The following is a 57671-nucleotide window of genomic DNA, read 5'->3' on the forward strand; positions in this document are numbered from 1 at the left end:
AGCCACGTGCGGCCAATGGGTGCATTTCACCCTTGGCCAGGCTCGCGGCAAATACGTTGCCCGAGCCAGGTGTTGCCTTGAAGCCACCGGTGCCCCAACCGCAGTTGATCGACGAACACGGCGCTGCTGCGGTTGCCCACTAACAGGAGAAATCCCCATGTTGCATATCTTCTGTCCTCACTGCGGCGAACTGCGCTCCGAAGAGGAATTCCACGCATCCGGCCAGGCGCACATTCCGCGTCCACTGGATCCGACTTCTTGCACCGACGAGGAGTGGGGCGACTACATGTTCTTCCGCGATAACCCTCGCGGTCTGCACCACGAGTTGTGGATTCACGCCGCCGGTTGCCGTCAGTACTTCAACGCGACCCGCGACACCGTGACCTACGAGATTCTCGAAACCTACAAGATCGGCACCAAGCCACAATTCACCGACAAGACCGATAGCTCGAAAGCGGCTACGACGGCTCTGGGAGAGAAGGTATGAGCCAGATCAATCGCCTGTCCAACGGCGGACGGATCGACCGCAACAAAGTGCTGAGCTTCACCTTCAACGGCCAGGTCTACAAAGGCTTTGAAGGCGACTCGCTGGCCGCTGCACTGCTGGCCAACGGTGTCGACATTATCGGTCGCAGCTTCAAGTATTCCCGTCCGCGCGGCATCTTCGCCGCCGGTGCCGAAGAGCCGAACGCGGTGCTGCAGATTGGCGCCACCGAAGCCACGCAGATTCCGAACGTACGCGCCACGCAACAAGCGTTGTACCAAGGTCTGGTCGCCACCAGCACCAACGGCTGGCCGAGCGTGAACAACGACATGATGGGGATTCTCGGCAAGGTCGGCGGCAAGCTGATGCCGCCGGGCTTCTACTACAAAACCTTCATGTACCCGCAATCGTTCTGGATGACTTACGAGAAGTACATCCGTAAGGCCGCCGGTCTTGGCCGCTCGCCGACCGAGAACGATCCGGACACCTACGACTACATGAACCAGCACTGCGACGTGCTGATCGTCGGCGCCGGCCCTGCTGGCCTGGCCGCTGCATTGGCCGCTGCGCGCAGCGGTGCTCGCGTCATTCTCGCCGATGAGCAGGAAGAGTTCGGCGGCAGCCTGCTCGATTCCCGCGAAAGCCTCGACGGCAAACCGGCGACCGAATGGGTCGCCAGCGTCATCGCCGAACTGAAAGACACCCCGGACGTGCTGCTGTTGCCGCGCGCCACAGTCAACGGCTACCACGACCATAACTTCCTGACCATTCACGAGCGCCTGACCGATCACCTCGGCGACCGCGCGCCGATTGGCCAGGTGCGTCAACGCATCCACCGGGTTCGCGCCAAGCGTGTGGTGCTGGCGACCGGCGCTTGCGAGCGTCCACTGGTTTACGGCAACAACGACGTGCCGGGCAACATGCTGGCTGGCGCTGTTTCCACCTACGTTCGCCGTTACGGCGTGGCACCGGGCAAGAAACTGGTGCTGTCGACCAACAACGACCACGCCTACCGCGTGGCTTTGGATTGGCTCGATGCCAGCCTGCAAGTCGTCGCGATTGCCGACGCCCGCAGCAACCCGCGCGGTGCGCTGGTGGAAGAAGCTCGCGCCAAAGGCATCCGCATCCTGACCGGCAGCGCCGTGATCGAAGCCCGTGGCAGCAAACACGTCACCGCTGCGCGCATTGCCGCGATTGATGTGAAAGCCCACGCCGTCACCAGTCCTGGCGAATGGCTGGATTGCGACCTCGTTGCGACGTCCGGCGGTTACAGCCCGGTGGTTCACTTGGCTTCGCACCTGGGCGGCAAACCGACCTGGCGTGAAGACATCCTCGGTTTCGTACCGGGCGAAGCGCCGCAGAAACGCGTGTGCGTCGGTGGCATCAACGGCGTCTATGGCCTCGGCGATTCGCTGGCCGATGGTTTTGAAGGCGGCGCTCGCGCAGCCAGCGAAGCCGGTTTCAGCGTGGTCGAAGGCACCTTGCCGAAAGCCTTGAGCCGTCTCGAAGAGCCGACCCTGGCGCTGTTCCAGGTGCCGCACGAAAAGAACACCGCACGGGCGCCGAAGCAATTCGTCGACCTGCAAAACGACGTCACTGCCGCCGCCATCGAATTGGCGACCCGCGAAGGCTTCGAGTCGGTCGAGCACGTCAAACGCTACACCGCGCTGGGCTTCGGCACCGATCAGGGCAAGCTCGGCAACGTCAACGGTCTGGCGATTGCCGCCCGTTCGCTGAACGTGACCATCCCGCAGATGGGCACCACCATGTTCCGCCCGAACTACACGCCGGTGACCTTCGGCGCCGTGGCCGGTCGTCACTGTGGGCACATCTTCGAACCGGTACGTTTCACCGCGCTGCATCACTGGCACGTGAAAAACGGGGCGGAATTCGAAGACGTCGGTCAGTGGAAACGTCCGTGGTACTTCCCGAAAAACGGTGAAGACCTGCACACCGCCGTCAAACGCGAATGCAAAGCCGTGCGCGACAGCGTCGGCCTGCTGGATGCTTCGACCCTCGGCAAGATCGACATTCAAGGCCCGGATGCCCGGGAGTTCTTGAACCGCATCTACACCAACGCCTGGACCAAGCTCGACGTGGGCAAGGCGCGTTATGGCCTGATGTGCAAAGAAGACGGCATGGTCTTCGACGACGGCGTAACCGCTTGTCTCGCCGACAACCATTTCGTGATGACCACCACCACCGGCGGCGCTGCACGCGTTCTGCAATGGCTGGAAATCTACCAACAGACTGAATGGCCAGACCTGAAGGTGTACTTCACCTCCGTGACGGATCACTGGGCAACCATGACCCTGTCCGGGCCGAACAGCCGCAAGCTGCTCAGCGAAGTCACCGACATCGACCTGACCAACGAAGCCTTCCCGTTCATGACCTGGAAAGAAGGCCTGGTCGGCGGTGTGCCGGCGCGGGTGTTCCGGATTTCGTTTACCGGTGAACTGTCGTACGAAGTCAACGTGCAGGCCGACTATGCGATGGGCGTGCTCGAGAAAATCGTCGCGGCCGGCAAGCAATACAACCTGACGCCATATGGCACCGAAACCATGCACGTCCTGCGGGCCGAGAAGGGCTTCATCATCGTCGGCCAGGACACCGACGGCTCGATGACCCCGGACGACTTGAACATGGGCTGGTGTGTCGGTCGCACCAAACCGTTCTCGTGGATTGGCCAGCGTGGCATGAACCGCGAAGACTGCGTGCGTGATCAACGCAAACAACTGGTGGGCCTGAAGCCGATCGATCCGACCAAATGGCTGCCGGAAGGGGCGCAACTGGTGTTCAACACCAAGCAAACCATTCCGATGACCATGGTCGGCCACGTGACTTCCAGCTATGCGCACAACTCCCTCGGCTATTCGTTTGCCATGGGTGTGGTCAAGGGCGGCTTGAAGCGCCTCGGTGAGCGCGTGTTCGCACCGCTGGCCGATGGCAGCGTGATCGAGGCGGAGATTGTTTCTTCGGTGTTCTTCGATCCTAAGGGTGATCGCCAGAACATCTGATGATCTCGGTCCTGTGGTGAGCTGGCTGGCGCTTTCGCGAGCAAGCCCGCTCCCACAGGGGAACGCGGTCGAATGTGGGAGCGGGCTTGCTCGCGAAGGCGGTAGTTCAGCCACCACAAGGCTAGAACCAACAGAATTGATAAAGGTGCTTTATGACCGCAGCCAATGTGTACCAACAACGCCCAACCACCGGGGCCAAGGCCGAGTCGTCGCTGCATCATGCCGACCTCGCCAGCCTGGTGGGCAAGGGCCGCAAAAACGCCGGCGTGATCGTGCGTGAGAAAAAACTCCTCGGCCACCTGACCATTCGTGGCGACGGCCACGATGCCGCGTTCAGCGCTGGCGTGCACAAGGCCCTCGGCATCGAATTACCGGGCGCGTTGACCGTCATCGTCAAAGGCGAAACCAGCCTGCAATGGATGGGGCCGGATGAATGGCTGCTGATCGTGCCGACCGGTGAAGAGTTCGCCGCCGAGCAGAAACTTCGTGAAGCGCTGGGCGACCTGCACATCCAGATCGTCAATGTCAGCGGCGGCCAGCAGATTCTCGAACTGAGCGGCCCGAATGTGCGCCAGGTGCTGATGAAATCCACCAGCTACGACGTGCATCCGAACAGCTTCCCGGTGGGCAAGGCTGTCGGCACGGTGTTCGCCAAGTCGCAACTGGTGATCCGCCACACCGCTGAAGACACCTGGGAACTGCTGATCCGCCGCAGCTTCTCGGATTACTGGTGGTTGTGGTTGCAGGATGCGGCGGCTGAATACGGCCTTAGCGTCCAGGCGTAATGATCGTTCCCACGCTCTGCGTGGGAATGCATCCCGGGACGCTCCGCGTCCCAAAGCGGACGCAGAGCGTCCATGGCGGCATTCCCACGCAGAGCGTGGGAACGATCAGAGGAGAAACACGACTATGAGCCGCGCCCCAGACACATGGATTCTGACCGCCGACTGCCCAAGCGTCCTCGGCACCGTGGATGCGGTGACCCGCTTTTTGTTCGAGCAGGGCTGCTACGTCACCGAGCACCATTCCTTCGATGACCGGCTCTCGGGTCGTTTCTTCATTCGCGTGGAATTCCGCCAGCCTGACGGCTTCGACGAGCAGGCCTTCCGCGCCGGGCTCGAAGAGCGTGGTGCGCATTTCGGAATGATCTTCGAACTCACCGCGCCGAACTACCGGCCAAAAGTGGTGATCATGGTCTCCAAGGCCGATCACTGCCTCAACGATTTGCTCTACCGCCAGCGCATCGGCCAGTTGTCGATGGACGTCGCCGCTGTGGTCTCCAACCACCCGGACCTCAAGCCGTTGGCGGACTGGCACCAGATTCCGTACTACCACTTCCCCCTGGACCCGAACGACAAACCGTCCCAGGAGCGTCAGGTGTTGCAGGTGATCGAAGAGTCCGGCGCCGAACTGGTGATTCTCGCCCGTTACATGCAAGTCCTGTCGCCGGAGCTGTGCCGCAAACTCGATGGCAAGGCGATCAATATCCATCACTCCCTGTTGCCCGGTTTCAAGGGCGCCAAGCCGTATCACCAGGCCTACAACAAGGGCGTGAAACTGGTCGGCGCTACGGCGCACTACATCAACAACGACCTGGACGAAGGCCCGATCATCGCCCAGGGCGTGGAGGTGGTGGACCACAGTCACTACCCGGAGGATTTGATCGCCAAGGGGCGGGATATTGAAGGGCTGACGTTGGCGCGGGCGGTGGGGTATCACATTGAGCGAAGGGTTTTCCTCAACGCCAACAGAACCGTTGTTCTTTAGATAGCTTTCGCGAGCAAGCCCGCTCCCACATGGGATTTGTGTCTGCCCACAAATCTCGGTCACACCAAAGATTCAATGTGGGAGCGGGCTTGCTCGCGAAGAGGCCCTGACAAACAACACAAGACAAAGACACAGGCACAACCCAGAGCAATCAACGCGCCGCCGCTCCATGGCGACGCGACCGCTACATAAAAACAACAGCGAGGTGAAAGCATGTCTGGCAATCGTGGTGTGGTGTATCTCGGCGCTGGCAAGGTCGAAGTACAGAAAATCGACTATCCGAAAATGCAGGACCCGCGTGGAAGGAAGATTAATCACGCTGTCATCCTGCGCGTAGTCTCCACCAACATCTGTGGTTCCGATCAGCACATGGTGCGCGGTCGTACCACGGCGCAAACCGGCCTGGTCCTGGGCCATGAAATCACCGGTGAAGTGATCGAGAAGGGCAGCGACGTCGAGAACCTGCAAATCGGCGACCTGGTCTCTGTTCCGTTCAACGTGGCTTGCGGGCGCTGCCGTTCCTGCAAGGAAATGCACACCGGCGTCTGCCTCAGTGTTAACCCGGCCCGTCCTGGCGGTGCCTACGGTTATGTCGACATGGGCGACTGGACCGGCGGCCAGGCTGAATACGCGCTGGTGCCGTACGCGGACTTCAACCTGCTGAAACTGCCGGACCGCGATCGCGCGATGGAAAAAATTCGCGACCTGACCTGCCTCTCCGACATCCTGCCAACCGGTTACCACGGCGCCGTGACGGCCGGCGTTGGCCCGGGCAGCACCGTGTACATCGCGGGCGCGGGTCCGGTGGGCCTGGCGGCTGCCGCTTCCGCTCGCCTGCTGGGCGCGGCGGTGGTGATCATCGGTGACGTAAACCCTATTCGCCTGGCGCACGCCAAGGCTCAGGGTTTCGAAATCGCTGACCTGTCCCTCGACACCCCACTGCACGAGCAAATCGCCGCGCTGCTGGGCGAACCTGAAGTGGATTGCGCCGTCGACGCCGTAGGCTTCGAAGCGCGCGGCCACGGCCATGACGGCGTGAAACACGAAGCGCCGGCCACCGTGCTCAACTCCCTGATGGGCGTGGTTCGCGTGGCGGGCAAAATCGGTATTCCGGGCCTGTACGTGACGGAAGATCCGGGTGCAGTGGACGCCGCCGCGAAAATGGGCAGCCTGAGCATTCGCTTCGGTCTGGGCTGGGCCAAATCCCACAGCTTCCACACCGGCCAGACCCCAGTGATGAAGTACAACCGCCAGCTGATGCAGGCGATCATGTGGGACCGCATCCACATTGCCGACATCGTCGGCGTGGAAGTCATCAGCCTGGATGACGCGCCACGTGGTTACGGCGAGTTCGATGCCGGCGTACCGAAGAAGTTTGTGATCGACCCGCACAAGTTGTTCAGCGCGGCGTAAGGCTTCACGCAATGCAAAACGGCGACCTTCGGGTCGCCGTTTTTTTGGTGATCGTTCCCACGCTCTGCGTGGGAATGCAGCCCGGGACGCTCCGCGTCCCAAAGCGTAACGCGGAGCGTCACTGGACGCATTCCCACGCAGAGCGTGGGAACGATCAGCTTCAAAGCGCCGCCAACGCCCCTTGATACAACACCGGCCCCGTCGGCTGTCCGGTCGGCGAGCCACCTTTCGGCTCAAGACTCACCGCCAACGCAATCGGCTTGCCGATTAACGTCTTCTGCGCGTCGTTCAGCTCAACCTTGCCCTTGCCGCCACGCGGTATCACACCGAGGGAAATCGGTTTGCCATCCGCTGGGATCGCCCACAGCTCCAGGCTTTGCTCCGGTGTGACGGCTGCCAACGTCAGCGGCTCGATGTTCAGGTAATTCTCATGCGCTTCAACTTTCAACGCAGGCTGTGCGTCGGCGCTGAGGAGTGTGCCGCTGTAGCGTGCGTCGTCGCGGTTGTAGAGCATGCTCAGGAACACGACCACCACCAGCGAACACACCGCCGCCGTTACGCGCATCCAGTTCCAGAATGAACGTTTCTGCGGCACATGCAGTTCTTGCGGATTTATTCGCGCGGTGATGCCTTGCCACACACGCTCCGGCACCGGTTGCTCGGGCAGCGACTCGGTCAAACTGGCGAGGCTGTCCTGCCAGTGCGCCAGTTCTGCGCGTAACGCCGCGTCTTCCAGCAGCAACTGTTCAAAACGTCGGCGAGCCGCAGCGGGCATCAAGCCGATGGCGTAATCGGCGGCGAGGGCGCGGCGCAGGGTCGGGGTCTGGTAGTTCATGATTCAAGGCACCTGCGCAGGCGCTCCATGCCACGGCGAATCCAGGATTTGACCGAACCCAGCGGCGCGGCCAGGTGTTCGGCCAGTTCAGAGCAGGACAGCCCTTGAAAGTAGGCGACGGTGATCGATTGGCGCTGCATGCCTTCCAGGCTTTCCAGGCAGCGGTTCAAGGCGTTGGCCTCGCGGGTGCTGTTGAGTAACTCATGGGCCGAGGGGCTTTCGTCCACCAGCGCCAGTTCTTCCACATCGGTCAGCGGCCGATCACGGTGTTTGCGCAACTGGTCGATGGCCTGGTTGCGGGTGATGTTGATCATCCAGGTCAGCGGCGCCGACAGGTGCGATTCATAGCGCGAGGCGTTGTTCCAGATACGCACGAAGCTTTCCTGCAACACCTCTTCAGCCAGGTCATGGCGGCCCATGAAACGCAGGGCGACCCCATGCAAACGCGGGCCGACGCTGCGGTAAAGCGTCTCGAACGCGCGGCGGTCCCCCAGTGAACACTGGGCCAGGAGCTGCCGGAGCTGATCGGTGTCGGCGGTGGCAATAATGGTTCTCCAGGCAATCGAGGGAGCGACGGTGGACTGCGAAGAGGTTAGTCCACGGCGCGCAGTTGTTCCATTCACGGACGTACACCTCGGGAAATCGCCAGCCCCGATGCGCAGGGCCGGCGAGCACGGTTCAACCTTTGGGCATCAACACTTTGTCGATGACCTGAATCACCCCGTTGGACTGATACACGTCGTAGGTGTTGATGTCGGCGACATCACCTTTTTCATCCTTGAGCGTGATGTTGTGCGGGCCGTTCATCATCACCCACAACTTGCCGCCAGCGACGGTGGTGAGCTCGGCCTTGCCACCACCGGCCTTGATCTTCGCGGCCAGGGTCATCATGTCGAGTTTGCCGGCGACGACGTGGTAGGTGAGAAGCTTGGTCAGGGTGGCTTTGTTTTCGGGTTTGAGCAGCGTATCCACGGTGCCGGCGGGCAGGGCAGTGAACGCGGAATTGACCGGGGCGAACACGGTGAACGGGCCTTTGCCTTTGAGGGTGTCGACCAGGCCAGCGGCTTTCACTGCGGCCACCAGTGTGGTGTGGTCGGCGGAGTTCACCGCGTTATCCACGATGTCCTTGCTGGGCATCATGCTTTGCCCGCCGACCATGACGGTGTCGTGGCTCATGTCTGCTGCTTGTACGGTGTTGAGGGCGAATCCGACGCCAAGGGCCAGGGTCAGCAGGCTGGCAATCAACGGGGTTTTGATCGAAGTGCGTTTCATGGTGGTGATCCTTGTGGGGGAGAATCGGCCAGGAGTGTCTGTCCGTGCTTGATATACGCGGCGGGGTCTAGACTGGATGCAGCGGCAGGAAAATCTTTTATTGGCGGGCATGATCCCTGTGGGAGCGGGCTTGCTCGCGAAGGCGTCGTGTCAGTCAACGCATGGGTTGAATGTCAGCCCGCATTCGCGAGCAAGCCCGCTCCCACAGGGGAAGGTTGGGAACAATCCTCGGGGATGCCAGTCGAACGCACAGTTTTTCGCCGCCCATGGGTGGGTGGTTTATGCCTAAAGAGGTTGTCTCGATGAAGATTTCACGCGGTTTTGTACTGGCTTCGCTTATGACCCTGGCGGCCAGCCCGGTCTTCGCCGGGTTCAGCCTGGACGATGTGACGAAAGCAGCTTCGAGCATGCAGGGCGGTAACGCCGCCACTGCCGCCGCCCCGACGCAGGAAACCGCCGGTCTGCTCGGCGCGCTGACTTCGCAGTTGAATGTAAAACCCGAGCAAGCCGTCGGTGGCACCGCGGCGATGCTGGGCTTGGCCAAGAATCAACTGAGTTCCACCGATTACTCGCAACTGGCCAAAAGCGTGCCGGGACTGGATAAGCTCTCGGGCGGCGGTCAACTGGGGGCTTTGAGCGGGTTGCTCGGTTCGTCCGGTAAGTCGGCAGGCCTGGAAAATGCCTTGGGCAATGTGAAAAACACCAACGACCTGAACAGTGCGTTCAGCGCGTTGGGCATGGACAGCGGGATGGTCGGTCAATTCGCCCCGGTGATTCTCCAGTACCTCGGTGGCCAGGGCGTTGGTGGTCCACTGCTGGAAAGCCTGGGCGGAATCTGGGGCGCCGGTTCCGGTAGCTGATTCAGCGGCGCTCGGCGCGCAATGCGTCGATGCGCCGGTCCTTCTCGATCCAGAGCTGGTTGACCCAGTTCTGGACCGTTTCGCGAAACACCGGATCGTTTTCGTAATCCCCCTGCCACAACGCCGGGTCCAGTTCGCGGGTCTGGATATCGATGATGACCTTCGGCACGTTGCCGCTGATCAAATCCCAGAACCCTGGAATCTTCTGCTGCGGATACACCACGGTCACATCGAGAATGGCATCCAGCTGTTCGCCCATCGCCGCCAAAACAAACGCTACGCCGCCAGCCTTGGGTTTGAGCAGGTGGGTGAACGGCGATTGCTGCTGGGTACTTTTCGCTGCGGTGTACCGGGTGCCTTCCAGATAATTCACCACGGTCACGGGCTGGCGCTTATATAACTCGCACGCCGCTTTGGTGATCTCCAGATCATGCCCGGCCAATTCAGGATGCTTCGCCAGGAACGCCTTGGTGTAGCGCTTCATGAACGGGTAATCCAGCGCCCACCACGCGAGGCCGAGGAACGGCACCCAGATCAGTTCTTTCTTGAGGAAGAATTTGAAGAACGGCGTGCGCCGGTTCAGGGTCTGGATCAGCGCCGGGATATCGACCCAGGATTGGTGGTTGCTGATCACCAGGTACGACGTATCCCCGCGCAGGTCATCACCACCACGAATATCCCACTGGGTGGGGATGCACAGGCGGAAAATCAGCTTGTCGATTTCGGCCCAGGTCTCGGCGATCCACATCACCGACCACGAGGCGTAGTCGCGAAAGCGTCCGGGCAGGACCAGTTTAAGCAGGGCAAACACCATCAGCGGCCCGAACAGGACCAGGGTGTTGAGCAACAGCAGCAGGGTAACGAAACAGCCGGTGAGCAGGCGGCGCATAAGTGACTCTTGAAAGCGTTTGGGCGCGCCATGATAAGCAGCTTCGGGCGGCAGGCCAAATCGGGGGTGACGAATGTTTCACCTTTGAACCGTTAACCTCCTGCTACCGATCGTTCCTACGCTCTGCGTGGGAATGCCGCCATGGACGCTCTGCGTCCGTTTTGGGACGCGGAGCGTCCCGGGATGCATTCCCACGCAGAGCGTGGGAACGATCACCTAAACAAAGGTCTAAAATCTCGCGTTCGACGCCCTCATTCCTCAAGGAAGCCCATTACGTGAAATCCCTCCTTGCACTGCTGACCCTCGTGGCCCTGCCGGTCATGGCCGCCGAGCCGACCCTGTACGGGCGCTACGAATACATTGCGCTGCCGGAAATCGGCGGTGAAGTCCTCAAGGCCAAAATGGACACCGGCGCCCTGACCGCGTCGCTGTCGGCCAAGGACATCGAAATGTTCACCCGTGACGGCGACGAGTGGGTGCGTTTCCGCCTCGGCACCAAGGACGCGAGCAACAAGGTCTACGAACACAAGATCGCGCGGATCAGCAAGATCAAGACCCGTTCCGAAGAGGACGAGGATGAAAAGGACGAAGCCGCCCCCACCAAGCGTCCTGTGGTCGATCTGGAACTGTGCCTGGGCAACGTCAAGCGCACGGTCGAGGTCAACCTGACCGACCGCAGCAGCTTCAACTATCCGCTGCTGATCGGCGCCAAAGCCTTGCGCGAATTCGGCGCCGCAGTGAACCCGGCACGCCGCTTTACCGCCGACAAACCCGACTGCTGATTGACGGGATGAGAGGCTTGGGCCACCGTTGCGCAACTTAACTGCCGTGCTCGGACACCATGCCTCATATCCTGATAGTCGAAGACGAAGCGGCCATTGCCGACACGTTGATTTTTGCCTTGCAGGGCGAAGGCTTCACCACGACTTGGGTGAGCCTCGGCGCGGCGGCGCTTGAGCATCAGCGCCAGACCCCGGCCGACCTGATCATTCTCGACATCGGCCTGCCGGACATCAGCGGCTTCGAAACCTGCAAGCAATTGCGCCGTTTCAGCGAGGTGCCGGTGATGTTCCTCAGCGCACGGGACGGCGAAATCGACCGCGTTGTAGGCCTGGAAATCGGCGCCGACGACTACGTGGTCAAGCCGTTCAGCCCACGGGAAGTGGCGGCGCGGGTCCGGGCGATCCTCAAGCGCATGGCGCCGCGCGTGGCACCCGAGGTGACAGCGGCGCTGTTTCGCATCGACAGCGAACGGGTACAGATCACCTATCGCGGCCAAATCCTGAGCCTGACCCGCCACGAATTCCGCCTGCTGCAATGCCTGCTCGAGCAACCCGAACGCGTCTTCAGCCGCGAGCAATTGCTTGATGCCCTGGGCGTGGCCGCCGATGCCGGTTATGAACGCAGCATCGACAGCCACATCAAGAGCGTGCGCGCCAAACTGCGGTTGGTAAGGCCCGACGCCGAACCGATCCAGACCCATCGCGGCCTCGGCTACAGCTACAGTCCGGGGCATAGCTGATGGCGCTGGGTATCCGGATCTTCCTGGTCTACGTGCTGTTCATCGGCCTGACCGGTTACTTCGTGCTCAACACCGTGATGCAGGAAATCCGCCCCGGCGTGCGTCAGTCCACCGAAGAAACCCTGGTGGACACCGCCAACCTGATGGCAGAAATTCTGCGCGACGACTTCAAGGCCGGCACCCTCAACCAGAATCACTGGCCGCAACTGCTCAAGGCTTACGGCGGGCGGCAACCGAAGGCGAGCATCTGGGGCTTGCCGAAGAATCAGGTCAGCCACCGCATCTACGTCACAGACGCCAAAGGCATCGTGGTGCTGGACTCCAGCGGCGTGGCGGTGGGCCAGGATTATTCGCGCTGGAACGACGTCTACCTGACCCTGCGCGGCGAATACGGCGCGCGCTCGAGCCGCAGCGATCCCAACGATGCGAGCTCCTCGGTGATGCACGTCGGCGCGCCGATTCGCGACAACGGCCAGATTATCGGCGTGGTCACCGTGGCCAAACCCAACAGCTCCTTGCAGCCCTACGTCGATCGCACGGAACGCCGCTTGTTCGCTTACGGCGCCGGGTTGATCGGCCTCGGCCTGGTGTTCGGCGCATTGCTGTCATGGTGGCTGAGCGCGGCGCTACGGCGATTGACCGCTTATGCCCAAGCAGTCAGCGAAGGCCGCAGGGTCGAGGTGCCGCATTATCGTGGTGGTGAACTGGAGCAACTGGCGACAGCGGTGGAACAGATGCGCACGCAACTGGAAGGCAAGGCCTACGTCGAGCGCTACGTGCACACCCTGACCCATGAACTGAAAAGCCCGCTGGCAGCAATTCGCGGTGCGGCGGAACTGCTGCAAGGCGAGATGCCGCTGGCTCAACAGCAGCGTTTCGTCAGCAACATCGACAGCGAAAGTGCGCGGATGCAGCAGTTGATCGAACGGTTGCTGAATTTGGCGCAGGTCGAACAGCGCCAGGGTCTGGAAGAGCGGGTTGAAGTGCCGCTGGCGGCGTTGGTGGGTGAGTTGCTGGACGCTCAGGCGGCGCGAATCGAAGGCAAACAGTTGTGTGTTGAGCAGACGGTTGCTGCGGATCTGGTGCTGGTCGGTGAGCCGTTTTTGTTGCGTCAGGCGTTGGGTAATCTGCTGGAAAACGCTTTGGATTTCACGCCGGTACAGGGTGTTTTGCGATTTAGCGCCGAGCGGGTTGAGGAGGGGATTGAGTTCAGGCTGTTCAACCAGGCTGAGGCGATTCCTGACTATGCATTACCGAGGTTGAGTGAGCGGTTCTACTCGCTGCCACGCCCGGACAGTGGGCGTAAAAGCACCGGGTTGGGGCTTAACTTCGTGGAAGAAGTGGTTAAGTTGCATGGGGGTGCGATGGACATCGGTAATGTTGAGGGCGGTGTGCAGGTGAGTTTGCGGTTGCCAGCCTAAAACCACCCCTCTCCCCAGAGGGGAGAGGGTGAAAGGGAGCCGATCTCCATCGCTCTAAAGGCCAGAGTTCGACTCGGACTTTCAGGTCGATGTAGCTCCAAGAGCACATCGGTCGGTCCCCTCGCCCCTTTGGGGCGGTCCGACGTTTCGGGAGGGTTAGGGTGAGGGGGGGATCTACCTGCCGAAACACTCTCCACAAAGTCTCCACATTCCCCCCACAAAACCCTCACACACCACTCCCAGACTCTCCCTCATTCGAACAGGGAGAGACCCACATGAACCGCAATCTGACCATCAAACTCGGGGCAATTGCCCTGCTGATTCTGTTATTGCTGATCCCGCTGCTGATGATCAACGGCGTGATCGAGGACCGTCAGCAACTGCGTGACGGTGTGCTGGAAGATATCGCCCGCAGTTCCAGCTACAGCCAGCAATTGAGCGGGCCGTTGATGGTGGTGCCGTATCGCAAAGTGGTGCGCAGTTGGAAGCTCAACGAAAAAACCAACGAGCGTTACCAGGAAGTCGGCGAAGAGCGGGGCCGTTTGTACTTCCTGCCGGAGCGTTTTGAACTGGATGGCAACGTCCAGACCGAACTGCGTTCCCGGGGCATTTATGAAGCGCGGCTGTTCCACGCCGACAACCGCATCAGTGGCCACTTCTCGATCCCTGAACAACTGGGCATCAAGGAAGACTTCGCCGACTACCAGTTCGACCAGCCATTCCTGTCGGTGGGCATCAGCGACATTCGTGGCATCGAAAACGCCCTGAAACTGGAACTCGACGGCCAGCGCCTGGACTTCGTTCCTGGCAGCCAGGTCGGATTCTTGGGCGAGGGCGTGCACGTCATGCTGCCGGCGCTGGATGCGAAAAAAGCCACGGAACTGGCCTTCGGTTTCGACCTGCGTTTGCAAGGCACCGGTCAGTTGCAAGTGCTGCCGGTGGGCAAGACCAGCAAGGTATCGCTCGCCGCCAACTGGCCACACCCAAGCTTTATCGGCAACTACCTGCCGGCCCAGCGTGAAGTCACCGATCAGGGTTTCACCGCCAATTGGCAGACCTCGTTTTTCTCCACCAACCTGCAAGAGGCGCTGAGCAGTTGTGTGTCCGGTGGTGGCTGTGAAGCGTTCAACGGCCACAGCTTCGGCGTGAGCTTCATCGACCCGGTGGACCAGTACCTGAAAAGCGATCGAGCGATCAAATATGCGCTGCTGTTCATCGTCCTGACCTTCGCCGGTTTCTTCCTCTTCGAAGTCCTGAAAAGCCTGGCAGTGCACCCGGTGCAATACGCGCTGGTCGGCGTGGCCCTGGCGTTCTTCTACCTGTTGTTGCTGTCGCTGTCCGAGCACATTGGCTTTGCCTTGGCGTATCTGTTGTCGGCGAGCGGTTGTGTGGCGCTGATCGGTTTCTATGTCTGCCACGTGCTGCGCAGCGTGCGCCACGGCTTGAGTTTTTCGGCGGGGTTGGCGGGGTTGTACGGGTTGCTTTATGGCTTGCTGAGTGCCGAGGATTACGCGCTGTTGATGGGCTCGCTGTTGCTGTTCGGGCTGCTGGGTGTGTTCATGGTGCTGACCCGCAAACTGGACTGGTACGGGATCGGGGCGAAGGCGGCCAAGCCGTTGGTGTTTGATATGGGAGCGGTGGAATGAGCCGGTCGTTGGGGTTGCGTGAGGATCAGCGGGAAGGGGAGGTGTTGGCGACGCTGATTGTTGGGTTGTTTCCAGTAGATCCGGTGTGGTGCATTCGCGAGCAAGCCCGCTCCCACAGGGGATTGTATGAACAACACAAAACCAATGTGGGAGCGGGCTTGCTCGCGAAGAGGCCCGAACAGTCAGCGAAGCTCTAAGCCTTAGGCATCGTCGCCAGCATCGAGGCCCGCTGACTCACCTCAAAAAACCACTCGGCCAGTTTCGGATTCGCCGCGCGCCATTCCAGGTCTGGATGGCGCAAGTCGAGGTAACCCAAGGCACACGCCACGCTGATCGCCGCCACGTCGAAATGGCTGGTCAGTTCGGCAATCGCATCCGCTTCGAGCAAAGCCAGGGCGCGGTGGATCTTCTCGCGCTGGCCGTCGAGCCACTGGTCCCAGTGTTTCTCCGGGGCGCGCAGGGCTTGTTCGTAGCGAATCATCACCGCGGCGTCCATGATCCCGTCGGGCAGGGAGGCCAGGGTCAGGCGGCGCCAACGGGCCGAGCCGTCGCGCGGGATCAGCGGATTGCCGACATGCTGGTGATCGAGGTAATCGAGGATCACCCGACTGTCATGGATCACGTTGCCATCGGCCAGGCGCAGGGCCGGGATCTTGCCCAGCGGGTTGTCTTCGCAGAGCGCCAGGTCCGGACTGACCGGCGTCAATTGGCTAAGTTGCAGGGCCACGCGGTCGGTCTGACCGGTCTCGTGCAGCAGCACCGTGACTTTGCGAACGAAGGGCGAAGCGGGGTTGTAGAACAGGGTCATGCTCGGGGCGGACATGGCAGCGTCTCGATCGGTGGCAGTGCGGGGCAGCATAGCGTGTTGGTTCGATAGCTCAAGATCAGAAATGCCTGGATCAAAACTTGTGGGAGCGAGCCTGCTCGCGAAGAGGCCATATCAGTCGACAATGATGTTGTCTGATAGGCCGCTTTCGCGAGCAGGCTCGCTCCCACAGGGGGATGTGTGGTTTCTGGGGGATTAGCGGCGTTGCAACAATCCACGCAGGGCGAGGGCGGCGGGAATGCCCAGGCCCAGCCAGCTCAACGCGTCCCAAACCCCATCCCCCAGCAATGCGGAGAACAACCCCGCAGCGCTGAGCAGGGCAATCACCGTCGGCGTCGCAAACACTTTCCAGAAATTCGACTGCCTGGGTTTCATGCCGGATGCTCCACTTTCGCGAGCACCGGCTTCGCCGCTCTACGCCGCACGACCCACAGATAAACCCCGCTGCCGAGCACGATGATGGTCAGCACATCCAGGGTCGCCCAGAGGATTTTCATCGGCATGCCGCCGTAATCGCCGAAGTGCAGCGGCTGCGACATGCCCATCGCGTCCATGTACCACGGACGCTCGGCCACGGCGGTGACCTTCAGGGTGCTGGCGTCGATCAACACCGGGGTCAGCAAGTGCGAGGTCAGGTGGGTGCTGCCTTTCATGAACACCGCGTAATGGTGTTCGCTGGAGAAACGCGTGCCGGGGAAGGCGATGAAGTCCGGCTGCATGCCCGGCGCGACCTCCTTGGCGATGTCGAGCAGACGGGTGGCGGGGGCCAGTTGCGTCAGCGGCGGCGCATCCCGGTAAGGCGCGACCATCGCGCTCAGGCTGTCGTTGCGCCATGCGGCGATCAGCAGGTCGGCGCAGGCGCTGATCACACCGGTCACGCCAACCACCAGGGCCCAGGTCAGGGTTACCACGCCGATCAGGTTGTGCAGGTCGAGCCAGCGCAGGCGGGTGGATTTGTCCTGGCGCACGGTGGCGAATTTCAAGCGCCGCATGAACGGCAGGTACAGCACCGTCCCGGAAACGATCGCCGCTACGAACATCATCCCCATGAAAGCCAGCAGCAACTTGCCCGGCAGTCCGGCGAACATGTCCACGTGCAAACGCAACATGACCATCATCAACCCGCCATTGGCCGACGGCATTTCCAGCGCTTCGCCGGTGCGGGCGTCGAGCATGAAGGTGTGGGACGAGTTGGGCTCGGTGCCAGCGGTTTTCGCCATGATCGCGATCACGCCGTTGGGGTCTTCATCGTCGTAGCCGAAATACTGCATGACTTCGCTGGGACGATGTTTTTCAGCGGCCGCCACCAACTGCTGCAAATTCAGCTGCGGTGTCTCGGCCGGCATGACCTTCAACTCGGCGGCATCGCCCAGCAGATGGTCGATCTCGTGGTGGAAGATCAACGGCAGGCCGGTCAGTGCCAGCATCAGCAGGAACACCGTGCAGATCAGGCTGGTCCAGGTGTGCACGCAGGACCAGCGGCGAATTGTTTTACTTTTCATTTCATGGCCTTCAGAAATACCAAAGCCGTCCACAAGGACGGCTTGGTCATAGCGCGTGTCAGGTCAGGCGTTTACCACTTGTAGGACGCACTGGCGACGACGCTGCGTTGGTCGCCGTAGTAGCAGTAAAAACTATCGCAAGTGGAGATGTAGTCCTTGTCGAACAGGTTGGTGGCGTTCAGTGCCAGCGATGCGCCTTTCAGGCTGTTATCCAGACGACCCAAGTCGTAATGCACCGCCGCGTCGAACACCGTGTAGGCGTCAGCCTTGCCCAGCCAGGTGTTGCCCTGATCGCCATAAGTGTTGCCGGTGTAGCGCGCGCCCGCACCGATGCCGAAACCATCCAGCACGCCGTTGTGCCAGGTGTAATCGGCCCACAGCGAGGCTTGCTGGTTTGGCATCAGTTGCAGGCGATTGCCTTTGAAATTGCCTTTTTGCACTTCGGACTTGGCCAGGGTGTAGGCGGCGATGACTTTCAGGTTGTCCGTTACGTCGGAAACCGCTTCCAGCTCCAGGCCTTTAACCTTCACTTCGCCGGTCTGGCTGGTGATCGAGACGTTGTCCGAGTTGGTCGTGGTGACGGAGACGTTTTTCTGGGTCAGGTCATACACCGCAGCGGTCAGCAGAGTATTGCTGCCCGGTGGCTGGTACTTGATGCCCAGTTCCCACTGCTTGCCTTCCGTTGGTTTGAACGAATCGGTCGGCGAGGACGTGGCTTTGCTGGTCGGCTGGAACGACTCGGCGTAGGACAGGTAGGGCACGAAGCCCGAGTCGAACACATAGCTGACCGCCGCGTTGCCGCTGAATTTCTTGTCCCGCTCGGTGTTGGTCGCATCGCCCTTGTTGAAGAACGTGGTGCCGGTGTGGACCCAGTCCTCGCGCCCGCCGAGGGTCAGGCGCCATTGGTCGAGGGCCATCTGGTCCTGGACGTATACGCCGGTCTGGTAGGTCTTCTGGTCGTAGTCGTAGAACGCCGTCGAACGTGACGGGCGTTCGATGGGTTGGCCATAGATCGGGTTATTGACGTTGGTGGTCAGACCGTCGCCGAAGATCGAGGTGTAGTTGTTGTTGCTGCGCTGGTGATCGAGACCGATCAGCAGGGTGTGGCGAATGTCGCCGGTGGCGAAGTCACCCTGCAAGTTGTTGTCCACGGCGAACTGGCTGATGTCTTCGTCGACACTGGTGCTCGAGCGACCCACGTTGCCCTGGGCGTCAACTTGGGTGAACGGGTACGCACCTGGCGTCAGTGCCTGGAACGACAGGTCCGACTTGGTGTAGCGCAGGTTCTGCTTGAACTGCCAGACATCGTTGAAACGATGTTCAAAGGCGTAGCCCAGTGCGTAGTAGGTGCGGTCGTAGTATTCCCAGTCCGGGTCGCCCAGGTTTTTGTGATGGGAGATATCGCCGAGCGGCGAACGGATCTTCGTACCTTGCACCGGCAGGAACTGGCTGGTGATGCCGGTATCGTCGCGGGTGAATTGCGTCAGCAGCGTGAGCTTGGTGTCCGGGTCGATGTTCCAGGTCAGGCTGGGTGCGATGTTGTAGCGCTTGTTGTCGACGTGATCGACCTGTGTGCCGCTGTCGCGCAGGACGCCGCTCAGACCGTAGAGAAACCGGCCTTCCTCATCAATCTTGCCGGTGCTGGCAAAGCTGATCTGGCGATGGTTGTCGCTGCCGTATTGCAGCTGGATTTCATTGCTCGACTCGGCGCTGGGACGGCGGCTGACCATGTCCAGCAGGCCGCCCGGCGGGGTCTGGCCGTACACCGAAGAGGCCGGGCCGCGCAGCAGGGCCAGGCGATCAAGGTTCCAGGTTTCCTGTTTCGGGTTGGAGTAGACGCCCCGGGGCAGGGGCAGGCCATCGAGGAACTGGGTCGGCTCGAAACCGCGCACTCGCAGCCAGTCGTCCCGCGTGTCACTGCCGTAACTGCTGGCGGTGATGCCGGGCATGTAGCGCACGGCGTCATCCAGGTTTTGCACACCGCGATCTTCCATTTGCTGGCGGGTAGCGACGGAAATCGAACGCGGTGCTTCGACCAGCGCAGTGTCGGTCTTGGTGCCGGCAGCAGTGCGTGTAGCCAAGTAGCCTTCGACCGGACCCCAGGCGCTTTCAGCGTTTTCCACACCAATGACCGCCGTTTCCGGCAACGCCATCACGCCTTCCGGCACGGCCACCAGGCTGTAGGTGCCGGTGCTGCTTTGTTCCAGTTGCAAACCGGTGCCGCGCAAGGCTTCACGCAGCGCGCCGGTGGCGTCGAACTGGCCGTTGACCGGCGCCGAGGTCTTGCCCGCCGCCAGGGATGGATTCAGCGACAGCGCCAGACCGGCCTGGCTGGCGATCTGGTTCAGGGTGCTGGCCAATGGCGCGGCCGGCAGGTTGTAGGCGCGAACGCTGGACGCCTGTTCAGCGGCGATCAGTTGGCTGCTGGCCAGAGGGGCACAAAGGGCAATGGCGACCGCCAGCAAACTGGGGCGCAACAAGGTGTCGAGCGAACGGGACATACAGCGGCTCCTGAATGGAAATATTTCTCAATTGCCTAGGTGCCGAACGAGAATGCAAAAGTGATAGGGCTGGATGAAAATAATTTCGATTCACGACCAGGATCGTTCCCACGCTCTGCGTGGGAATGCCTCAATGGACGCTCTGCGTCCGCTTCGGCAGGGGACGCGGAGCGTCCCGGGCTGCATTCCCACGCAGAGCGTGGGAACGATCGATTCGTGATCTTCGCTGCGGCGGCTGGCCTCTTCGCGGGCAAGCCACGCTCCCACGGTTGATCTGAGGCGAACACAAAACCCCTGTGGGAGCGGGCTTGCTCGCGAAGGCGTCTTGCCAGACGCCGCAGGCCTCAAGGCTTGCCGTCAGCCTTCGCCACCGTCACCCACCACGGCGTGTGCTGTTCAATCTGTACCGGCAAGGTCGGCAGCAGCGCGCTCAACGCCTTGTCGGTGTCGTGCAACGGGAAGCTGCCGGTGATTCGCAGGTCGGCGACTTCCGGCGCCACGCCCAGATAGCCACGGCGGTAGCGGCCGAGTTCATGCACCAGGTCTTCCAGGCGCGCGTTGTCTACGACCAGCATGCCGCGAGTCCAGGCGTCGGCGCCGAGGTTGAGCGCGACGATCGGGCCCAGACCATTGCTGCGCATCAGCACTTGCTGGCCTTCGCGCAGGATCTGTTCCTCGGGGCTCGACTCCGGATGCGCCGCCACCGCCGATTGCAACACGCTCAGCCGCGTGCCTTCGTCTTCGCGCTTGACCAGGAACCGCGTCCCCAATGCGCGCATGCTGCCTTCGCGGGTTTCGACGATAAACGGCCGGGCATCGCCGTGACCGGTTTCGACGAGGATCTCGCCGTCCTGAAGGATGATCCGCCGCTGCTTCTCATCGAAGCGCACATCCACGGCGCTGTGGGTGTTGAGGTTGATCACGGTGCCGTCGGCCAGGCGCAAGGTGCGCTGTTCACCGGTGGCAGTGCGCTGATCGGCCAGCCAATAGTCGATAGGCAGGTAACGATCACCGGCGAACAGTGCCAGCCCGATCACCGCGACCACACTGGCCAAGCCACTGCCGAGCTTGCGCACTCGCCGACGGATGCTTTCGCGCGATTGCAGCAACGCCGTGCGGGCCGGGCCGCTGGCCACGCTGAAACGCTGATCGAGCATGCCCAGTTGGCGCCAGGCGCGGGCGTGTTCTTCGTGGGCGGCGTGCCATTTGGCGAACTCTTCGCGCTCGATCGGGCTGCCGGAATCCAGGGACAATTGCCAGGCAATCGCCGCATCCAGCACCTGTGCCGACACCGGTTTGGAACTGGCCGGACTCATACTGGCTCACCGTACAAGGCGATGTAGCACTGGCGAATGCCCTGGGCCAGGTACTGACGCACCCGTGGCACCGAAACCCCGAGTTTCTCGGCGATTTCACCGTGGCTCAGGCCATCGAGGCGGTTATAGAGGAAGGCTGCGCGGGCCTTGGTCGAGAGTTTGCCGAGCAGACGGTCGATAGCCTTAAGGTCTTCGAGGATCATCTGCTGCTCTTCCACCGACGGTTGTTCGCCTTCGGGAATCAGCATCAGTTCGGTGAGGTAGGCCTGTTCCAGCGCGGCGCGGCGGAAGTAATCGAACAGCAGGCCCTTGGCGATCGCCACCAGGAATGCGCGGGGTTCGCGCGGTTCCCGCAGTTCGTCACGGCCGAGCAGGCGGACAAAAGTGTCCTGGCTCAGGTCTTCGGCCCGTTGCGGGCATGCCACGTTGCGGCGCAGCCAAGCCAATAGCCAACCGCGATGGTCGCGATATAACGCACCGACGAGCTCGCTGTGAGGGCCTTGGACTGACGACACGTAGCATCACCGATTGGGAAGTGTTAACTAACGAGAATTGTTCGCGATTGTGTCAGAGGTGGGGGAGGTAAGCAATTAACGCTGGTCGGGTGGTTGTCGAGCAATGCGGTATGAAGTCGAACAACATTCTGTGGCGAGGGAGCTTGCTCCCGCTCGGCTGCGTAGCAGTCGTCAATCCGCAGAGCGGGGTTTGTCTGGGAAATGCAGGGGGCCGCTTCGCGCCCCAGCGGGAGCAAGCTCCCTCGCCACAAAAGCTTCCTGCCACAAAATTCATGCAAGATTTAAAACGAAGGCGCCCGCTGCCGCCGTTTCCACTGGCTGATTCGCTGCTGCAAATTCAACGGGCTATGAATCTGTTGCTGCCGCGCCCGGCTGAACAGAATCAATGCCAGCTCCGCCGTGGCCAATGCATCGGCGCTGGCGTTATGTCGCTCGAACACCTCAAGCTTGAACCACTCAATCCACTCATCCAGCCCGGCCTCGCGAATGTTCGCCTGCGGGCAGAGCAGCGGCGCGATGTCCGCCACATCCAGGAATGGATGCTGCAACTTGTAGCCCAGATGATCTTTCAGCGCGCGCCCGAGCATGTGCTGATCGAACGGCGCATGAAACGCCAGCACCGGGCTGTCGCCGAGGAACTCCATGAACTCCAGCAACGCCTCGGCCGGGTCGCTGCCGGCGGCGATCGCGCTGGGCCCCAGGCCATGGATCAACATGCTCGGCGCCAGTTTCAGATCGACGCATTGCAGGGTGCGTTCGAATTGCTGGCTGAAATCGATTGCGCCGTCCTCGATCACCACGGCGCCGATGGACAACACCCGATCCTTGTTCAGGTTCAGCCCGGTGGTTTCCAGGTCCAGCACTACCCAACGCTGCTCGCGCAGGCTGCATTCGCTCAGTCCGGCACCGGCCGGCAAGCGCTGCAGCCGCTGTTGCAGGGCCTCGGGTAACAGCGGGGTCGCCGGGCGCAACCATGAAAACAGGCTCATAACTGATACCGCAGGGTCAGGCTGCTTTGCAGGCGTTGGGCCTGGCGCAGGGATTCACGCAGGATGCGCCGGTCCAGATGATTGAGGCTGTCGGGATCGACGCGGTTGGAGTAGGGCAAATTCTCCCGGGTCTGTAGCTGATGTTGCTGCATGCGGGTTTGTTGGATGAAGTGATACGCCTCTTCGTACGCCGCGCCGTCCAGTGGGTCGATGACCTCTTTATCCACCAATTGCCGAAAGCGTTCCTGGGTGTTGTTGGCTTCGATGCCATTCGCCAGGGCGAGCAATCGGGCGCCATCCACAAACGGCGTCAGCCCTTGGACTTTCAGATCCAGCGTGGCTTTCTCGCCATTCTTGCGCGCCAGCACAAACTCACGGAATCGTCCTACGGGCGGACGGTTGCGCAACGCATTCTCGGCCATCATTCGCTGGAACAAACGGTTGTCCGCTACCTGATCGAGAATCCCTCGACGCAATTGCTCGCAGCCCTGCTCGTCGCCCCAGACCACCCGCAAGTCGAAATAAATACTCGATCCCAACAGGTTCTCCGGCGTCGCCTCACGAATAAACGCCGCGAACCGCCGCGCCCATTCAGCCCTAGACAAACACAGCTCGGGGTTGCCGGCCATGATATTGCCCTTGCACAGGGTGAAGCCGCACAGCGCCAGGCTGTGGTTGATTTGCTGGGCGATGGGCAACAGCTTGCCGCGAACCTCGGCGGCGTGGGCCGCGTCCCGGGCTTCGAACAGAATGCCGTTGTCCTGATCGGTGTGCAGGGTCTGCTCACGGCGGCCTTCGCTGCCGAAGCACAGCCAACTGAACGGCACGCCGGGGTCGCCTTTCTCGGCGAGGGTCAGTTCGATCACCCGGCACACGGTGTGGTCGTTGAGCAGCGTGATGATGTGGGTGATCTGGGTCGAGGACGCGCCGTGGGCCAGCATGCGCTCCACCAGTTGGCCGATTTCACCGCGCAGCGCCACCAGGTTTTCGACTTTCTGGGCGCTGCGGATGGTCCGCGCCAGGTGCACCAGATCGACCCGTTGCAGGGAAAACAGATCGCGCTCGGACACCACGCCGCACAGGCGATGGTCCTTGACCAGGCAGACGTGGGCGATGTGCCGTTCGGTCATGGCAATCGCCGCGTCGAAAGCGCTGTGATCCGGGGTTAGGAAAAACGGCGCCTGGGTCATGTGGCCCTCGATGGCTTCGTTGAAGTCATTGATGCCTTGAGCCACGACATGGCGCAGGTCGCGCAGGGTGAAAATGCCCAGCGGCGCTTTCTGTTCGTCGACGATCACGATGCTGCCGACCTGTTGCTCGTGCATCAGGGTCACGGCTTCGCGCAGGGGCGTGGTCGGGGTGCATGTCACTGGATGCCGCATGGCCAGTTCGCCCAGCCGGGTGTTCAGGGAATATTGCGTGCCGAGGGTTTCCACGGCTTTTTGCTGGACCTGCTGGTTGACCTGATCCAGCAGGCTGCTGACCCCGCGCAGGGCGAAGTCGCGAAAGGTATTGGAGAGGGCGAACAGCTTGATGAAGGCCAGTTTGTTCAGTTGCAGGCAGAAGGTGTCTTCGGCGGCCAGGTGTTCGGTGCGGGTTGCCCGCTCTCCCAGCAGCGCCGCTAGGGGGAAACACTCACCGGTGGTGATTTCGAAGGTGGTTTCGGTGCCGCCCTTGGCCGTGTGCGGGCGTTCGCCGACGACTCGACCTTGTTTGACGATGTAGAAGTGCTCAACCGGGCCGTCGGCGGGTTTGATGATGCTGTCGCCGGGCGCATAAAAGCGCAGCTGACATTGCTCCACCAGGTAGGCCAGGTGCGCATGTTCCATTTGATTGAAGGGCGGGAAACGCTGGAGGAATTGCAAGGTGCCCTGGATGTTCTGCAATACCGCGGTTTTCCCTGCCTGGGTGAAGGCGTCCGCTTTACTCATCACTATTACCGCAGTCTTTTTTGAATTGTTGTTGTCGGATTGTTCAGCCATGGTCGGCCCCTGTGCGCAGGGTGCCCATTGGACGTAAGTCTAGGTAGCCGGTGGATATGGCTATATTTCGGATATGCCCTACGCACATTGTGGGAAAACGTCTCATTTTTCCTCTAGGCAAAATATCCGACGAAGTGCACATTGAAGCTCTGCTTAGCGATGTCTGACCACTGTGCTAGGGGATTGAATAGAAAACGTAGAGAAAGCCATGTCCGACCACGATATTTTGAGTGACGCCGAGCGCGAGGCGCTCAGTGCGATCATGCTGGAGCCTGATCTTCCGCCGCAGCGGGTATTGATCGTCGATGACGACAAAGATGCCCGGGAGCTGCTATCGGAGATCCTTGGTCTGGATGGCATTCGTTGCATGACCGCTGCCAGTGGTGAGACCGCACTCAAAATGCTGGACGAGAAGCCGTCAATTGGCCTGGTGATTACCGATCTGCGCATGGGACATGTGGATGGCCTGGAATTGATCCGCCAAGTGCGTGAATCGGTCCGGGCGGCGATGCCGATCATCATTGTGTCTGGCGATGCCGACGTGGGGGACGCCATTGCCGCCATGCACTTGAGCGTGGTGGATTTCCTGCTCAAGCCGATTGATACCGGCAAGTTGCTGGCGTTGGTCAAGCATGAGTTGGGGATGGAGCCTTAGTTCACCCCTTTGAACGCTGCACATTCCCCTTGTGGGAGCGGGCTTGCTCGCGAAGGCGGAGTGTCAGTAAACATTTATTCGACTGACACTCCCTCTTCGCGAGCAAGCCCGCTCCCACAAGGGGAATGCATTCACAAATAAAAAAGCCCTGATCGAAAGATCAGGGCTTTTTCATTTACGGCGTCAGCGCTCAGTTACAGGCCATTGGCAGCCTTGAACTCGCGACGACGACGGTGCAAGACCGGCTCGGTGTAGCCGTTCGGCTGCTTAGTGCCTTCGATCACCAGTTCGACCGCCGCCTGGAAGGCGATGTTGCTGTCGAAGTTCGGTGCCAATGGACGGTACACCGCGTCATTGGCGTTCTGGCGGTCAACCACCGGCGCCATGCGCTTGAGGCTTTCCAGGACCTGATCTTCAGTAACGATGCCATGACGCAGCCAGTTGGCGATGTGCTGGCTGGAGATACGCAGTGTCGCACGGTCTTCCATCAGGCCGACGTCATTGATGTCCGGCACTTTCGAACAGCCCACGCCCTGGTCGATCCAGCGCACCACATAACCAAGGATGCCCTGGGCGTTGTTGTCCAGTTCGTTCTTGATCTGCTCTGCGGTCCAGCTCGGGTTCACGGCCAGCGGGATGGTCAGGATGTCGTCCACCGACGCGCGCGCACGTTTGGCCAGTTCGGCCTGACGGGCGAACACATCAACCTTGTGGTAATGCAGCGCGTGCAGTGCAGCGGCGGTCGGCGAGGGTACCCAAGCGGTGTTGGCGCCGGCCAATGGGTGAGCGATTTTCTGTTCGAGCATCGCCGCCATCAGGTCGGGCATCGCCCACATGCCTTTACCGATCTGGGCGCGACCTTGCAGGCCGGTGCTCAGGCCGATATCGACGTTCCAGTTTTCGTAGGCGCCGATCCACTTCTCAGTCTTCATGTCGGCCTTGCGCACCATCGGGCCGGCTTCCATGGAGGTGTGGATTTCGTCGCCGGTGCGGTCGAGGAAACCAGTGTTGATGAACACCACGCGCTCGCTGGCAGCCTTGATGCAGGCCTTGAGGTTGACCGTAGTGCGGCGCTCCTCGTCCATGATCCCGACTTTCAGCGTGTTACGCGGCAGGTCGAGCACGTCTTCGATGCGCCCGAACAGCTCGTTGGTGAACGCGGCTTCTTCCGGGCCGTGCATCTTCGGCTTCACGATGTAGACCGAGCCGGTGCGGCTGTTCTTGCGCGAGCTGGTGCCGTTGAGGCTGTGGATCGCCGCGAGGCAGGTCACCAGACCGTCGAGGATGCCTTCCGGCACTTCGTTACCGTCTTTATCGAGGATCGCGTCGATGGTCATCAAGTGGCCAACGTTGCGCACGAACAACAGCGAACGACCGTGCAGGCTCAGTTCCTTGCCATCGACGCCGGTGTAGGTGCGGTCGGCGTTCATGGTGCGGGTAAAGGTCTGACCACCCTTGGAGACTTCTTCCGACAGATCGCCCTTCATCAGGCCGAGCCAGTTGCGGTAGATCACCACTTTGTCATCGGCATCGACGGCGGCGACGGAGTCTTCGCAGTCCATGATGGTGGTCAGTGCGGCTTCCATCAGGATGTCTTTGATGCCGGCGGCGTCGGTCTGGCCGACCGGGGTGCTGGCATCGACCTGGATTTCGAAGTGCAGGCCGTTGTTTTTCAGCAGGATCGCGGTCGGCGCGGCGGCGTCACCGTGGAAACCGATCAACTGAGCGTCGTTGCGCAGGCCAGTGTTGCTGCCACCCTTAAGGGCGACCACCAGTTTGCCGTCAACGATCTTGTAGCCGGTGGAATCGACGTGAGTGCCGGCGGCCAATGGCGCCGCTTCGTCGAGGAAGGCGCGGGCGAAGGCGATAACCTTGTCGCCGCGAACCTTGTTGTAGCCTTTGCCTTTTTCCGCGCCGTCAGCTTCGCTGATGGCGTCGGTGCCGTAGAGCGCGTCATACAGCGAGCCCCAACGGGCGTTCGAGGCATTGAGCGCGAAACGCGCGTTCATCACCGGCACCACGAGTTGCGGGCCGGCCATGCGGGCGATTTCGTCATCGACATTTTGCGTCGTTGCCTGGAAATCGGCCGCTTCTGGCAGCAGATAACCGATGTCTTGCAAGAAGGCTTTATAAGCCACGGCGTCGTGCGCCTGACCGGCTCGCGCCTGGTGCCAGCCGTCAATACGAGCCTGGAAATCATCGCGTTTGGCGAGTAGGGCTTTGTTCTTCGGCGCCAGGTCATGAATGACCTTATCGGCACCGGCCCAGAACTTATCGGCGGTGAGGCCGGTACCGGGAATGGCTTCGTTGTTCACGAAGTCGAACAGGACTTTGGCGACCTGCAGGCCACCGACTTGAACGTGTTCAGTCATTGCTTGCCTCACTCTGCTCAGCTATTTCGCTTTTCAGCTCTTCAATTTTGACAATGAAGCCTCTGGCCATTTAAACCACAAACCCGTTCGCCAGTACATGCCCTCGCGGGCGGCTGGGTTCGGTCCAATCAACGGCTTGGAGGCCTTGCTGACGGGGCTTTCAGGGTTGCGAGTGTGCCGGTGGCAGACATCGATCCAACGTTATGTAGTGCGCGCTGCGGCATACTACATGATGAATTGCGCTTGTGAAAATTAGACTAATTACGTCGTTCTGCGACCCCATGACGCATTGCAGTCATGTCGGGGAACGGGATGTTCTCAAAAAACTATTGGATTGTTCCAGTTAAATATAAAAACTTGTACACGATTTGTTGATTCCGTCAGAGCGGCGGCGCGTCCCTTCACGAGCAAGCCCGCTCCCACAGGGATTGCGCCAACCCTGTGGGAGCGGGCTTGCTCGCGAAGGCGTCGGCCAATTCAACGCAGCAATAACCCTTGCCTATACTTCTCTTTCTATAACAAAAGAGGGCTGCGCCATGGACCACCTCGTACTCACCGTATTCGCGCCGGACAAGCCAGGGCAGGTCGAGCGCATTGCCCAATGCATTGCCGAGCATGGCGGCAACTGGCTGGAAAGCCGCATGTCGCGCATGGCCGGGCAGTTCGCCGGGATTCTTCGGGTGGGCGTGCCGGCCGAAGCCTACGACGAATTGGTCGATGCCCTGCAAGCCTTGTCGACCCATGGCATTCGCGTACTGATCGCTGAAAGCGGCATCGAACAATCCTGCACCTGGAAACCGATCGCCATGGAACTGGTGGGCAATGACCGGCCGGGGATCGTGCGCGACATCACGCGCTTGCTGAGTGAGCAGGGGGTGAACCTGGAACGTCTGGTCACCGAAGTGCGCCCGGCGCCGATGAGCAGCGAGCCGTTGTTCCACGCCGAGGCGATTCTCGCCGTGCCGCTGACCTTGTCCCTGGATGTGCTGCAATCGCGCCTGGAAACCCTGGCCGATGACTTGATGGTGGAATTGGTGCTGCGCAGTGATCCTTGAACCGCCGTCCCCAACCGGGTTATCCAAGTTAAACGTGCACCTGCCTGTGGATAACCTGTAGAAACTCGCCCCCAGGCCACGTCGGCCGGGGTTCTTCAGGATCTGATCAAAAAACCAGCAGTTTCAACAAGTTGCGCACAAACGCCGGGGATCACGCTGTGGATAACCTTGGGAAGGATTGATGCAGGCCACGCAGAACGTGGCCTGTGGAGGTTTGTACGTTTTCTGATCAGCTGCGCCGACGCATGCTGATCACCGCATCCACGCTGTAAATCGCCAGGCCTGCCCAGATAAAGATGAACGCCACCAGGGTGCTGGATGACAAGTGTTCGTCAAACAGCAGGACGGCTTGCAGCAGCACCAATGTCGGCGCCAGGTACTGGAGAAATCCGAGCGTGGTGTAGGGCAAATGCCGTGCAGCCGCGTTGAAACACACCAGCGGCACCAAGGTTACCGGGCCGGCCGCCACCAGCCACCAGGCTTCGGATGTGGTCCAGAACGCCGGTTGCGCACTGGCCGCTGTCGGATTGAACAGCAACCACGCCACGGCTATCGGCACCAGCATCCAGGTTTCCACCACCAGCCCGGGCAATGCCTTGACCGGCGCCTGTTTGCGGATCAGCCCGTAGAAGCCGAACGTCAGCGCCAGCACCAGCGACACCCACGGCAGACTGCCGACCTGCCACACCTGTTGCGCTACGCCAATCGCTGCCAGCCCCACCGCCACCCATTGCATGCGCCGCAGGCGTTCGCCGAGGATCAACATTCCCAGCAGCACGTTCACCAGCGGGTTGATGTAGTAACCGAGGCTGGCTTCGAGCATGCGCCCGTTGTTTACCGACCAGACGTAAGTCAGCCAGTTGGCCGCGATCAGCGTGCCGCTCAGGGCCAGGATCGCCAGGCGTTTCGGGTTGTCCCGCAACTCGCGCCACCAGCCCGGATGTTTCCAGACCAACAGCAGCAAGCCACCGAACAGCGCCGACCAGAGCACCCGGTGGATGATGATTTCTACAGCCGGCACCGAGGCGATGGCTTTGAAGTAGATGGGGAAAAGTCCCCAGATGATGTAGGCAGTGAGGCCCAGGATGTACCCGCGACGCGGGTTGGCGGCTTGCATGCAGAATCCTTGCTTAGGCAGCTAACAAAGGAGGGATTGTAAGGAGATTTGTCGAAATGGTCGCGGACCTTGTGGGAGCGGGCTTGCTCGCGAAGGCGGTGGGTCAGTCAACATATTTGCCGAATGACCCACCGCTTCGCGAGCAAGCCCGGCCCCACAGGGGGGATCAGGGTGTGTCAGAAGAGTTTCAGCGGTTCCTCGTTGAGCGCGGACAGTTGCTCGCGCAACGCCAACACCTGATCGCCCCAATACCGCTCACTGCCGAACCACGGAAAACTGTGGGGGAACGCCGGGTCATCCCAGCGCCGTGCCAGCCAGGCGCTGTAATGCATCAGGCGCAACGCGCGCAACGGTTCGATCAGCGCCAATTCCCGCGGGTCGAAGTCGTGAAACTCGTTGTAGCCGTCCATCAATTCCGACAACTGACCGAGACATTCCTGACGGTCACCGGCGAGCATCATCCAGATGTCCTGCACCGCCGGGCCCATGCGGCAGTCGTCGAGGTCGACAATGTGGAACATCTCGTCGCGGCACATCATGTTGCCGGGGTGGCAGTCACCGTGCATGCGGATGTTCTGGTGCGGCGTGGCCTTGTAGACCTCTTCCACACGCTTGAGCAGGTCGCGGGCAACGGACTCGTAGGCCGGCAGCAGGCTTTTCGGTACGAAATTGCCTTCGAGCAAGGTGTTCAGCGAATCGTGGCCGAAGTTTTTCACGCCCAATGCTTCACGGTGGTCGAACGGCTTGGTCGCGCCGACGGCGTGCAGGCGCCCGAGCAATTGCCCCAGGCGATACAGCTGATCCAGATTGCCCGGCTCCGGCGCGCGGCCGCCACGGCGAGGAAACAGCGTGAAACGGAACCCGGCGTGTTCATGCAGGCTGGCGCCGTTGTGAATCATCGGCGCGACCACCGGCACATCGCATTCGGCGAGTTCGAAAGTGAACTGGTGCTCTTCGAGAATCGCTTCGTTGGTCCAGCGCTGCGGGCGGTAGAACTTGGCGATCAGCGGCTCGGAGTCTTCGATGCCGACTTGGTAGACGCGGTTTTCGTAGCTGTTGAGCGCCAGAATGCGCGCGTCGCTGAGAAAGCCGATGCTTTCGACGGCATCGAGCACGAGGTCTGGGGTAAGGGTTGCAAACGGGTGGGCCATGCTGACTCCTGCGCGCAGCAGGCTGCCGCGTCCGGCCAAGCATGGTAGCGCAGACGGGGCTTCTATAGTGTTTGGGCTTGAGATGAGTGTTGTCTGGGCGGACGCCTTCGCGAGCAAGCCCGCTCCCACATTGGATCTTTGGTGTTCACACTACCTGTGACACACAGGAGATCCAATGTGGGAGCGGGCTTGCTCGCGAAGAGGGCCTGTCAGGCGCCGACGACCCCGCCGTCCTCGCGGGTAATCGCCATCACCGAAGACCGCGGTTTGCCATTCGGCAGGTGCTCGGGGAAGGTCGAACCACCGTTCTCTCCCGGATGCTGAATCCCGACGAACAGGGTTTTCTGATCCGGCGAGAAGCTGATCCCCGTCACCTCGCAACCAATCGGCCCGACCATAAAGCGGCGGATTTCCCCGGTTACCGGGTCGGCGCAAAGCATCTGGTTGTTGCCCATGCCCGCGAAGTCCCCGGCATTGCTGGAATCGCCATCGGTGAGAATCCACAAGCGTCCGGCCTTGTCGAACCCCAGGCCATCCGGGCTGTTGAACATGTTCTGCGGCGTGATGTTCGTCGAGCCGCCCTTCGGCGTACCGGCGTGGACACCCGGATTCCCTGCGACCACAAACAGATCCCAGGCAAAGCTTTTCGAACCGTGATCATCACGGTCGGTGCGCCAGCGCAGGATCTGTCCGTAAACGTTTTTCTCTCGCGGATTCGGCCCGCCGACCGGTTGGCCGTCTTCGCCGCGCTTGGCGTTGTTGGTCAGGGTGCAATAAACCTGGCCGTCCTTGGGGCTGACGACGATCCACTCCGGGCGGTCCATGCGCGTGGCGTTGACCACGCTGGCGGCGAGGCGCGCGTGGATCAGCACCTCGGCCTGATCGGAGAAACCGCTGCTGGCGTCGATGCCATTCTTGCCGTGGGTCAGTTCGATCCACTCGCCTTGGCCTTTCGGATGATCGGCGTCGCCGTCGCCCGCGTCGAAGCGCGCCACGTACAAGGTGCCGTGATCCAGCAGGTCGCGATTGGCTTTCGGATTCTTGTGGTTGATCTTGTCGCGGCTGACGAATTTGTAGATGAACTCGCCGCGCTCATCGTCGCCCATGTACACCACGGCGTGACCGTCCTTGGTTTCGGCCAGGGCGGCGTTTTCATGTTTGAAACGGCCCAGGGCCGTGCGTTTGACCGGCGTCGACTTCGGGTCGAACGGGTCGATTTCCACCACCCAGCCGTGACGGTTGAGTTCGTTGGGGTTCTTCGCCAGGTCGAAACGCGGGTCGTGTTGATGCCAGTTGATTTCCTTGCTGGCGGCCACCGCGCCGTAGCGTTTTTGCGCGGCATCGAATTTTTGCTCGGCGCTGCTGCTGCCGAAGCAATCGGTGAAATTCTCTTCGCAGGTCAGGTAAGTGCCCCACGGCGTCTTGCCGTTGGCGCAGTTCTGGAAGGTGCCGAGGACTTGCTTACCGTGCGGGTCGGCGCTGGTTTTCAACAGTTCGTGACCGGCCGCTGGACCGCTCAAGCGCAGCGGCGAGTTGCCGTGGATGCGTCGGTTGTAGCGCGAGCCCTGGACGAATTGCCACTGGCCGTTCTTGCGCTGCACTTCGATCACCGACACGCCTTCGCAGGCCAGGGCCTTGCGCACTTCTTCCGCCGATTGCGGCATGCCGCCGTGGGCGTAGAGGTAGCGGTAGTTGGTGTATTCGTTGTTGATCGCCATCAGCGCCCGGTCTTTTTCACCGGGAAACTCGAACAGGCTCATGCCGTCGTTGTTGTCGCCGAACTGCAGTTCCTGATGTTCGGCGCTGCCGTTGCCGCTCGGGTCGAACGCCGGACCGTTTTTCTGCAAGGGCTGTCCCCAGCTGATCAACACCGAGGACTTGTAGCCCGGCGGCAGGGTGATGGTGTCGGTCGTGGCGGCGGCGATGCTGTCGAAACCCAGCAGTTTGCTCGAGCCGGCACTGACACTCGCCGCCAGCACGCTGCGGCTCAGCAGGTTGCCACCGAGGAACATCGCCGCACCGCAGAGGGCGCCGGCGCTGATGAAACCGCGACGGCTGAGGCCGACCATTTTTTCCAGGTCGGTGGATTGGTGTTCTTCTAATAGGCTCACATCAGGCTCCCTGCGGGTTTTTGCAGTCACCTTAATGAGCGTTAGTGAAGGTTTTGTTTCAGAGCGGTGTACCGAGCAGGACGTTGGACGGCGCGAATTGCACCAGCACCGGTCGGTCGACGGCAAGGCCGGAGGTCTTTAAATGCAGCGGCTCGGCCAGGGCGCACAGCGTCTGGCCATTGGGCAGGCCGATGCGCACTTCGCTGGGGCCGTCTTCGGCGTCGAGGATTTCTTCGATTGTGCCCGTCAGGCAATTGTTGCCAGGTGTTGCAGCTTGATCGACGGCCAGTAATTCCAGCCACCCGGCCTTGATCAAGGCCACCACTTCGGTGCCGGTTTGCAGCTCCAGGCGCAGGGTGCTGTCGTGGGTGATCTGTGCGTCGATGCTCAAGCCTTCGGCCAGTTCCAGACGAATGCGGTCATTGCGGCCCTGGGATTCGATCGCCGCGACCTTGCCATGCAATTGATTGCGCGCGCTGGTGCGCAGCATCAGTCGGCCGAGCAGGTCGAGGTCGCTGGCATCTTCGGCCGCTTCCAGCACCTGGGCCTGCAACACTTGCAGCTTTTGATACAGGCGCAATACCCGTTGACCCTCTTCGGACAACTTGGCGCCACCGCCGCCCTTGCCACCGACGCTGCGTTCCACCAGCGGCTTTTGCGCGAGGTTGTTCAGTTCATCGATAGCGTCCCATGCCGCCTTGTAACTCAGACCCGCGCTTTTCGCGGCGCGGGTGATCGAGCCCTGTTCGGCAATGTGTTGCAGCAGGGCGATGCGCTGCGGGCGGCGGACAATGTGCTGGGATAACAACGTAGGCAAGGACATGGTGGGTGCTTTGAGCGGTGGCAATGGGAGGACGTTGGCGGCTTGAGGCTTGGGAGTCAAGTCAGTCGCCAAACCTTCCAGTTGAGCTCAGTCCCTGTGGGAGCGGGCTTGCTCGCGAAAGCGATCTGTCTGTCACATCGTTGTTGGATGTGTCGCCGTCTTCGCGAGCAAGCCCGCTCCCACAAGGGTTACGCGGTGTTGCCGGGTTTGGGGGTGCGGGCCAGGCAATAGACATCTACTCGGGCGGCACCAGCATTCATCAACAACCGCGCCAGGGTTTGCGCAGTGGCGCCGGTGGTCAGTACGTCGTCGATTAGCGCCAAATGACGGCCAATGACAGAAGCGCCCGGCGCGAGGGCAAAAGCGTTACGCAGGTTTCGCTTGCGGGCTTCGGCCTTCAGTTCCTGCTGCGCGCTGGTGTCTTGAATCCTCAACAACAGCGATTCGTCGCAAGGAATGTCCAGGTTCGCACTGAGCCAACGCGCAAGCATCGCCGCTTGATTAAAACCCCGCTGACGCAGGCGTTTGCTCGCCAGCGGCACCGGGATCAGCAGATCGGGTCGCTCAAGGTCTTCATCGAAGCGATGTTGCAGGAACTGTGCAAGAAGTTCGCCGAGCAAGCGGCCCAACGGCCACTTCGCGTTGTGTTTGAAGCGAGTGATCAGCGTGTCCACCGGAAAGCTGTAGCTCCAGGGTGCCGCGACTCGTTCGAAGGCTGGCGGTTGTTGCAGGCATTGGCCGCATGTCAGGCCGGAGGCGGGCAGCGGCAGGGCGCAGGTCTGGCAGTGCTCGCCAAGCCAGGGCAGCTCGGTTTCGCAGGCTGTGCAGATGGGTGTTGCGTCATCGGCAGCCTCTGAACAGAGCAAACAGGGTTGTTTGTTTTTTAACCAGATGTAAACCGGTCCTTCGTATCGTGGTTGACAGCGCATCGCTCTTCCTTAAATATGCCGAACATCCGTGTCGCGCCTGTGGGTATTCCATTCCCCAGCCGCTTGCCAAGCATAAATCAAGGAAACGCCCATGAGCGCCAGCACCTCTGCAACCCTGCGTCATGACTGGTCTTTGGCCGAAGTCAAAGCACTCTTCGTTCAGCCATTCAACGACCTGTTGTTCCAGGCGCAGACCGTGCACCGCGCGCATTTCGACGCCAACCGGGTCCAGGTCTCGACGCTGCTGTCGATCAAGACCGGCGCCTGCCCGGAAGATTGCAAATATTGTCCGCAGTCCGGTCACTACAACACCGGCCTGGAAAAAGAAAAACTGATGGAAGTGCAGAAGGTCCTCGAAGAGGCCGCTCGCGCCAAGGCCATCGGTTCGACCCGTTTCTGCATGGGCGCGGCGTGGAAACATCCGTCGGCCAAAGACATGCCGTACGTGCTGGAGATGGTCAAGGGCGTGAAAGCCATGGGCCTGGAAACCTGCATGACCCTCGGGCGTCTCGACCAGGACCAGACCGAAGCCCTGGCCCAGGCCGGCCTCGACTACTACAACCACAACCTCGATACGTCGCCGGAGTTCTACGGCAGCATCATCACCACCCGCACCTACGGCGAGCGTCTGCAAACCCTGGCCTACGTGCGTGAGTCGGGGATGAAGATCTGCTCCGGCGGCATCCTCGGCATGGGCGAGTCCCTTGATGACCGCGCCAACCTGCTGATCCAGCTGGCCAACTTGCCGGAGCACCCGGAGTCGGTGCCGATCAACATGCTGGTGAAAGTCGCCGGTACGCCACTGGAAAACGCCGATGACATCGACCCGTTCGACTTCATCCGCATGCTCGCCGTCGCCCGCATCCTGATGCCGCAATCCCACGTGCGCCTGTCCGCCGGCCGCGAAGCGATGAACGAGCAGATGCAAGCCCTGGCGTTCTTCGCCGGTGCCAACTCGATCTTCTACGGCGACAAACTGCTGACCACCGCCAACCCGCAGGCCGACAAGGACATGCAACTGTTCTCGCGCCTGGGCATCTTGCCGGAAGCTCGCGAAGAGCATGCGGACGAAGTGCACCAAGCGGCTATCGAGCAGGCGTTGGTGGAACAGAAGAGCAGCGAGCAGTTCTATAACGCGGCTGTCTGACCCGACACAAATCCAGTGTGGGAGCGGGCTTGCTCGCGAAGGCGGCGTGTCAGGCAACATTGAGGTCGACTGACACTCCCTCTTCGCGAGCAAGCCCGCTCCCACACTGGGATTGGGTGCATTCCCCTATTGATCTTCGAGGCCTGCATGTCTTTCGATCTCGCCGCACGCCTTGCTGCCCGTCGTGCCGAAAACCTCTATCGCCAACGCCCGCTGCTTGAAAGCCCTCAAGGCCCGGAAGTGGTGGTCGATGGCCAGCCGTTGCTCGCATTCTGTAACAACGATTACCTGGGCTTGGCCAATCATCCGCAAGTGATCGAAGCCTGGCGTGCCGGCGCGGCGCGTTGGGGCGTGGGTGGCGGGGCTTCGCACTTGGTCATCGGCCACAGCACGCCACACCACGAGTTGGAAGAAGCGCTGGCCGATCTGACTGGTCGCCCACGGGCGCTGCTGTTCACCACCGGTTACATGGCCAACCTCGGCGCGGTCACCGCGTTGGTCGGGCAGGGCGATACGGTGCTGGAAGACCGGCTCAATCACGCGTCATTGCTGGATGCAGGTCTGTTGTCCGGTGCGCGGTTCAATCGTTATCTGCACAACGACGCGACCAGTCTGGCCAAGCGTCTGGAGAAGGCCACCGGCAATACGCTGGTGGTCACCGACGGCGTGTTCAGCATGGACGGCGATATCGCCGACCTGCCAGCGCTGGCGCGGGAAGCCAAGGCCAAGGGCGCGTGGCTGATGGTCGATGATGCCCACGGCTTTGGTCCGCTGGGCGCCAATGGTGGCGGGATCGTCGAGCATTTTGGTCTGAGTCAGGAGGACGTGCCGGTGTTGGTCGGCACCCTCGGCAAGGCGTTCGGCACGGCGGGGGCGTTTGTGGCGGGTAGTGAAGAGCTGATCGAGAGCCTGATCCAGTTCGCGCGCCCCTACATCTACACCACCAGCCAGCCGCCGGCGCTGGCCTGCGCCACGCTGAAAAGTCTCGAATTACTGCGCACAGAACATTGGCGACGTGAACATTTGAAGACGCTGATCAGTCAGTTCCGCCGTGGTGCCGAGCAGATCGGCCTGGAACTCATGGACAGCTTCACACCGATCCAGCCGATCATGATTGGCGATGCCGGTCGCGCGGTGCGGCTGTCACAGATGCTGCGCGAGCGTGGCCTGATGGTCACCGCGATCCGGCCGCCCACCGTGCCGGCCGGCGGCGCTCGCTTGCGGGTGACCCTGACCGCCGCCCACAGCGAAGCGCAGGTGCAGCTATTGTTAAATGGACTCGCCGATTGTTTTGCACAACTGGGACCGGAGCCAAGCCATGCGTGATCGACTGATTCTGCTGCCCGGTTGGGGCCTCGGGATTTCACCGCTGGAGCCGTTGGCGGCAGCCTTGCAGGGCCTGGACGAACACCTGCGGGTCGAGATCGAGCCGTTGCCGGAACTGGAGTCGGGCGAGCTGGAAGAGTGGCTCGATGAGCTGGATTCGACCGTACCCCAGGATACCTGGCTCGGTGGCTGGTCACTCGGCGGCATGCTCGCTTCCGAGTTGGCGGCGCGGCGCGGTGATCGCTGCTGCGGCTTGCTGACCCTGGCGAGCAACCCTTCGTTTGTCGCCCATGAGCAATGGCCGCGTGCGATGCCCGGCGAGACCTTCGACGCGTTTCTGGCCGGTTGCAACGCCGATCCGCGCATGACCTTGAAACGCTTTTCGCTGCTCTGTGCCCAAGGTGCCGAAGACCCACGCGGACTGTCGCGATTGTTGTTGGGTGGCGCGCCGCATGCGTCGGCGCAAGTCCTGATGAGCGGCCTGGAAGTCCTCGCGCAACTGGATACCCGGCAAGCGCTACAGGCGTTTCGCGGCCCGCAACTGCATCTGTTCGCCGGCCTTGACGGACTGGTCCCGGCCGAAGCGGCGGGGGACTTGCTGGCGTTGTTGCCGGATGTCGAAATCGGCCTGATCGAACAGGCCAGCCACGCGTTTCTTCTGGAAGACCCCCACGGTGTGGCGGGGGCGATCCAGGCTTTTTTGCATGAGTCCGGTGATGACTGATTTATCCCTTCCCAACCTGCCCGCAGGCTTGCCCGACAAGCGTCAGGTGGCAGCGTCCTTTTCCCGCGCAGCGGCCAGCTACGACAGCGTGGCTGAATTGCAACGGGATGTTGGCAGCGAGTTGTTGCGTCGGTTGCCCGATGGTTTTGTACCCGGTCGCTGGCTGGACCTGGGCTGCGGCACGGGTTATTTCAGCCGTGCGCTGGGGGAGCGTTTTCCTGCGAGTCACGGCGTGGCGCTGGACATCGCCGAGGGCATGCTCAATCACGCTCGGCCCTTGGGTGGAGCGGCGCATTTTATCGCTGGCGATGCCGAGCGGTTGCCATTGCAGGATTCAACCTGCGACCTGATCTTTTCCAGCCTCGCGGTGCAGTGGTGTTCAGACTTCGCCTCGGTGCTCAGCGAAGCGTATCGGGCATTGAAACCGGGCGGTATTTTTGCGTTTGCTAGTCTGTGTGTCGGCACGTTGTATGAATTGCGCGACAGCTGGCGTCAGGTGGATGGCATGGTGCATGTCAACCGCTTCCGCGAGTTCGAGACTTATCAACAGCTGTGCGCGGCCAGTGGCTTGCAGGTTGTCAGCCTGCAAACCTGTCCACATGTGCTGCATTACCCGGATGTGCGCAGCCTGACCCATGAACTCAAGGCGTTGGGCGCGCACAACCTGAACCCTGGTCGGCCGGGCGGTTTGACCGGCAGGGCGCGGATCCTCGGCCTAGTCGAGGCGTATGAACAGTTTCGTCAGGCACAGGGACTGCCGGCGACTTATCAAGTGGTTTATGCCGTGTTGGAGAAACCCTTATGAGCGCAGCCTATTTCATTACCGGCACCGACACTGATGTCGGCAAGACCACGGTCGCCGCCGGTTTACTGCATGCCGCGCGGTTGGCCGGTTTAAGCACCGCGGCGGGTAAACCGGTGGCCTCCGGTTGTGAGGTGACCCCCAAGGGTTTGCGCAACGCCGACGCGTTGGCGTTGCTGGCGGAATGCTCGGTGCCGCTGACGTATGCACAGGTCAATCCGGTGGCGTTCGAACCGGCGATCGCTCCGCATCTGGCGGCGCGGGAGGCGGGTATTGCGTTGACGGTGCAGTCCTTGCTGACGCCGATGCGCGAGATCCTGGAGATGAATGCGGATTTCACGCTGATCGAAGGTGCTGGCGGCTGGCGCGTGCCGTTGGCGGATCAGGATAATTTGTCGGACCTAGCGATAGCCCTGGATCTGCCGGTGATTCTGGTGGTGGGTGTGCGGCTGGGTTGCATCAACCATGCGCTGTTGACGGCTGAAGCGATTGCCAACGATGGTCTGCAGTTGGCCGGATGGGTGGCTAACATCATCGAGCCGAAGACCTCGCGCCTGGAGGAGAACCTTGCCACGCTGGCTGAGCGGATACCCGCGCCGTGCCTGGGCCGGGTGCCGAAACTCAAGTCGGTGACGGCGGAGGCGGTGGCGGAACATCTTCAGCTGGATCTGCTCGATTAATGTTTTTGCCTATGACGCGGCACTGTGCCATTAGTGTTTTTGTCGGGTGTTTTGCTGGCGCGTCTGCTTCAATGGCCGCTGTTGATCCTTTATCAGGACGAGTTCTCCCATGGAAATCTCAGGAAGCACCGCTTTTTATGCCGGTCTGAGCACTATTCAGACAGGGCAGAACCGTGTCGATCAGGCTACCGGCCAGATTGCCAACACCACTATCGAGCGTTCGCAGACGAGCCAGTCTTCCGAATCTCAGGTTGATCGTCTGCGTTCTGTGGATCGCAGCCAGGAATCTGACCTGGCTAGCAACATGGTCGAGATGTCCCAAGGCAAGTTTCAGGTTGAGCTCGGCGCGAAAGTCGCCAAGGCTTCCGATGAAATGCTCGGGACGTTGATTGATACCTACGCTTGATCGCTAGCTGAATCCGCTACGCCAACGCCGCGAATCTTCGCGGCGTTTTTCTGCGTAAGTCCTTCTCCCTCAACTAATCTTTCCTACATGTTCTGTTGCTTTGTCGACGGCGACGCACGGCTGCATGGCCGTTGTGCACACGCGATGATGACGAACGGCAAAAGATCGGCGCTTGACAAGATTTGGGCGTAAACGTATGTTTCAAACAACTGTTTGACCGCCACAACAAATCAACGCGGTCGTTCATTCCCGGTTACATCAGCAGAGGTTTATCGCTATGCCTGACTACAAGGCCCCCTTGCGTGATATTCGCTTCGTTCGTGACGAACTGCTCGGCTACGAAGCGCACTATCAGAGCCTTCCGGCTTGTGCAGACGCAACTCCAGACATGGTTGACGCCATTCTCGAAGAAGGCGCCAAGTTTTGTGAGCAGGTACTGGCTCCGCTGAACCGCGTGGGTGACACCGAAGGCTGCACCTGGAGCGAGTCCGGCGTTAAGACCCCGACTGGTTTCAAAGAAGCCTACAAACAATTCGTCGAAGGCGGCTGGCCAAGCCTGGCTCACGACGTAGAGCACGGTGGCCAAGGCCTGCCGGAGTCTCTGGGTCTGGCAGTCAGCGAAATGGTTGGCGAAGCCAACTGGTCGTGGGGCATGTACCCAGGCCTGTCCCATGGCGCGATGAACACCATTTCCGAGCACGGTACGCCTGAGCAGCAAGAGGCTTACCTGACCAAACTGGTTTCCGGTGAGTGGACCGGCACTATGTGCCTGACCGAGCCGCATTGCGGCACCGACCTGGGCATGCTGCGCACCAAGGCTGAACCTCAGGCCGACGGTTCCTACAAAGTCTCCGGCACCAAGATCTTCATCTCGGCCGGTGAACACGACATGGCCGACAACATCGTCCACATCGTGCTGGCCCGCCTGCCGGATGCACCGGCTGGCACCAAAGGCATCTCGCTGTTTATCGTTCCGAAGTTCATGCCGAACGCAGACGGTTCGATCGGCGCTCGCAACGCTGTGACCTGCGGTTCCCTGGAACACAAGATGGGCATCCACGGTAACGCCACTTGCGTGATGAACTTCGACGGGGCCACCGGTTTCCTGATCGGCCCGGCGAACAAAGGCCTGAACTGCATGTTCACCTTTATGAACACCGCCCGCCTGGGCACCGCACTGCAAGGCCTGGCCCACGCCGAGATCGGCTTCCAGGGCGGCCTGAAATACGCTCGCGATCGCCTGCAAATGCGCTCCCTGACTGGCCCGAAAGCGCCGGAAAAAGCCGCTGACCCGATCATCGTGCACCCAGACGTACGTCGCATGCTGTTGACCATGAAGGCGTTCGCCGAAGGCAACCGCGCAATGGTTTACTTCACCGCCAAACAGGTCGACATCGTCAAGTACGGCGTGGACGAAGAAGAGAAGAAGAAAGCCGACGCACTGCTGGCCTTCATGACCCCAATCGCCAAAGCCTTCATGACTGAAGTTGGCTTCGAATCCGCCAACCACGGCGTGCAAATCTACGGCGGTCACGGTTTCATCGCCGAGTGGGGCATGGAGCAGAACGTTCGCGACAGCCGCATTTCGATGCTGTACGAAGGCACCACCGGTATCCAGGCACTCGACCTGCTGGGCCGTAAAGTGCTGATGACTCAAGGCGAGGCCCTGAAAGGCTTTACCAAGATCGTCCACAAGTTCTGCCAGACCAACGAAGGCAACGAAGCCGTCAAAGAGTTCGTCGAGCCATTGGCTGCGCTGAACAAAGAGTGGGGCGAACTGACCATGAAGGTCGGCATGGCCGCCATGAAAGACCGCGAAGAAGTCGGCGCGGCCTCCGTGGACTACCTGATGTACTCCGGTTACGCCTGCCTGGCCTACTTCTGGGCTGACATGGCGCGCCTGGCTGCCGAAAAACTGGCTGCCGGCACCACCGAAGAGGCGTTCTACACCGCCAAGCTGCAGACTGCGCGCTTCTACTTCCAGCGCATCCTGCCGCGTACCCGCACTCACGTAGTGACCATGCTGTCGGGCGCCAACAACCTGATGGACATGAAAGAAGAAGACTTCGCACTGGGCTACTAAGCCTTAGCGCAGTTCTTCCAAAAGCCGCTGTTCCTTCGGGAGCAGCGGCTTTTTTTTGCCTTGAATTCGAGCCCCATTGTTGGGGCCCATTCCCCGGTATTAATGCCCCGAAATAAGCGCATTGATTTGGGGGGACGCCCGAAAAATGGGGCTTTGACGTACTGGCAGATTAATTGCAAAACCGCTGACAACCTCAAATTGAATCGACAATATCGTCAGGGTGAAGCGCATGAACATCGTCCGAATAGTTGGTTTGGCCTGCCTGTTCGTGCTGCCCGTTCAGGGCGCTCTGGCCGCGACAGCGCCAGAGGTTGATGTTCCCGCCCCTGAGATCCCTACCCTGCAATCACTGCGCGGCATGACGCCGCCCGATCCGTCGGGAACCGAAGGCGGGCGCAAAGTCGATTTGATGACTGACTACGTTCTCAACCGCTCGGCGGCGATCCTGTTGGGCAAGGCGTTGTTCTGGGACATGGAGATCGGCAGCGATGGCTCGACGGCTTGCGCGTCCTGCCACTTTCACGCCGGGGTCGATCACCGGATCACCAACCAGATCAACCCTGGCCAGGCGCACACCAATGCGAACGTGGCGTCGATCTTCAACAAGCCGTTTGTAGCGTCCGATATCCCGGGCGACGTGGCTTCCTATTTGACCAAATCCGGTGGCAAGGGCGGCCCGAACTACACGTTGAAGAAAACCGACTTCCCGACCCACGTGCTGGCCGATCCGTTGGATCGCAATTCGCCGATCCTCTATTCCACCGACGACGTGATCGGCTCCCAAGGCGTGTTCGACGCCAACTTCGTCAAGCCGCATCAACCGCGTTTCGACAAGTGCACGCAACAACCGGACGGGATTTTCCAGGTCGGCGGCATCAACGTCCGTCGTAGTACAGGGCGCAATGCACCGACGGTGATCAACGCCGCGTTCAACGTGCGAAATTTCTGGGATGGCCGTGCGAACAACGTGTTCAACGGCTTCTCGCCGTTCGGCAATCGCGACCCGGATGCCGGGATTTTCGTCACCGGCGATCGTGGAGGCGTGGCGACCAAAGTGCGTCTGGCACTCAAGGATGCTTCTGCAGCTTCGCAAGCCGTGGGCCCTCCCGGCAGTCCGGTGGAAATGTCCTGCGGCGGGCGCACCTTCGCGGATATTGGCCGCCGCATGCTCGATACGCTGATGCTCAAGCAACAACGGATTTCCTCAACTGATTCGGTGCTGGCCTCGGTTTCCGGCGCACGCCGGCCGACTTACCGTGAGCTGATCAAGGCTGCGTTCCAGCCTAGATTGTGGAATGCCACGCAACAGGTGTTGCTGGGCGATGCACCGTACACCCAGATGGAAGCCAACTTCCCGCTGTTCTTCGGGTTGGCGATCCAGATGTACGAATCGACTCTGATCTCAGACCAAGCACCGCTGGATGCCTACCTGCAGGGTAATCAGCAGGCAATGAATGCCCAGCAGGTCCAAGGCATGAACCTGTTCCTCGGCAAGGGCAAATGCATCGCCTGCCACGGCGGTGCGGAGTTGACCAACGCCGGCAGCCGCTTGCTGTTCCATCCCCGTGAACGCATTGAACGCATGTTGATGGCTGACAACCTCACCACGCTCTACGACAACGGCTTCTACAACACCGGTGTGCGCCCGACGTCGGAAGACCTGGCGCTCGGCGGTTCGGACGCGTGGGGCAACCCTTTGTCCTTCACCCGTGAGTACAACACCCTGTTGCAGGGCGGCAACGTGCCTGACCCGCTGGATGTCGATGTCTGCACCTTCGAAACGCCACTGAGTGCGGCACTGCCTTGCGATGCAACGCTCAAGCCCAATGTCGGCTTCCGCGATGCTGTCGATGGTGCCTTCAAGACGCCGACGCTGCGCAACATCGCGCTGACCGGGCCGTATTTCCACAATGGCAGCCGGGCGACGCTGAAACAGGTCATGGAGTTCTACAACCGCGGCGGCGACCGGCGCGGTGAGGATGCGAGCAACACCAGTGGCTTCGAACATCCGTCGGCGAATCAGCACAACGCTTCGAACCTCGATCCGGACATGACTTCGCTGAACCTGACCCCCGACGAGGTGGACGCCCTGGTGAAATTCATGGAAGTCGGGCTGACCGATCCTCGCGTGGCCTGGGAGCAGGCGCCGTTTGATCATCCGTCGCTGGTCATTCCGCAAGGTCATGTGGGCGACGAAAACGCGGTGACGGCGCGGCCCGTCAGTCCGAAGATTTCGACCCGGCAGGCGCTCGATGCCCCGATTTCCCTCAAACCGATCGGCGCAGAAGGTCGCAGCGCCAGCGAGGGGCCGTTGCAGGCGTTCTACAACGATCTTTGAACCAGGCAAATTCTTGTGGCGAGAGAGCAGGCTCCCTCGCCACAAGTTTTTTAGCTGTAAAAAACCTCGGAATATCCCTCAGAAAGTCAGCATTTCTGCCGTTAAAGAGACGTTCACGTGACCTGCATCACATTTCGTGTGCTTAATCGTGCGCATTGCAGGCACAATGCCATCAATTGCTATGCCGGGTCGGAGCTTTACCCTTGCCGCGTTCTTCCGCTGTACGTTTCAGTCACTTTTTGCCCTCACTGCTGCTGTTGCTTGCTGGGCTTTCGGCTGCGTACATCAAGGATCTCAACGTCTTCTTCACTTCGCTGTTCAACGTGCTGCCAACCCTGGTGCTGTTGCTCGGTGGTGCGTACTGCGCGGTTTACCGCCGCCAGCGCGAACTGTTTCTGATGGTCACGGTGTACACCGCCTACTTCCTGCTCGACACCCAGACTGACTATTACCGCGACAACGGCAAGGTTCGCGAAGACGCGGCGGTGGTGTTCCATCTCTGTTGCCTGCTGTTGCCGTTGTTATTCGGCCTGTTTGCGGCGTGGCAGGAGCGTACCCATCTGTTCCAGGACATGGTGGCGCGGTTCGCCGTGTTGCTGGCGTTTGGCAGCGTGGCGCTGGGTCTTGAGCAAAGTTACCCACAGGCGCTGCTGATGTGGCTGTCGGAGATCCGCTGGCCTGCGTTGCACGGCGCGTGGATGAGCCTGATCCAATTGTCCTATCCGGTGTTCTTCGGCTCGTTTGTACTGCTGGCCTGGCAATACTGGCGCAACCCGAGGCCCTTGCACGCCGCGCAACTGGTGGGTTTGCTGGGGTTGTTCTGGATGTTGCCGAAAACCTTCATCCTGCCGTTCACCCTGAACATCATGTGTAGCCAGGTGATGCTGATGATTGCCGCGGCGGTCGCCCACGAAGCCTATCAAATGGCCTTCCGCGACGAACTCACCGGTCTGCCGGGCCGCCGCGCCTTGAACGAACGCATGCAGCGGCTCGGGCGCAACTACGTGTTGGCCATGAGCGACGTCGATCACTTCAAGAAATTCAACGACACCCACGGCCACGATGTCGGCGATCAGGTGTTGCGACTGGTCGCCAGCAAGCTGTCGAAAATCAGCGGTGGCGGTAGGGCATATCGTTACGGTGGCGAGGAATTCGCCTTGGTGTTCGCGGGCAAGACGCTTGAAGAGTGCATGCCGCACCTGGAAGTCATCCGCGAATCGATTGCGTCCTACAACATTCAATTGCGCAATCCGGACCGGCCTCAAGATGATCAGCAAGGTCGTCAGCGTCGAGCCGGTTCCGCTGCATCCAGCGTGTCGGTGACGGTCAGCATCGGCGTCGCCGAACGTCTGGAGCAACGCACGCCTGAACAAGTGCTTAAGTCTGCCGACGAGGCGCTCTACAGCGCCAAGGGCGCCGGGCGCAACTGCGTGGTGGCATTCGGTCAAAGTCGCCGTGGCGCCGTGCGCATGGACGCCGCTGCGGGTTGAGTGATGACAGCGCATTCAGCGTCTGGACTGTGATTGTGAGGTGGGGTGCGCGGCAGTAGGTTTGAGCAATCTGCTGCCGGAGAAACGACCATGCCTGAGTACAAAGCTCCCCTGCGTGACATGCGCTTCCTGATCGACCACGTCTTCGACTTCCATGGCAACTACGCCGCGCTGGGCGCCACCGATGCCAGCCCGGACATGGTCAATGCGATCCTCGAAGAAGGCGCGAAATTCTGTGAGAACGTTCTCTCACCGCTGAATCGCAGCGGTGACGAAGAGGGCTGCCATTTCGACAATGGCGTGGTGACAACGCCCAAAGGTTTCAAGCAAGCCTTCGCACAGTATGTGGAGGGTGGCTGGCATGGCTTGGCGGCTGATCCCACTTATGGTGGCCAGGGTCTGCCCCTTTCGCTGGGGTTGGTGATCAGCGAAATGATCGCTTCCAGCAACACGTCCTGGGGCATGTATCCGGGCTTGACCCAGGGCGCCATGTCGGCGATCCACGCCCATGGCACCGATGCACAAAAACAGACCTACCTGAGCAAACTCACCGCCGGCCAATGGACCGGCACCATGTGCCTGACCGAAGCCCATTGCGGTACCGACCTGGGCATCATCAAGACCCGCGCCGTGCCCCAGGCCGACGGTAGTTATGCGATCTCCGGCAGCAAGATTTTCATCTCCGCCGGCGAACACGACATGAGTGACAACATCATTCATTTGGTGTTGGCCAAACTGCCGGATGCGCCGGCCGGGACCAAAGGCATATCGCTGTTTATCGTGCCTAAATTCCTGCCCGATGCCGAAGGTGAAGCGGGCGAGCGTAATGGCGTTGCCTGCGGCTCCATCGAACACAAAATGGGCATCAAGGCATCGGCCACGTGCGTGCTCAATTTTGATGACGCCAAGGGCTTCCTGATCGGCGAAGCCAACAAAGGCCTGAATTGCATGTTCACCATGATGAACCACGCACGCCTGGGCACCGGCATGCAGGGTTTGTGTCTGGGTGAGGCGAGCTTCCAGGGCGCGATCAAATACGCCAACGATCGTTTGCAAATGCGTTCGCTGACCGGCCCGAAAGCGCCGGAAAAAGTCGCCGACCCGATCATCGTGCATCCGGATGTACGGCGGATGCTGCTGACCATGAAGGCCTTCAACGAAGGCAACCGCGCGCTGACCTATTTCACCGCGCAGTTGCTGGATGTTGCGCACCTGAGTGCGGACGCAACGGCACGCCAGGAGGCCGAGGATTTGCTGGCGTTCCTGACCCCGATCTGCAAAGCGTTCATGACCGACACCGGGCTGGAAGTGACCAACCATGGCATGCAGGTGTTTGGCGGCCACGGTTTTATCCGCGAGTGGGGCATGGAGCAGTTGGTGCGTGACTGCCGGATTGCGCCGATCTACGAGGGCACCAACGGCATTCAGGCACTGGACCTGCTGGGGCGCAAAGTCCTCGGCAGCCAAGGCAAACTGTTGCGTGGCTTTACCAAAATCGTTCACAAGTTCTGCGCTGCAAACGCCGAGCATCCGCAACTGGGCAGCGTCGTCGCCCAGCTCAATGGCTTGAATCAGCAATGGGGCGAGGTGACCACCAAGATCGGTATGGCCGCGATGAAAAATCCGGATGAAGTCGGCGCCGCGTCGGTGGATTACCTGATGTACAGCGGTTACATCATCCTCGGCTACCTGTGGTTGCGCATGGCGTTGGTGGCCCAGGCGCAACTCGACGCGGGCAGCGGCGATGCCGATTATTGCCAGGGCAAACTGGCGACCTGCGAGTTTTATTTCAAGCGATTGCTGCCGCGCACCGCCGCTCATCGGGCGGCGATCGAGGCGGGGAGTGATTGTTTGATGAAGTTGCCGGCGGGGTTGTTCGCGCTTTAATCGTATTTAAGGGCTTCGCGGGTAAGCCTCGCTCCTACAGGTCCGGTGTTGTTCGCGATGTTTGCGTACGCCGAAGACCTGTAGGAGCGAGGCTTGCCCGCGAATGCGTTCCGGCAGACACAAGAATGTAATGACTAAACATTACAAATCAGTCATGAGCTGACCCTATGTGTCGTAAAAGTTGTTGGGTTACACTCGAACCCAACGAAAACACCATTCCCACGAATCACCTGTTTAGATCTTGCGAGGTTTGCCATGGCTGACTACAAAGCGCCCCTGCGCGATATGCGCTTCGTCCTCAATGAAGTTTTCGAGGTCGCCAAACTCTGGGCCGAGCTGCCGGCGCTGGCAGACACCGTCGATGCTGAAACCGTCGAAGCCATTCTCGAAGAGGCCGGCAAGGTCACCAGCAAAAGCATCGCGCCCCTGAGCCGTGCGGCTGACGAAGAAGGTTGCCATTGGGCGGACGGTGCCGTCACCACGCCGGCAGGTTTCCCACAGGCTTATCAGACTTATGCTGAAGGCGGTTGGGTTGGCGTCGGTGGCGATCCGGCCTACGGCGGCATGGGCATGCCGAAGGCTGTGTCGGCCCAGGTCGAAGAAATGGTCAACTCCGCCAGCCTGTCGTTTGGCCTGTACCCAATGCTGACCGCCGGCGCTTGCCTGTCGATCAACGCCCACGCCAGCGAAGAACTGAAAGCCGCGTACCTGCCGAACATGTACGCCGGCGTCTGGGCCGGCTCGATGTGCCTGACCGAGCCCCACGCCGGTACAGACCTGGGGATTATCCGCACCAAGGCCGAACCTCAGGCCGACGGTTCCTACAAAGTCAGCGGCACCAAAATCTTCATCACCGGCGGCGAACACGACCTGACCGAAAACATCATCCACCTGGTACTGGCCAAACTGCCGGACGCGCCGGCGGGTCCGAAAGGCATTTCGCTGTTCCTGGTGCCGAAGTACATGGTCAATGCCGATGGCAGCCTCGGCGCGCGCAACCCGGCGAATTGCGGTTCGATCGAACACAAGATGGGCATCCAGGCGTCCGCGACCTGCGTGATGAACTTCGACGAAGCCGTGGGTTACCTGGTCGGCGAGCCGAACAAAGGCCTGGCGGCGATGTTCACCATGATGAACTACGAGCGTTTGGGCGTTGGTATCCAAGGCTTGGCTACCGGCGAGCGCTCTTATCAGAACGCCATCGAATACGCTCGCGATCGCCTGCAAAGTCGTTCGCCGACCGGCGCGCAGAACAAAGACAAAGTTGCTGACCCGATCATCGTCCACCCGGACGTGCGTCGCATGTTGCTGACCATGAAAGCCTCGAACGAAGGCGGCCGTGCCTTCTCGACGTACGTGGCGATGCAACTGGACACCGCCAAGTTCAGCGAAGACGCCACCACCCGCAAACGCGCGGAAGATCTGGTTGCGCTGCTGACCCCAGTGGCCAAGGCATTTCTGACCGACCTGGGCCTGGAAACCACGGTTCACGGCCAGCAGGTGTTTGGCGGCCACGGTTACATCCGTGAGTGGGGCCAGGAGCAACTGGTGCGCGACGTGCGCATCACCCAGATCTACGAAGGCACCAACGGCATTCAGGCGCTGGACCTTGTAGGACGCAAGATCGTTGGTAGCGGCGGGGCGTTCTATAACCTGTTCGCCGACGAGATTCGTCACTTCACGGCAACGGCCAGCGCTGACCTGGCGGAATTCACCAAACCACTGAACGACGCGGTGACCACCCTCGATGAGCTGACTTCGTGGCTGCTGGACCGGGCGAAAAACAACCCGAATGAAATCGGCGCGGCCTCGGTCGAATATCTGCAAGTATTTGGATACGTTTCCTACGCCTACATGTGGGCATTGATGGCCAAGGCAGCCTTCGGTAAGGAAGCGCAGGACGATTTCTACGCGAGCAAACTTGGTACGGCGCGGTTCTATTTCGCCCGTCTGCTGCCGCGTATTCACTCGCTGAGCGCGTCGGTGAAGGCCGGTAGCGAATCGCTGTTCCTGCTGGACGCGTCGCAGTTCTGACCCTCTAGCGTCATGTAAGCATTCTCTTACATGACGTACTGCTGTTTTCCCATATGCGCGAATTGGATCCAGAGCTAATCTACTTCACATGGACGTCGCGCAGGAAGCGCAAAGCAACAACACGGACACGTAGGATTCTGCCAGGACGGCGGAGTGAAATGGATGTCAGGGAAACAGTCTGCAAAGCCCCGCTTCGGCGGGGTTTTCTTTTGCCTGCAGAAAAGCTCAGGCTATTGTTGCCGGACCTTTCAAACCGCCGTCGGGTCCATTCAGTACTTCTTCCAGCAATGTCTGCAACAAGGCCAGCGAGGCCTGTTGCCGTTGCACATCTCGACACACCAACCCGACTTTCAGCGGCACGCGCGGTTCGGTCAGGGGTTTCCACAGCAGTTCATGGTTGCCATGGGCCTTTTGCGAGCGCCCCGGCAGGACCGTGGCCAATCGGGTGTGGGGCAAACTGTCGAGAATCCCCGCCATGTTATTCAGCTCAGCCTGCACCTGCGGCCGTCGCCCCAGATTCGCCAATTGTGTCTGCCAGATCTGCCGCAGCTGAAACTCTTCGCCCAACAGCAGCATCGGTAATTCTGCGGCCTGACTCATGGAGACTTTCTTGAATTCCCTCAGCGGATGATCTGCCGGGATGACAAGCGTCAGTTCATCTTCATACAGCATCACGCCATGCAGCCCCGGCTGACGGGGTGGCAGGTAGCTGATGCCGATGTCCAGAGAGCCGTTGAGCAAGCGCCGTTCGATCTCCAGGCCGGTCAACTCATAAATCTGCACCACCAGGTGCGGCTGCGCCTTGCGCACCCGTTCGAGCATCTGCGGCACCAGGCTGGTGTGGACGGTTTGCAACACGCCGATAGCCAGGGTGCGCAGTGCCTGCCCCTTGAAATTGCCCAGGGCTTCCCGTGCCCGTTGCAGACCGTCGAGCAGGGGAAGTGCGTGGTTATACAAGGTGTGCGCCGCCAGGGTGGGCAGCAGGCGTTTGCTACTGCGTTCGAACAGGCTTACATCGAGGTTCTGTTCGAGGTGACGGATCTGCTGCGACAGCGCCGGTTGGGAAATCGAAAGTCGCTCGGCGGCCCGGCCCACATGGCCCTCTTCGTAGACCGCGACGAAATAACGCAGTTGCTTGAAATCCATAAGTAACACTTATCGAAAATGCTGTGAAATCGAAATGGCTCAGCGCCGTGCCTGAGCCTAGTCTAACCGCATTCACAAGGCTTACAGGGCCGGAAAGCGCGATGAAGACCGTTTACCGTGTTGGTGTTTACATAGGAAAGACAAAAAACCTCAAACGAGGCTTTTTTCGATGAATCTGTTTAATTTGCGGCGCAATCCACCCAGTCTTGATGATTTGGTCATGGACGCCTCACTGCCGGCTTGCAGCGACAACCTTTCCAGCGAGTGTCTGATGCCCAGTGTCGAGCGGCCATCGCAGATTTTCGTCCGAGGCCAGGGTTCATGGTTGTGGGACAGCGATGATCGCGCTTACCTGGATTTTTCACAGGGTGGCGGGGCCAATAGCCTGGGGCACAGCCCGTCGGTGCTGGTTAATGCGATCTCGGATCAGGCCCGAACCCTGATCAATCCCGGTTTCGGCCTGCATAACCGTGGCCTGCTCAATCTCGCCGAACGACTTTGCACCAGTACTGGCAGCGATCAGGCCTACCTGCTCAACAGTGGCAGTGAAGCCTGTGAAGCGGCGATCAAACTGGCGCGCAAATGGGGTCAACTGCATCGCGGCGGTGCTTCGCGGATCATCGTGGCCAACAAGGGGTGTCATGGTCGTAGTCTCGGGACGATTTCGGCGTCGGACAGTTCGACGCTGACCAACCGATTCGAGCCGCAGTTGCCGGGTTTCAGCCACGTTCCATTCAATGACCTTCCCGCCTTGCACACGGCTGTGGACGCGCAGACCGTGGCAATCATGCTCGAGCCGATTCAGAGCGAAGCCGGGGTAATTCCGGCTGACGAGCATTACCTCAAGGGTGTTGAGCGCTTGTGTCGCGAACTGGGCATCCTGCTGATCCTCGACGAAGTGCAAACCGGGCTCGGCCGTTGCGGCACCTTGCTCGCGGAACAATCCTACGGCGTGCGTGCCGATATCGTCGTACTCGGCAAAGGCCTGGGTGGTGGCGTGCCGCTGGCTGCGTTGCTGGCCCGGGGCAAGGCGTGCTGCTTCGACATCGGTGAAATGACCGGCACCCATCACGGCAATGCGCTGATTAGCGCTGCCGGCCTGGCCGTGCTCGATAGCGTGCGGGACAAAGGCTTTCTCGATCATGTGCAGCAAACCGCTCAATACCTTGGCGAAGGCCTCGGGCGCCTGGCCCATCGCTACGGACACGGTGAACTACGCGGACAAGGGCTGCTCTGGGGGCTGAGCCTGTCCGAAGATTCAGCAGACGCGGTAGTCAAAGCCGCACTTCACGAAGGCTTGCTGCTCAACGCCCCGCAACCCGACTGCCTGCGCTTCACCCCGGCCCTCACCGTCAGCAAGGCCAACATCGACGAAATGCTCCTGCGCCTGGCCCGAGCATTTTCCCGGGTCCGCACCGCGCAACTGCAATGCCGTAAAGGGATTGCCGTCTGATCGGATCCGTCCTACACGAATTCCTGAACCGTCTCGCGGTAATAACGCATCGCCCCATGCCTGATCCTTTTGGTGTGGGGCGTTTTTTTGTCTCTGGATTCATCGGGATGCGGCCATCATCCCGAGATTCGGACTGAACCCTGACGAACGGCACAGGTCGATTGGTTGTGTGGCTCGTGCGAGTCAACATCAATCAGGAGCTGACCCATGGACTTTATTCGAATCATCATTGCCATTCTGTTGCCGCCCCTGGGTGTGTTTCTGCAAGTCGGTTTCGCCGGGGCGTTCTGGCTGAATATTCTGCTGACGTTGTGCGGTTACATTCCGGGGATCGTGCATGCGGTGTATATCATTGCCAAGCGCTGAGGTTCGCGGCGTCAGGTAGATCGTTTTCGCGGGCAAGCCCGCACCCACAAGGGTTTTGCGTCCACCGCAGATCCAATGTGGGTGGGGGCTTGCTCGCGAATGAGGCGCCGCTATTTCTGCACCAAGCGCGAACTTCAGTCCGCCAATTCCATCACCCGTCGATAAAACAACCATTCCTGTTCTAACGCATGCGCCTGGTTACCCGCCTTGCGAAACCCATGACGCTCGTCCGCGTAATAGTGGGCTTCAACCAGAATGCCGTTCTCTTCCAGCGCCGTGACCATGTCGCGGGTTTGCTGCGGTACCACCACGGCATCCAGCTCGCCCTGAAAGAAAATCACCGGCACCGAGATATTGCTCGCGTGCAGCAGCGGCGTGCGTGCGGCGTAGCGCTCGGCATCCTGCTCGGGATCGCCGATCAACCAATCCAGATAGTCGCCTTCAAATTTGTGCGTTGCCCTGGCCAAAGCAACCGGATCACTGACGCCATACAGACTGGCCCCAGCCCGGAAGACCTTGTGAAAGGCCAGTGCGCAAAGGGTCGTGTAGCCACCGGCGCTGCCACCGCGAATGAAGGCCTTGTCGCCGTCGATCAATCCGCGTTCGGCGAGGTAAGCGACCACCGCACAGGCGTCTTCCACATCGACGTCGCCCCAGCTCAAATGCAGAGCCTGGCGATAATCCCGGCCATAACCGCTGCTGCCGCGATAGTTGAGGTCGGCCACGGCGAAGCCCCGTTGTGCCCAATACTGGATGCGTGTGTCGAGCATCGGGTAGCAGGCCGAGGTCGGGCCGCCGTGGATGAACACCACCAGCGGCGGTTTCGCTGCACCGCTCATCGCCGGGTAGAAGAAACCGTGGGCCTCGCCCGAACCGCTTGGGTAGCGCAGGGTTTGCGGGCGACTGATTTGCTCGGCGGGCAGCGGTGCGATACCGCCGGCCAGGACCTTGACCTGTCGCGTGTCGCGCTCAATGGCAATCACCGCTGAGGAAGTGACCGGCGAGGAGGCGATGCAGTAAATGAACTGATCATCCAGTGCGAGACTTCGGAAACGGCTGTAGTCCCCGGTGAAGTCCTCAGGATTGTCGCCGCAAAGACCCAGGCGGCCAAACCCACCTTCGGTCCAGCTCGCCAGATAACGATCTTCGCCAAGCGGTAACCAGGTACTGCCACCGAGTTGCCACGGCGCGGGACCGTGATCGGCAGCAGCGCTGGCCAGCGGACTCAAACCTTCGGCGGATTCCACCCAAGGCTGCCAAAAACCGCCGCGATCCGTCAGACAAAACAAGCGACCACTTTCATCGAAACGAGGCTGTTGCAGCGATTCCTGAACCCCATCACCCGCCACACAGCGGGGCTGACCAAAACCGCCCTCGCTTTGGCGGTCAGCAACCATCAAACGGGTCGCGGTCCACGGCTGATCCGGTCGGCTCCACTCGATCCAGGCCAGGCGCCGGGCATCCGGACTCAGGGTCGGTGCCGCGTAGAAATCCGCACCTTCGGCCAGCAAATGCCGCGCGCCGTCCGCCAGGTCGATGGCTACCAATCGATGCTGATCATGGTTTTCTTCAACCGCCAGCACCTGACCATTAGCAAACTGCAGATCACCGTAACGGCAGTCACTCGACGTCAGCATTTCAGGCGTCTCGCCTTTCAGCGATTGTCGATACAGTTGCTGGTCCGCCTCGTTGACGAAAACTATCCCGTCATCCGTCAGACAAAACGCTCCGCCGCCATATTCGTACACGCGGCTGCGCGCACTGAATCCCGGCGGCGTCAGGCATGTGGCCTGGCCGTCTCGCCAGTGCCAGATCCGGCAAGCGGCGTCCTCGGGACGGTATTCGTTCCAGAACAGGCCATGACGACCGACCAGCAGCTCGGCAAAGTCGATGCCGGCCGCGACAGCCTTGATGGCGCTGAAGGGTTCAGCTTTTGGCGATGAGGCGTGAGTTTCGTTCATTGCGAAAGGCCAGTTGTTCAATGGTTTGAGTCGCGTGCTCGGCTTCTTCGCGGGCCTGGAGAATCACGCCGTGATGTTGCGATTTGCTGCACACCGGGTCGGCATTGCTGGCATCACCGGTAAGCATGAACGCCTGGCAGCGACAGCCACCGAAGTCCTTTTCTTTTTCATCGCAGGAGCGGCACGGCTCGGGCATCCAGTCGTAACCGCGAAAGCGGTTGAAGCCGAACGAGTCGTACCAGATGTGCTGCATGCTGTGGTCGCGCACGTTGGGAAATTGCACCGGCATCTGTCGGGCGCCGTGACAGGGCAGGGCCGTTCCGTCAGGCGTGACTGTCAGAAAAATACTGCCCCAGCCATTCATGCAGGCTTTCGGGCGTTCCTCGTAGTAGTCCGGGGTGACGAAAATCAGCTTGCATGGATGCCCTTCGGCTTCCAGTTTGGCGCGGTATTCGTTGGTGACGCGCTCGGCCCGGACCAGTTGTTCCTTGGTCGGCAACAGGCCGACACGATTGAGCTGCGCCCAACCGTAGAACTGGCACGTCGCGAGCTCGACAAAGTCTGCCTCAAGGGCGATGCACAGCTCGATAATCCGATCGATCTTGTCGATGTTGTGCCGATGGGTCACGAAGTTCAGCACCATCGGGTAGCCGTGGGCCTTAACGGCGCGGGCCATTTCCAGCTTCTGGGCGAAGGCTTTTTTCGAGCCGGCCAGCAGGTTATTCACCTGTTCGTCGCTGGCCTGGAAACTGATCTGGATATGGTCCAGCCCAGCCTTCTTGAAATCGCTGATTTTCTGCTCGGTCAGGCCAATACCGGAGGTGATCAGGTTGGTGTAGAAACCCAATTTGCGCGCCTCGGCAATCAGCTCGGCAAGATCCTGGCGCACCAGCGGTTCGCCGCCGGAGAAGCCCAGTTGCGCCGCGCCCATCTCCCGCGCTTCGCGGAACACCTTGATCCACTGCTCGGTGCTGAGTTCCTTGCCCTGCTCGGCGAAATCCAGCGGATTGGAGCAGTACGGACATTGCAGCGGGCAGCGATAGGTCAGCTCGGCCAGCAGCCACAGCGGCAGGCCGATTTCCGGTTTGGGCGGTAACTTGTCCGACACGGAATCAGGCAAGTTCGATCCAGTGCTGAGCACGGGCGACCTCCATGAATTGCTCGATGTCTTCAGCGAGCTCAGGCACACCCGGGAACTGTGCGTCGAGTGCGGCGATGATGGCCGCGACATCCCGCTCGCCGTCGATCAAGCCGCCAATCAGCGCGGCGCTTTCATTGAGTTTGATCATGCCTTCCGGGTACAGCAGCACGTGGCCTTTTTGCGCCGGTTCGTACTGGAAACGGTAGCCGGTACGCCAGGTCGGGGTCTTGCTGCGATCGAAACTCATAAGGTGATTCCTTTATGCCAGACCCGTTGCTCGGTCACGCTGTGATACGGCGGGCGATTCAGTTCGTAGGCCATGGTCATGGCGTCGAGCATGCTCCAAAGAATGTCCAGTTTGAACTGGAGAATTTCCAGCATGCGCTCCTGGCCTTCCCGCGTCGTGTAGTGCTGCAAGGTGATTGCCAGACCGTGCTCGACATCGCGGCGGGCCTGGCCCAGGCGCGTGCGGAAATACTCATAGCCGGCCGGGTCGATCCACGGGTAATGCTGCGGCCAACTGTCGAGGCGCGATTGATGGATCTGCGGCGCGAACAGCTCGGTCAGTGAGCTGCTGGCGGCTTCCTGCCAACTGGCCCGACGGGCGAAATTGACGTAGGCGTCCACGGCGAAACGCACGCCGGGCAGCACCAGTTCCTGGGAGCGCAACTGATCGGGATCAAGGCCGACGGCTTGGCCCAGGCGCAACCAGGCTTCGATGCCGCCGTCTTCGCCGGGGGCGCCGTCATGGTCAAGCAGGCGTTGAATCCACTCGCGACGGATCTCGCGGTCCGGGCAGTTGGCGAGGATCGCGGCGTCTTTCAGGGGGATGTTCACCTGGTAGTAGAAGCGGTTGGCGACCCAGCCCTGGATCTGCTCGCGGGTCGCCCGGCCTTCGTACATCGCCACGTGGTACGGGTGGTAGATGTGGTAATAGGCGCCCTTGGCGCGCAGGGCGGCTTCGAACTCGGTGGGGGACATTGCGGTGTCAGTCATTTCGGTTCTCCGGGTACGACCGGTTGATTCTTTGGTGTCTGATCTGGCGCCTTCGCGGGCAAGCCCGCTCCCACAGGGGATCGCATTCCAATGTGGGAGCGGGCTTGCCCGCGAAGAGGTCATTAGTTACAACACAATACCCATGCCGTCATACGCCACTTCCACATTGCGCCGAACCAGCTCCGCCCGCTCCGGCGAATTCTCATCGAGAATCGGGTTGGTGTTGTTGATATGGATAAGTACTTTGCGCTGCTCGGGCAGTTGTTCCAGCACTTCCAGCATGCCGCCGGGGCCGTTCTGCGCGAGATGGCCCATCTCGCGACCGGTACGGGTGCCGACGCCACGGCGCTGCATTTCATCGTCGTCCCACATCGTGCCGTCCACCAGCAGACAATCGCTGCCGGCCATGATCTCCAGCAACGGCCCGTCAACCTTGCCCAGGCCCGGTGCGTAAAACAGTTTGCCGCCGGTGCTCAGGTCTTCGACGATCAGGCCGATGTTGTCGCCCGGGTGCGGGTCGAATCGGTGCGGCGAGTAGGGCGGCGCAGCGCTGCGCAAGGGCAGCGGGGTGAAACGCAGGTTCGGGCAGGCCGGGATGCTGAAGCTCTGGTCGAGTTCGATGCGGTTCCAGTTCAGCCCACCGTTCCAGTGGGTCAGCATGGTGAAAAGCGGAAAACCGGTACTCAGGTCTTCGTGGACCATGTCGGTGCACCAGACTTGA

49 protein-coding genes and 1 pseudogene (1 of these 50 running past the window's edge) are annotated in these 57671 nt (G+C 60.7%); 25 read left to right on the forward strand and 25 right to left on the reverse strand.

Features of this window, described 5'->3' with window-relative positions; translation table 11 throughout:
• Positions 1 to 106, reverse strand: a pseudogene (locus ACIQY3_RS26315) (hypothetical protein); the annotation flags it as partial.
• A gap of 51 nt (positions 107 to 157) precedes the next feature.
• On the opposite strand from ACIQY3_RS26315, the gene ACIQY3_RS26320 reads away from it, so the two are divergent.
• The 5 genes from ACIQY3_RS26320 (at position 158) to fdhA (ending at position 6681) form a co-directional block, all read left to right on the forward strand.
• Positions 158 to 487 carry a sarcosine oxidase subunit delta gene (locus tag ACIQY3_RS26320; protein WP_054044205.1) on the forward strand — a complete coding sequence of 110 codons (330 nt, stop codon included), beginning with the start codon at positions 158 to 160 and terminating at the stop codon, positions 485 to 487.
• Positions 484 to 3501, forward strand: coding sequence for a sarcosine oxidase subunit alpha (locus tag ACIQY3_RS26325; protein ID WP_403025679.1), 3018 nt, complete (start codon positions 484 to 486; stop codon positions 3499 to 3501). The genes ACIQY3_RS26320 and ACIQY3_RS26325 overlap by 4 nt, the downstream gene beginning before the upstream one ends.
• Positions 3502 to 3653: 152 nt before the next feature.
• Positions 3654 to 4286, forward strand: coding sequence for a sarcosine oxidase subunit gamma (locus tag ACIQY3_RS26330; protein WP_403025682.1), 633 nt, complete (start codon positions 3654 to 3656; stop codon positions 4284 to 4286).
• A 124-nt stretch (positions 4287 to 4410) separates the two neighbouring features.
• The gene (gene purU / locus ACIQY3_RS26335; protein WP_054044202.1) at positions 4411 to 5268 is read left to right on the forward strand and encodes a formyltetrahydrofolate deformylase; all 858 of its coding nucleotides are present in this window, start codon (positions 4411 to 4413) and stop codon (positions 5266 to 5268) included.
• Positions 5269 to 5481: 213 nt separating this feature from the next.
• Positions 5482 to 6681, forward strand: coding sequence for a formaldehyde dehydrogenase, glutathione-independent (fdhA, locus tag ACIQY3_RS26340; protein ID WP_054044201.1), 1200 nt, complete (start codon positions 5482 to 5484; stop codon positions 6679 to 6681).
• Between the two features lie 160 nt (positions 6682 to 6841).
• On the opposite strand, the gene ACIQY3_RS26345 is transcribed toward fdhA, so the two are convergent.
• From ACIQY3_RS26345 to ACIQY3_RS26355, 3 genes are read right to left on the reverse strand one after another with little or no spacing between them, the layout of a single operon-like run.
• Complete coding sequence (locus ACIQY3_RS26345; protein WP_403025689.1) at positions 6842 to 7516, reverse strand: anti-sigma factor domain-containing protein; 675 nt, start codon at positions 7514 to 7516, stop codon at positions 6842 to 6844.
• Positions 7513 to 8139 (reverse strand): sigma-70 family RNA polymerase sigma factor, encoded by a 627-nt coding sequence (locus ACIQY3_RS26350; protein ID WP_403025692.1) that lies wholly within the window; start codon positions 8137 to 8139, stop codon positions 7513 to 7515. The genes ACIQY3_RS26345 and ACIQY3_RS26350 overlap by 4 nt, the downstream gene beginning before the upstream one ends.
• Before the next feature lie 55 nt (positions 8140 to 8194).
• Positions 8195 to 8788, reverse strand: coding sequence for a fasciclin domain-containing protein (locus ACIQY3_RS26355; protein WP_403025695.1), 594 nt, complete (start codon positions 8786 to 8788; stop codon positions 8195 to 8197).
• A gap of 302 nt (positions 8789 to 9090) precedes the next feature.
• On the opposite strand from ACIQY3_RS26355, the gene ACIQY3_RS26360 reads away from it, so the two are divergent.
• Positions 9091 to 9648, forward strand: a complete 558-nt coding sequence (locus ACIQY3_RS26360) for a DUF2780 domain-containing protein (RefSeq protein ID WP_403025698.1) — start codon at positions 9091 to 9093, stop codon at positions 9646 to 9648.
• 1 nt (position 9649) lies between these two features.
• Here the strand turns inward: ACIQY3_RS26360 and ACIQY3_RS26365 are convergent, their stop codons facing one another.
• The gene (locus ACIQY3_RS26365) at positions 9650 to 10537 is read right to left on the reverse strand and encodes an acyltransferase (protein ID WP_403025701.1); all 888 of its coding nucleotides are present in this window, start codon (positions 10535 to 10537) and stop codon (positions 9650 to 9652) included.
• A 275-nt stretch (positions 10538 to 10812) separates the two neighbouring features.
• Here ACIQY3_RS26365 and ACIQY3_RS26370 point away from each other — a divergent pair, with 275 nt between their 5' ends.
• From ACIQY3_RS26370 to creD, 4 genes are all read left to right on the forward strand, one after another.
• Positions 10813 to 11319: an ATP-dependent zinc protease gene (locus ACIQY3_RS26370; RefSeq protein WP_185058290.1), complete on the forward strand. Its 507-nt coding sequence runs from the start codon at positions 10813 to 10815 to the stop codon at positions 11317 to 11319.
• Positions 11320 to 11378: 59 nt separating this feature from the next.
• Positions 11379 to 12059 (forward strand): two-component system response regulator CreB, encoded by a 681-nt coding sequence (gene creB, locus ACIQY3_RS26375; protein ID WP_403025706.1) that lies wholly within the window; start codon positions 11379 to 11381, stop codon positions 12057 to 12059.
• Positions 12059 to 13480 carry a two-component system sensor histidine kinase CreC gene (creC, locus tag ACIQY3_RS26380; protein WP_403025710.1) on the forward strand — a complete coding sequence of 474 codons (1422 nt, stop codon included), beginning with the start codon at positions 12059 to 12061 and terminating at the stop codon, positions 13478 to 13480. The genes creB and creC overlap by 1 nt, the downstream gene beginning before the upstream one ends.
• Positions 13481 to 13755: 275 nt before the next feature.
• On the forward strand, positions 13756 to 15126 hold the full coding sequence (gene creD / locus ACIQY3_RS26385) for a cell envelope integrity protein CreD (RefSeq protein ID WP_403025713.1): 1371 nt from the start codon (positions 13756 to 13758) through the stop codon (positions 15124 to 15126).
• Between the two features lie 193 nt (positions 15127 to 15319).
• On the opposite strand, the gene ACIQY3_RS26390 is transcribed toward creD, so the two are convergent.
• From ACIQY3_RS26390 to ACIQY3_RS26425, 8 genes are all read right to left on the reverse strand, one after another.
• Complete coding sequence (locus ACIQY3_RS26390; RefSeq protein ID WP_403025716.1) at positions 15320 to 15949, reverse strand: glutathione S-transferase; 630 nt, start codon at positions 15947 to 15949, stop codon at positions 15320 to 15322.
• A 198-nt stretch (positions 15950 to 16147) separates the two neighbouring features.
• Positions 16148 to 16327 (reverse strand): hypothetical protein, encoded by a 180-nt coding sequence (locus ACIQY3_RS26395; protein WP_213940253.1) that lies wholly within the window; start codon positions 16325 to 16327, stop codon positions 16148 to 16150.
• On the reverse strand, positions 16324 to 17454 hold the full coding sequence (locus ACIQY3_RS26400) for a PepSY-associated TM helix domain-containing protein (RefSeq protein WP_403025719.1): 1131 nt from the start codon (positions 17452 to 17454) through the stop codon (positions 16324 to 16326). The genes ACIQY3_RS26395 and ACIQY3_RS26400 overlap by 4 nt, the downstream gene beginning before the upstream one ends.
• A gap of 71 nt (positions 17455 to 17525) precedes the next feature.
• Positions 17526 to 19955, reverse strand: coding sequence for a TonB-dependent siderophore receptor (locus ACIQY3_RS26405; RefSeq protein WP_403025722.1), 2430 nt, complete (start codon positions 19953 to 19955; stop codon positions 17526 to 17528).
• A 344-nt stretch (positions 19956 to 20299) separates the two neighbouring features.
• A complete protein-coding gene (locus tag ACIQY3_RS26410; protein WP_403025725.1) occupies positions 20300 to 21271 on the reverse strand; it encodes a FecR domain-containing protein in 972 nt (323 codons plus the stop codon).
• Positions 21268 to 21786, reverse strand: coding sequence for an RNA polymerase sigma factor (locus tag ACIQY3_RS26415; RefSeq protein ID WP_403025728.1), 519 nt, complete (start codon positions 21784 to 21786; stop codon positions 21268 to 21270). Before ACIQY3_RS26415 ends, ACIQY3_RS26410 begins: the two co-directional genes overlap by 4 nt.
• A 281-nt stretch (positions 21787 to 22067) precedes the next feature.
• A complete protein-coding gene (locus tag ACIQY3_RS26420; RefSeq protein WP_403025731.1) occupies positions 22068 to 22775 on the reverse strand; it encodes a PolC-type DNA polymerase III in 708 nt (235 codons plus the stop codon).
• The gene (locus ACIQY3_RS26425) at positions 22772 to 24706 is read right to left on the reverse strand and encodes a putative nucleotidyltransferase substrate binding domain-containing protein (protein WP_403025733.1); all 1935 of its coding nucleotides are present in this window, start codon (positions 24704 to 24706) and stop codon (positions 22772 to 22774) included. The genes ACIQY3_RS26420 and ACIQY3_RS26425 overlap by 4 nt, the downstream gene beginning before the upstream one ends.
• 259 nt (positions 24707 to 24965) lie before the next feature.
• Between ACIQY3_RS26425 and ACIQY3_RS26430 the strand changes: the two genes are divergently transcribed.
• Positions 24966 to 25412, forward strand: coding sequence for a response regulator (locus tag ACIQY3_RS26430; RefSeq protein ID WP_054044186.1), 447 nt, complete (start codon positions 24966 to 24968; stop codon positions 25410 to 25412).
• A 194-nt stretch (positions 25413 to 25606) separates the two neighbouring features.
• On the opposite strand, the gene ACIQY3_RS26435 is transcribed toward ACIQY3_RS26430, so the two are convergent.
• Positions 25607 to 27784 (reverse strand): malate synthase G, encoded by a 2178-nt coding sequence (locus ACIQY3_RS26435; RefSeq protein ID WP_403025734.1) that lies wholly within the window; start codon positions 27782 to 27784, stop codon positions 25607 to 25609.
• Positions 27785 to 28320: 536 nt separating this feature from the next.
• Between ACIQY3_RS26435 and ACIQY3_RS26440 the strand changes: the two genes are divergently transcribed.
• Positions 28321 to 28839 carry a glycine cleavage system protein R gene (locus ACIQY3_RS26440; protein WP_192416792.1) on the forward strand — a complete coding sequence of 173 codons (519 nt, stop codon included), beginning with the start codon at positions 28321 to 28323 and terminating at the stop codon, positions 28837 to 28839.
• A gap of 229 nt (positions 28840 to 29068) precedes the next feature.
• Here ACIQY3_RS26440 and rarD read toward each other — a convergent pair whose 3' ends face one another.
• From rarD to ACIQY3_RS26465, 5 genes are all read right to left on the reverse strand, one after another.
• On the reverse strand, positions 29069 to 29956 hold the full coding sequence (gene rarD, locus ACIQY3_RS26445) for an EamA family transporter RarD (protein ID WP_403025737.1): 888 nt from the start codon (positions 29954 to 29956) through the stop codon (positions 29069 to 29071).
• Between the two features lie 176 nt (positions 29957 to 30132).
• Entirely contained in the window at positions 30133 to 31107 is a 975-nt protein-coding gene (locus tag ACIQY3_RS26450; RefSeq protein ID WP_213940244.1) for a serine/threonine protein kinase, read from the reverse strand.
• Between the two features lie 209 nt (positions 31108 to 31316).
• Positions 31317 to 33218 (reverse strand): PhoX family protein, encoded by a 1902-nt coding sequence (locus ACIQY3_RS26455; RefSeq protein ID WP_403025740.1) that lies wholly within the window; start codon positions 33216 to 33218, stop codon positions 31317 to 31319.
• A 58-nt stretch (positions 33219 to 33276) separates the two neighbouring features.
• Positions 33277 to 34041 (reverse strand): TOBE domain-containing protein, encoded by a 765-nt coding sequence (locus ACIQY3_RS26460; RefSeq protein WP_403025742.1) that lies wholly within the window; start codon positions 34039 to 34041, stop codon positions 33277 to 33279.
• Between the two features lie 188 nt (positions 34042 to 34229).
• The gene (locus tag ACIQY3_RS26465) at positions 34230 to 34970 is read right to left on the reverse strand and encodes a ComF family protein (RefSeq protein ID WP_403025744.1); all 741 of its coding nucleotides are present in this window, start codon (positions 34968 to 34970) and stop codon (positions 34230 to 34232) included.
• 91 nt (positions 34971 to 35061) lie between these two features.
• Here ACIQY3_RS26465 and bioB point away from each other — a divergent pair, with 91 nt between their 5' ends.
• The 11 genes from bioB (at position 35062) to ACIQY3_RS26520 (ending at position 49887) form a co-directional block, all read left to right on the forward strand.
• Positions 35062 to 36117, forward strand: a complete 1056-nt coding sequence (bioB, locus tag ACIQY3_RS26470; protein ID WP_403025746.1) for a biotin synthase BioB — start codon at positions 35062 to 35064, stop codon at positions 36115 to 36117.
• Positions 36118 to 36264: 147 nt separating this feature from the next.
• Complete coding sequence (gene bioF / locus ACIQY3_RS26475; protein ID WP_403025748.1) at positions 36265 to 37443, forward strand: 8-amino-7-oxononanoate synthase; 1179 nt, start codon at positions 36265 to 36267, stop codon at positions 37441 to 37443.
• The gene (locus ACIQY3_RS26480; RefSeq protein ID WP_403025749.1) at positions 37436 to 38167 is read left to right on the forward strand and encodes an alpha/beta fold hydrolase; all 732 of its coding nucleotides are present in this window, start codon (positions 37436 to 37438) and stop codon (positions 38165 to 38167) included. Before bioF ends, ACIQY3_RS26480 begins: the two co-directional genes overlap by 8 nt.
• Positions 38160 to 38972, forward strand: a complete 813-nt coding sequence (bioC, locus tag ACIQY3_RS26485; protein WP_403025751.1) for a malonyl-ACP O-methyltransferase BioC — start codon at positions 38160 to 38162, stop codon at positions 38970 to 38972. The genes ACIQY3_RS26480 and bioC overlap by 8 nt, the downstream gene beginning before the upstream one ends.
• Positions 38969 to 39649 (forward strand): dethiobiotin synthase, encoded by a 681-nt coding sequence (bioD, locus tag ACIQY3_RS26490; RefSeq protein ID WP_163911225.1) that lies wholly within the window; start codon positions 38969 to 38971, stop codon positions 39647 to 39649. Before bioC ends, bioD begins: the two co-directional genes overlap by 4 nt.
• A 109-nt stretch (positions 39650 to 39758) precedes the next feature.
• Positions 39759 to 40055, forward strand: coding sequence for a pyrroloquinoline quinone biosynthesis protein PqqE (locus ACIQY3_RS26495; protein WP_403025752.1), 297 nt, complete (start codon positions 39759 to 39761; stop codon positions 40053 to 40055).
• A gap of 277 nt (positions 40056 to 40332) precedes the next feature.
• On the forward strand, positions 40333 to 42138 hold the full coding sequence (locus ACIQY3_RS26500) for a phenylacyl-CoA dehydrogenase (RefSeq protein WP_403025753.1): 1806 nt from the start codon (positions 40333 to 40335) through the stop codon (positions 42136 to 42138).
• Between the two features lie 229 nt (positions 42139 to 42367).
• Positions 42368 to 44476, forward strand: a complete 2109-nt coding sequence (locus tag ACIQY3_RS26505; protein WP_403025755.1) for a cytochrome-c peroxidase — start codon at positions 42368 to 42370, stop codon at positions 44474 to 44476.
• Between the two features lie 203 nt (positions 44477 to 44679).
• The gene (locus tag ACIQY3_RS26510; protein WP_403025756.1) at positions 44680 to 45966 is read left to right on the forward strand and encodes a GGDEF domain-containing protein; all 1287 of its coding nucleotides are present in this window, start codon (positions 44680 to 44682) and stop codon (positions 45964 to 45966) included.
• Between the two features lie 90 nt (positions 45967 to 46056).
• On the forward strand, positions 46057 to 47853 hold the full coding sequence (locus ACIQY3_RS26515; protein ID WP_403025758.1) for an acyl-CoA dehydrogenase C-terminal domain-containing protein: 1797 nt from the start codon (positions 46057 to 46059) through the stop codon (positions 47851 to 47853).
• A gap of 255 nt (positions 47854 to 48108) precedes the next feature.
• Entirely contained in the window at positions 48109 to 49887 is a 1779-nt protein-coding gene (locus tag ACIQY3_RS26520; protein WP_403025760.1) for an acyl-CoA dehydrogenase C-terminal domain-containing protein, read from the forward strand.
• A 225-nt stretch (positions 49888 to 50112) separates the two neighbouring features.
• Here the strand turns inward: ACIQY3_RS26520 and ACIQY3_RS26525 are convergent, their stop codons facing one another.
• Positions 50113 to 51033 (reverse strand): LysR family transcriptional regulator, encoded by a 921-nt coding sequence (locus ACIQY3_RS26525; protein ID WP_403025762.1) that lies wholly within the window; start codon positions 51031 to 51033, stop codon positions 50113 to 50115.
• Positions 51034 to 51202: 169 nt separating this feature from the next.
• On the opposite strand from ACIQY3_RS26525, the gene ACIQY3_RS26530 reads away from it, so the two are divergent.
• Both ACIQY3_RS26530 and ACIQY3_RS26535 read left to right on the forward strand, forming a co-directional pair.
• Positions 51203 to 52486 (forward strand): aspartate aminotransferase family protein, encoded by a 1284-nt coding sequence (locus ACIQY3_RS26530; protein ID WP_403025764.1) that lies wholly within the window; start codon positions 51203 to 51205, stop codon positions 52484 to 52486.
• A 207-nt stretch (positions 52487 to 52693) separates the two neighbouring features.
• Positions 52694 to 52852: a YqaE/Pmp3 family membrane protein gene (locus tag ACIQY3_RS26535; protein ID WP_007904205.1), complete on the forward strand. Its 159-nt coding sequence runs from the start codon at positions 52694 to 52696 to the stop codon at positions 52850 to 52852.
• Positions 52853 to 52986: 134 nt separating this feature from the next.
• Here the strand turns inward: ACIQY3_RS26535 and ACIQY3_RS26540 are convergent, their stop codons facing one another.
• From ACIQY3_RS26540 to pqqB, 5 genes are all read right to left on the reverse strand, one after another.
• Positions 52987 to 54813 carry a S9 family peptidase gene (locus ACIQY3_RS26540; protein ID WP_403025767.1) on the reverse strand — a complete coding sequence of 609 codons (1827 nt, stop codon included), beginning with the start codon at positions 54811 to 54813 and terminating at the stop codon, positions 52987 to 52989.
• Entirely contained in the window at positions 54779 to 55921 is a 1143-nt protein-coding gene (gene pqqE / locus ACIQY3_RS26545) for a pyrroloquinoline quinone biosynthesis protein PqqE (protein ID WP_185058291.1), read from the reverse strand. Before pqqE ends, ACIQY3_RS26540 begins: the two co-directional genes overlap by 35 nt.
• Before the next feature lie 4 nt (positions 55922 to 55925).
• Positions 55926 to 56201: a pyrroloquinoline quinone biosynthesis peptide chaperone PqqD gene (pqqD, locus tag ACIQY3_RS26550; RefSeq protein WP_403025769.1), complete on the reverse strand. Its 276-nt coding sequence runs from the start codon at positions 56199 to 56201 to the stop codon at positions 55926 to 55928.
• Positions 56198 to 56950: a pyrroloquinoline-quinone synthase PqqC gene (gene pqqC, locus ACIQY3_RS26555; protein ID WP_123410558.1), complete on the reverse strand. Its 753-nt coding sequence runs from the start codon at positions 56948 to 56950 to the stop codon at positions 56198 to 56200. The genes pqqD and pqqC overlap by 4 nt, the downstream gene beginning before the upstream one ends.
• A gap of 126 nt (positions 56951 to 57076) precedes the next feature.
• Positions 57077 to 57671, reverse strand: the 3' portion of a protein-coding gene (gene pqqB / locus ACIQY3_RS26560; RefSeq protein WP_403025771.1) for a pyrroloquinoline quinone biosynthesis protein PqqB. The gene runs 317 nt beyond the window's last position; 595 of the gene's 912 nt are visible here — the last part of the coding sequence; the start codon falls outside the window, past its right edge; it ends in the stop codon at positions 57077 to 57079.

The organism is Pseudomonas sp. NPDC096950, assembly GCF_044762525.1.
Lineage (GTDB): Bacteria > Pseudomonadota > Gammaproteobacteria > Pseudomonadales > Pseudomonadaceae > Aquipseudomonas.

Bases quoted from the DNA above. Each gene is read 5' to 3' on its own strand.
- ACIQY3_RS26355 (WP_403025695.1), bottom strand. From the start codon at position 8,788: ATGAAACGCACTTCGATCAAAACCCCGTTGATTGCCAGCCTGCTGACC.
- ACIQY3_RS26390 (WP_403025716.1), bottom strand. From the start codon at position 15,949: ATGTCCGCCCCGAGCATGACCCTGTTCTACAACCCCGCTTCGCCCTTC.
- ACIQY3_RS26320 (WP_054044205.1), top strand. From the start codon at position 158: ATGTTGCATATCTTCTGTCCTCACTGCGGCGAACTGCGCTCCGAAGAG.
- ACIQY3_RS26515 (WP_403025758.1), top strand. From the start codon at position 46,057: ATGCCTGAGTACAAAGCTCCCCTGCGTGACATGCGCTTCCTGATCGAC.
- ACIQY3_RS26450 (WP_213940244.1), bottom strand. From the start codon at position 31,107: ATGGCCCACCCGTTTGCAACCCTTACCCCAGACCTCGTGCTCGATGCC.
- ACIQY3_RS26410 (WP_403025725.1), bottom strand. From the start codon at position 21,271: ATGAGTCCGGCCAGTTCCAAACCGGTGTCGGCACAGGTGCTGGATGCG.
- ACIQY3_RS26325 (WP_403025679.1), top strand. From the start codon at position 484: ATGAGCCAGATCAATCGCCTGTCCAACGGCGGACGGATCGACCGCAAC.
- creC (WP_403025710.1), top strand. From the start codon at position 12,059: ATGGCGCTGGGTATCCGGATCTTCCTGGTCTACGTGCTGTTCATCGGC.
- bioD (WP_163911225.1), top strand. From the start codon at position 38,969: ATGAGCGCAGCCTATTTCATTACCGGCACCGACACTGATGTCGGCAAG.
- creB (WP_403025706.1), top strand. From the start codon at position 11,379: ATGCCTCATATCCTGATAGTCGAAGACGAAGCGGCCATTGCCGACACG.
- ACIQY3_RS26525 (WP_403025762.1), bottom strand. From the start codon at position 51,033: ATGGATTTCAAGCAACTGCGTTATTTCGTCGCGGTCTACGAAGAGGGC.
- ACIQY3_RS26440 (WP_192416792.1), top strand. From the start codon at position 28,321: ATGGACCACCTCGTACTCACCGTATTCGCGCCGGACAAGCCAGGGCAG.
- ACIQY3_RS26405 (WP_403025722.1), bottom strand. From the start codon at position 19,955: ATGTCCCGTTCGCTCGACACCTTGTTGCGCCCCAGTTTGCTGGCGGTC.
- ACIQY3_RS26425 (WP_403025733.1), bottom strand. From the start codon at position 24,706: ATGAGTAAAGCGGACGCCTTCACCCAGGCAGGGAAAACCGCGGTATTG.
- ACIQY3_RS26520 (WP_403025760.1), top strand. From the start codon at position 48,109: ATGGCTGACTACAAAGCGCCCCTGCGCGATATGCGCTTCGTCCTCAAT.
- pqqC (WP_123410558.1), bottom strand. From the start codon at position 56,950: ATGACTGACACCGCAATGTCCCCCACCGAGTTCGAAGCCGCCCTGCGC.
- pqqD (WP_403025769.1), bottom strand. From the start codon at position 56,201: ATGAGTTTCGATCGCAGCAAGACCCCGACCTGGCGTACCGGCTACCGT.
- ACIQY3_RS26395 (WP_213940253.1), bottom strand. From the start codon at position 16,327: ATGAAACCCAGGCAGTCGAATTTCTGGAAAGTGTTTGCGACGCCGACG.
- bioB (WP_403025746.1), top strand. From the start codon at position 35,062: ATGAGCGCCAGCACCTCTGCAACCCTGCGTCATGACTGGTCTTTGGCC.
- ACIQY3_RS26540 (WP_403025767.1), bottom strand. From the start codon at position 54,813: ATGAACGAAACTCACGCCTCATCGCCAAAAGCTGAACCCTTCAGCGCC.
- bioC (WP_403025751.1), top strand. From the start codon at position 38,160: ATGACTGATTTATCCCTTCCCAACCTGCCCGCAGGCTTGCCCGACAAG.
- purU (WP_054044202.1), top strand. From the start codon at position 4,411: ATGAGCCGCGCCCCAGACACATGGATTCTGACCGCCGACTGCCCAAGC.
- ACIQY3_RS26345 (WP_403025689.1), bottom strand. From the start codon at position 7,516: ATGAACTACCAGACCCCGACCCTGCGCCGCGCCCTCGCCGCCGATTAC.
- creD (WP_403025713.1), top strand. From the start codon at position 13,756: ATGAACCGCAATCTGACCATCAAACTCGGGGCAATTGCCCTGCTGATT.
- ACIQY3_RS26360 (WP_403025698.1), top strand. From the start codon at position 9,091: ATGAAGATTTCACGCGGTTTTGTACTGGCTTCGCTTATGACCCTGGCG.
- ACIQY3_RS26460 (WP_403025742.1), bottom strand. From the start codon at position 34,041: ATGTCCTTGCCTACGTTGTTATCCCAGCACATTGTCCGCCGCCCGCAG.
- ACIQY3_RS26495 (WP_403025752.1), top strand. From the start codon at position 39,759: ATGGAAATCTCAGGAAGCACCGCTTTTTATGCCGGTCTGAGCACTATT.
- ACIQY3_RS26500 (WP_403025753.1), top strand. From the start codon at position 40,333: ATGCCTGACTACAAGGCCCCCTTGCGTGATATTCGCTTCGTTCGTGAC.
- ACIQY3_RS26530 (WP_403025764.1), top strand. From the start codon at position 51,203: ATGAATCTGTTTAATTTGCGGCGCAATCCACCCAGTCTTGATGATTTG.
- ACIQY3_RS26435 (WP_403025734.1), bottom strand. From the start codon at position 27,784: ATGACTGAACACGTTCAAGTCGGTGGCCTGCAGGTCGCCAAAGTCCTG.
- ACIQY3_RS26400 (WP_403025719.1), bottom strand. From the start codon at position 17,454: ATGAAAAGTAAAACAATTCGCCGCTGGTCCTGCGTGCACACCTGGACC.
- ACIQY3_RS26465 (WP_403025744.1), bottom strand. From the start codon at position 34,970: ATGCGCTGTCAACCACGATACGAAGGACCGGTTTACATCTGGTTAAAA.
- ACIQY3_RS26365 (WP_403025701.1), bottom strand. From the start codon at position 10,537: ATGCGCCGCCTGCTCACCGGCTGTTTCGTTACCCTGCTGCTGTTGCTC.
- rarD (WP_403025737.1), bottom strand. From the start codon at position 29,956: ATGCAAGCCGCCAACCCGCGTCGCGGGTACATCCTGGGCCTCACTGCC.
- ACIQY3_RS26420 (WP_403025731.1), bottom strand. From the start codon at position 22,775: ATGAGCCTGTTTTCATGGTTGCGCCCGGCGACCCCGCTGTTACCCGAG.
- ACIQY3_RS26535 (WP_007904205.1), top strand. From the start codon at position 52,694: ATGGACTTTATTCGAATCATCATTGCCATTCTGTTGCCGCCCCTGGGT.
- ACIQY3_RS26330 (WP_403025682.1), top strand. From the start codon at position 3,654: ATGACCGCAGCCAATGTGTACCAACAACGCCCAACCACCGGGGCCAAG.
- ACIQY3_RS26505 (WP_403025755.1), top strand. From the start codon at position 42,368: ATGAACATCGTCCGAATAGTTGGTTTGGCCTGCCTGTTCGTGCTGCCC.
- fdhA (WP_054044201.1), top strand. From the start codon at position 5,482: ATGTCTGGCAATCGTGGTGTGGTGTATCTCGGCGCTGGCAAGGTCGAA.
- bioF (WP_403025748.1), top strand. From the start codon at position 36,265: ATGTCTTTCGATCTCGCCGCACGCCTTGCTGCCCGTCGTGCCGAAAAC.
- ACIQY3_RS26480 (WP_403025749.1), top strand. From the start codon at position 37,436: ATGCGTGATCGACTGATTCTGCTGCCCGGTTGGGGCCTCGGGATTTCA.
- ACIQY3_RS26430 (WP_054044186.1), top strand. From the start codon at position 24,966: ATGTCCGACCACGATATTTTGAGTGACGCCGAGCGCGAGGCGCTCAGT.